58 protein-coding genes and 1 riboswitch (2 of these 59 cut by a window edge) are annotated in these 57,671 nt (G+C 35.5%); of the genes, 41 read left to right on the forward strand and 17 right to left on the reverse strand.

Going from position 1 to position 57,671, the window contains the following annotated elements:
• A protein-coding gene (locus tag ACFSO7_RS07475; protein WP_377876680.1) for an ArsR/SmtB family transcription factor crosses the window boundary here: on the forward strand, positions 1 to 164 show its final stretch. Its footprint begins 172 nt before the window's first position; 164 of the gene's 336 nt are visible here — the last part of the coding sequence; the start codon falls outside the window, past its left edge; the stop codon is at positions 162 to 164.
• Positions 165 to 206: 42 nt separating this feature from the next.
• Here the strand turns inward: ACFSO7_RS07475 and fdhD are convergent, their stop codons facing one another.
• Positions 207 to 1,001 carry a formate dehydrogenase accessory sulfurtransferase FdhD gene (gene fdhD / locus ACFSO7_RS07480; protein ID WP_377876962.1) on the reverse strand — a complete coding sequence of 265 codons (795 nt, stop codon included), beginning with the start codon at positions 999 to 1,001 and terminating at the stop codon, positions 207 to 209.
• 461 nt (positions 1,002 to 1,462) lie between these two features.
• On the opposite strand from fdhD, the gene ACFSO7_RS07485 reads away from it, so the two are divergent.
• The 5 genes from ACFSO7_RS07485 (at position 1,463) to ACFSO7_RS07505 (ending at position 7,353) form a co-directional block, all read left to right on the forward strand.
• Positions 1,463 to 2,734 carry an L-lactate MFS transporter gene (locus tag ACFSO7_RS07485; protein ID WP_377876681.1) on the forward strand — a complete coding sequence of 424 codons (1,272 nt, stop codon included), beginning with the start codon at positions 1,463 to 1,465 and terminating at the stop codon, positions 2,732 to 2,734.
• 71 nt (positions 2,735 to 2,805) lie between these two features.
• Positions 2,806 to 3,165 (forward strand): Na-translocating system protein MpsC family protein, encoded by a 360-nt coding sequence (locus ACFSO7_RS07490; RefSeq protein WP_377876682.1) that lies wholly within the window; start codon positions 2,806 to 2,808, stop codon positions 3,163 to 3,165.
• Positions 3,166 to 3,363: 198 nt separating this feature from the next.
• On the forward strand, positions 3,364 to 5,712 hold the full coding sequence (locus tag ACFSO7_RS07495; protein WP_377876683.1) for an FdhF/YdeP family oxidoreductase: 2,349 nt from the start codon (positions 3,364 to 3,366) through the stop codon (positions 5,710 to 5,712).
• Between the two features lie 189 nt (positions 5,713 to 5,901).
• On the forward strand, positions 5,902 to 6,513 hold the full coding sequence (locus ACFSO7_RS07500; protein WP_377876684.1) for an exonuclease domain-containing protein: 612 nt from the start codon (positions 5,902 to 5,904) through the stop codon (positions 6,511 to 6,513).
• A gap of 174 nt (positions 6,514 to 6,687) precedes the next feature.
• On the forward strand, positions 6,688 to 7,353 hold the full coding sequence (locus tag ACFSO7_RS07505) for an NAD-dependent epimerase/dehydratase family protein (RefSeq protein ID WP_377876685.1): 666 nt from the start codon (positions 6,688 to 6,690) through the stop codon (positions 7,351 to 7,353).
• Between the two features lie 363 nt (positions 7,354 to 7,716).
• Here the strand turns inward: ACFSO7_RS07505 and ACFSO7_RS07510 are convergent, their stop codons facing one another.
• Positions 7,717 to 8,442 carry a GntR family transcriptional regulator gene (locus tag ACFSO7_RS07510; protein WP_377876686.1) on the reverse strand — a complete coding sequence of 242 codons (726 nt, stop codon included), beginning with the start codon at positions 8,440 to 8,442 and terminating at the stop codon, positions 7,717 to 7,719.
• Positions 8,443 to 8,756: 314 nt separating this feature from the next.
• On the opposite strand from ACFSO7_RS07510, the gene ACFSO7_RS07515 reads away from it, so the two are divergent.
• The 7 genes from ACFSO7_RS07515 (at position 8,757) to ACFSO7_RS07545 (ending at position 14,530) form a co-directional block, all read left to right on the forward strand.
• Complete coding sequence (locus tag ACFSO7_RS07515; RefSeq protein ID WP_377876687.1) at positions 8,757 to 9,071, forward strand: PTS sugar transporter subunit IIB; 315 nt, start codon at positions 8,757 to 8,759, stop codon at positions 9,069 to 9,071.
• Between the two features lie 4 nt (positions 9,072 to 9,075).
• Positions 9,076 to 10,443, forward strand: a complete 1,368-nt coding sequence (locus tag ACFSO7_RS07520; protein ID WP_377876688.1) for a PTS sugar transporter subunit IIC — start codon at positions 9,076 to 9,078, stop codon at positions 10,441 to 10,443.
• 51 nt (positions 10,444 to 10,494) lie between these two features.
• A complete protein-coding gene (locus ACFSO7_RS07525) occupies positions 10,495 to 11,808 on the forward strand; it encodes a 6-phospho-beta-glucosidase (protein ID WP_377876689.1) in 1,314 nt (437 codons plus the stop codon).
• 95 nt (positions 11,809 to 11,903) lie between these two features.
• Positions 11,904 to 12,218, forward strand: coding sequence for a PTS sugar transporter subunit IIA (locus ACFSO7_RS07530; protein ID WP_377876690.1), 315 nt, complete (start codon positions 11,904 to 11,906; stop codon positions 12,216 to 12,218).
• A gap of 37 nt (positions 12,219 to 12,255) precedes the next feature.
• On the forward strand, positions 12,256 to 12,975 hold the full coding sequence (chbG, locus tag ACFSO7_RS07535) for a chitin disaccharide deacetylase (protein WP_377876691.1): 720 nt from the start codon (positions 12,256 to 12,258) through the stop codon (positions 12,973 to 12,975).
• 184 nt (positions 12,976 to 13,159) lie between these two features.
• Positions 13,160 to 13,378, forward strand: coding sequence for a hypothetical protein (locus ACFSO7_RS07540; RefSeq protein WP_377876692.1), 219 nt, complete (start codon positions 13,160 to 13,162; stop codon positions 13,376 to 13,378).
• Positions 13,379 to 13,600: 222 nt separating this feature from the next.
• Entirely contained in the window at positions 13,601 to 14,530 is a 930-nt protein-coding gene (locus ACFSO7_RS07545) for a S8 family peptidase (RefSeq protein ID WP_377876693.1), read from the forward strand.
• 117 nt (positions 14,531 to 14,647) lie between these two features.
• On the opposite strand, the gene ACFSO7_RS07550 is transcribed toward ACFSO7_RS07545, so the two are convergent.
• The 3 genes from ACFSO7_RS07550 to ACFSO7_RS07560 form a co-directional block, all read right to left on the reverse strand.
• Entirely contained in the window at positions 14,648 to 15,418 is a 771-nt protein-coding gene (locus tag ACFSO7_RS07550; protein WP_377876694.1) for a DUF817 domain-containing protein, read from the reverse strand.
• 66 nt (positions 15,419 to 15,484) lie between these two features.
• Positions 15,485 to 15,709, reverse strand: coding sequence for a helix-turn-helix domain-containing protein (locus ACFSO7_RS07555; protein ID WP_377876695.1), 225 nt, complete (start codon positions 15,707 to 15,709; stop codon positions 15,485 to 15,487).
• 10 nt (positions 15,710 to 15,719) lie between these two features.
• The gene (locus ACFSO7_RS07560; RefSeq protein ID WP_377876696.1) at positions 15,720 to 16,196 is read right to left on the reverse strand and encodes a DUF2975 domain-containing protein; all 477 of its coding nucleotides are present in this window, start codon (positions 16,194 to 16,196) and stop codon (positions 15,720 to 15,722) included.
• Positions 16,197 to 16,503: 307 nt separating this feature from the next.
• On the opposite strand from ACFSO7_RS07560, the gene ACFSO7_RS07565 reads away from it, so the two are divergent.
• Together ACFSO7_RS07565 and ACFSO7_RS07570 are read left to right on the forward strand one after the other, a co-directional pair.
• Positions 16,504 to 17,475 (forward strand): NAD(P)-dependent alcohol dehydrogenase, encoded by a 972-nt coding sequence (locus ACFSO7_RS07565; RefSeq protein WP_377876697.1) that lies wholly within the window; start codon positions 16,504 to 16,506, stop codon positions 17,473 to 17,475.
• 315 nt (positions 17,476 to 17,790) lie between these two features.
• Positions 17,791 to 18,729, forward strand: a complete 939-nt coding sequence (locus ACFSO7_RS07570; RefSeq protein WP_377876698.1) for an SGNH/GDSL hydrolase family protein — start codon at positions 17,791 to 17,793, stop codon at positions 18,727 to 18,729.
• Between the two features lie 203 nt (positions 18,730 to 18,932).
• Here the strand turns inward: ACFSO7_RS07570 and ACFSO7_RS07575 are convergent, their stop codons facing one another.
• Positions 18,933 to 19,535 (reverse strand): TetR/AcrR family transcriptional regulator, encoded by a 603-nt coding sequence (locus ACFSO7_RS07575; protein WP_377876699.1) that lies wholly within the window; start codon positions 19,533 to 19,535, stop codon positions 18,933 to 18,935.
• Positions 19,536 to 19,711: 176 nt separating this feature from the next.
• Between ACFSO7_RS07575 and ACFSO7_RS07580 the strand changes: the two genes are divergently transcribed.
• The 7 genes from ACFSO7_RS07580 to ACFSO7_RS07610 all read left to right on the forward strand — a co-directional run bounded on the left by ACFSO7_RS07580 (position 19,712) and on the right by ACFSO7_RS07610 (position 27,068).
• Complete coding sequence (locus ACFSO7_RS07580; RefSeq protein WP_377876700.1) at positions 19,712 to 20,470, forward strand: SDR family oxidoreductase; 759 nt, start codon at positions 19,712 to 19,714, stop codon at positions 20,468 to 20,470.
• A gap of 133 nt (positions 20,471 to 20,603) precedes the next feature.
• The gene (locus ACFSO7_RS07585; RefSeq protein WP_377876701.1) at positions 20,604 to 21,029 is read left to right on the forward strand and encodes a MarR family winged helix-turn-helix transcriptional regulator; all 426 of its coding nucleotides are present in this window, start codon (positions 20,604 to 20,606) and stop codon (positions 21,027 to 21,029) included.
• Positions 21,030 to 21,113: 84 nt separating this feature from the next.
• Complete coding sequence (locus tag ACFSO7_RS07590; RefSeq protein ID WP_377876702.1) at positions 21,114 to 22,877, forward strand: ABC transporter ATP-binding protein; 1,764 nt, start codon at positions 21,114 to 21,116, stop codon at positions 22,875 to 22,877.
• Between the two features lies 1 nt (position 22,878).
• Positions 22,879 to 24,729: an ABC transporter ATP-binding protein gene (locus ACFSO7_RS07595; protein WP_377876963.1), complete on the forward strand. Its 1,851-nt coding sequence runs from the start codon at positions 22,879 to 22,881 to the stop codon at positions 24,727 to 24,729.
• Between the two features lie 156 nt (positions 24,730 to 24,885).
• Positions 24,886 to 26,043: a DUF4317 domain-containing protein gene (locus ACFSO7_RS07600; protein WP_377876703.1), complete on the forward strand. Its 1,158-nt coding sequence runs from the start codon at positions 24,886 to 24,888 to the stop codon at positions 26,041 to 26,043.
• 119 nt (positions 26,044 to 26,162) lie between these two features.
• Positions 26,163 to 26,525: a hypothetical protein gene (locus tag ACFSO7_RS07605; RefSeq protein ID WP_377876704.1), complete on the forward strand. Its 363-nt coding sequence runs from the start codon at positions 26,163 to 26,165 to the stop codon at positions 26,523 to 26,525.
• A gap of 30 nt (positions 26,526 to 26,555) precedes the next feature.
• Entirely contained in the window at positions 26,556 to 27,068 is a 513-nt protein-coding gene (locus ACFSO7_RS07610; RefSeq protein WP_377876705.1) for a GNAT family N-acetyltransferase, read from the forward strand.
• Between the two features lie 70 nt (positions 27,069 to 27,138).
• On the opposite strand, the gene ACFSO7_RS07615 is transcribed toward ACFSO7_RS07610, so the two are convergent.
• From ACFSO7_RS07615 to ACFSO7_RS07625, 3 genes are all read right to left on the reverse strand, one after another.
• On the reverse strand, positions 27,139 to 27,828 hold the full coding sequence (locus ACFSO7_RS07615) for a DUF1287 domain-containing protein (protein WP_377876706.1): 690 nt from the start codon (positions 27,826 to 27,828) through the stop codon (positions 27,139 to 27,141).
• A 152-nt stretch (positions 27,829 to 27,980) separates the two neighbouring features.
• Positions 27,981 to 29,204 carry an amidohydrolase family protein gene (locus ACFSO7_RS07620; RefSeq protein ID WP_377876707.1) on the reverse strand — a complete coding sequence of 408 codons (1,224 nt, stop codon included), beginning with the start codon at positions 29,202 to 29,204 and terminating at the stop codon, positions 27,981 to 27,983.
• Between the two features lie 24 nt (positions 29,205 to 29,228).
• Positions 29,229 to 30,449 (reverse strand): amidohydrolase, encoded by a 1,221-nt coding sequence (locus ACFSO7_RS07625; protein WP_377876708.1) that lies wholly within the window; start codon positions 30,447 to 30,449, stop codon positions 29,229 to 29,231.
• A 188-nt stretch (positions 30,450 to 30,637) separates the two neighbouring features.
• On the opposite strand from ACFSO7_RS07625, the gene ACFSO7_RS07630 reads away from it, so the two are divergent.
• The 3 genes from ACFSO7_RS07630 to ACFSO7_RS07640 all read left to right on the forward strand — a co-directional run bounded on the left by ACFSO7_RS07630 (position 30,638) and on the right by ACFSO7_RS07640 (position 32,630).
• On the forward strand, positions 30,638 to 31,396 hold the full coding sequence (locus tag ACFSO7_RS07630; protein WP_377876709.1) for a DeoR/GlpR family DNA-binding transcription regulator: 759 nt from the start codon (positions 30,638 to 30,640) through the stop codon (positions 31,394 to 31,396).
• A 237-nt stretch (positions 31,397 to 31,633) separates the two neighbouring features.
• Positions 31,634 to 31,804, forward strand: coding sequence for a hypothetical protein (locus ACFSO7_RS07635; protein WP_377876710.1), 171 nt, complete (start codon positions 31,634 to 31,636; stop codon positions 31,802 to 31,804).
• A gap of 193 nt (positions 31,805 to 31,997) precedes the next feature.
• Positions 31,998 to 32,630 (forward strand): FMN-dependent NADH-azoreductase, encoded by a 633-nt coding sequence (locus ACFSO7_RS07640; protein WP_377876711.1) that lies wholly within the window; start codon positions 31,998 to 32,000, stop codon positions 32,628 to 32,630.
• 45 nt (positions 32,631 to 32,675) lie between these two features.
• Here ACFSO7_RS07640 and ACFSO7_RS07645 read toward each other — a convergent pair whose 3' ends face one another.
• Positions 32,676 to 33,554: a LysR family transcriptional regulator gene (locus tag ACFSO7_RS07645; protein ID WP_377876712.1), complete on the reverse strand. Its 879-nt coding sequence runs from the start codon at positions 33,552 to 33,554 to the stop codon at positions 32,676 to 32,678.
• Between the two features lie 110 nt (positions 33,555 to 33,664).
• Here ACFSO7_RS07645 and ACFSO7_RS07650 point away from each other — a divergent pair, with 110 nt between their 5' ends.
• The 3 genes from ACFSO7_RS07650 to clpP all read left to right on the forward strand — a co-directional run bounded on the left by ACFSO7_RS07650 (position 33,665) and on the right by clpP (position 36,179).
• Entirely contained in the window at positions 33,665 to 34,753 is a 1,089-nt protein-coding gene (locus ACFSO7_RS07650) for a citrate synthase/methylcitrate synthase (RefSeq protein WP_377876713.1), read from the forward strand.
• Between the two features lie 129 nt (positions 34,754 to 34,882).
• On the forward strand, positions 34,883 to 35,569 hold the full coding sequence (locus ACFSO7_RS07655) for a sigma-70 family RNA polymerase sigma factor (protein ID WP_377876714.1): 687 nt from the start codon (positions 34,883 to 34,885) through the stop codon (positions 35,567 to 35,569).
• Positions 35,570 to 35,588: 19 nt separating this feature from the next.
• Positions 35,589 to 36,179 (forward strand): ATP-dependent Clp endopeptidase proteolytic subunit ClpP, encoded by a 591-nt coding sequence (gene clpP / locus ACFSO7_RS07660; RefSeq protein ID WP_377876715.1) that lies wholly within the window; start codon positions 35,589 to 35,591, stop codon positions 36,177 to 36,179.
• A gap of 252 nt (positions 36,180 to 36,431) precedes the next feature.
• Here clpP and ACFSO7_RS07665 read toward each other — a convergent pair whose 3' ends face one another.
• Positions 36,432 to 36,578 (reverse strand): hypothetical protein, encoded by a 147-nt coding sequence (locus ACFSO7_RS07665; protein WP_377876716.1) that lies wholly within the window; start codon positions 36,576 to 36,578, stop codon positions 36,432 to 36,434.
• A 181-nt stretch (positions 36,579 to 36,759) separates the two neighbouring features.
• On the opposite strand from ACFSO7_RS07665, the gene ACFSO7_RS07670 reads away from it, so the two are divergent.
• The 4 genes from ACFSO7_RS07670 to ACFSO7_RS07685 all read left to right on the forward strand — a co-directional run bounded on the left by ACFSO7_RS07670 (position 36,760) and on the right by ACFSO7_RS07685 (position 39,996).
• The gene (locus ACFSO7_RS07670; protein ID WP_377876717.1) at positions 36,760 to 37,941 is read left to right on the forward strand and encodes a NupC/NupG family nucleoside CNT transporter; all 1,182 of its coding nucleotides are present in this window, start codon (positions 36,760 to 36,762) and stop codon (positions 37,939 to 37,941) included.
• A gap of 294 nt (positions 37,942 to 38,235) precedes the next feature.
• Positions 38,236 to 38,655: a DUF1801 domain-containing protein gene (locus ACFSO7_RS07675; protein WP_377876718.1), complete on the forward strand. Its 420-nt coding sequence runs from the start codon at positions 38,236 to 38,238 to the stop codon at positions 38,653 to 38,655.
• Positions 38,656 to 38,757: 102 nt separating this feature from the next.
• Complete coding sequence (locus ACFSO7_RS07680) at positions 38,758 to 39,405, forward strand: alpha/beta hydrolase (RefSeq protein WP_377876719.1); 648 nt, start codon at positions 38,758 to 38,760, stop codon at positions 39,403 to 39,405.
• Between the two features lie 30 nt (positions 39,406 to 39,435).
• Positions 39,436 to 39,996 carry a histidine phosphatase family protein gene (locus ACFSO7_RS07685; protein WP_377876720.1) on the forward strand — a complete coding sequence of 187 codons (561 nt, stop codon included), beginning with the start codon at positions 39,436 to 39,438 and terminating at the stop codon, positions 39,994 to 39,996.
• A 179-nt stretch (positions 39,997 to 40,175) separates the two neighbouring features.
• Here ACFSO7_RS07685 and ACFSO7_RS07690 read toward each other — a convergent pair whose 3' ends face one another.
• Positions 40,176 to 40,661 (reverse strand): QueT transporter family protein, encoded by a 486-nt coding sequence (locus ACFSO7_RS07690; RefSeq protein WP_377876721.1) that lies wholly within the window; start codon positions 40,659 to 40,661, stop codon positions 40,176 to 40,178.
• 7 nt (positions 40,662 to 40,668) lie between these two features.
• A riboswitch (PreQ1 riboswitch) is annotated at positions 40,669 to 40,713 on the reverse strand.
• Positions 40,714 to 40,799: 86 nt separating this feature from the next.
• On the opposite strand from ACFSO7_RS07690, the gene ACFSO7_RS07695 reads away from it, so the two are divergent.
• The 4 genes from ACFSO7_RS07695 to ACFSO7_RS07710 all read left to right on the forward strand — a co-directional run bounded on the left by ACFSO7_RS07695 (position 40,800) and on the right by ACFSO7_RS07710 (position 43,178).
• The gene (locus ACFSO7_RS07695; protein WP_377876722.1) at positions 40,800 to 40,934 is read left to right on the forward strand and encodes an XkdX family protein; all 135 of its coding nucleotides are present in this window, start codon (positions 40,800 to 40,802) and stop codon (positions 40,932 to 40,934) included.
• A 114-nt stretch (positions 40,935 to 41,048) separates the two neighbouring features.
• Positions 41,049 to 41,162 carry a glycoside hydrolase family protein gene (locus ACFSO7_RS07700; RefSeq protein WP_377876964.1) on the forward strand — a complete coding sequence of 38 codons (114 nt, stop codon included), beginning with the start codon at positions 41,049 to 41,051 and terminating at the stop codon, positions 41,160 to 41,162.
• 311 nt (positions 41,163 to 41,473) lie between these two features.
• Entirely contained in the window at positions 41,474 to 42,508 is a 1,035-nt protein-coding gene (locus tag ACFSO7_RS07705) for a serine hydrolase domain-containing protein (protein ID WP_377876723.1), read from the forward strand.
• A 277-nt stretch (positions 42,509 to 42,785) separates the two neighbouring features.
• Positions 42,786 to 43,178, forward strand: a complete 393-nt coding sequence (locus ACFSO7_RS07710) for a globin domain-containing protein (protein WP_377876725.1) — start codon at positions 42,786 to 42,788, stop codon at positions 43,176 to 43,178.
• Positions 43,179 to 43,215: 37 nt separating this feature from the next.
• On the opposite strand, the gene ACFSO7_RS07715 is transcribed toward ACFSO7_RS07710, so the two are convergent.
• On the reverse strand, positions 43,216 to 44,115 hold the full coding sequence (locus ACFSO7_RS07715) for a TetR/AcrR family transcriptional regulator (protein ID WP_377876726.1): 900 nt from the start codon (positions 44,113 to 44,115) through the stop codon (positions 43,216 to 43,218).
• A 183-nt stretch (positions 44,116 to 44,298) separates the two neighbouring features.
• On the opposite strand from ACFSO7_RS07715, the gene ACFSO7_RS07720 reads away from it, so the two are divergent.
• On the forward strand, positions 44,299 to 45,822 hold the full coding sequence (locus ACFSO7_RS07720; RefSeq protein ID WP_377876727.1) for a DHA2 family efflux MFS transporter permease subunit: 1,524 nt from the start codon (positions 44,299 to 44,301) through the stop codon (positions 45,820 to 45,822).
• Positions 45,823 to 45,915: 93 nt separating this feature from the next.
• On the opposite strand, the gene ACFSO7_RS07725 is transcribed toward ACFSO7_RS07720, so the two are convergent.
• From ACFSO7_RS07725 to ACFSO7_RS07735, 3 genes are read right to left on the reverse strand one after another with little or no spacing between them, the layout of a single operon-like run.
• Positions 45,916 to 49,077 (reverse strand): immunoglobulin-like domain-containing protein, encoded by a 3,162-nt coding sequence (locus tag ACFSO7_RS07725; RefSeq protein WP_377876728.1) that lies wholly within the window; start codon positions 49,075 to 49,077, stop codon positions 45,916 to 45,918.
• Between the two features lie 21 nt (positions 49,078 to 49,098).
• Positions 49,099 to 50,535, reverse strand: coding sequence for an S-layer homology domain-containing protein (locus ACFSO7_RS07730; protein ID WP_377876729.1), 1,437 nt, complete (start codon positions 50,533 to 50,535; stop codon positions 49,099 to 49,101).
• A 37-nt stretch (positions 50,536 to 50,572) separates the two neighbouring features.
• Positions 50,573 to 52,231, reverse strand: coding sequence for a hypothetical protein (locus tag ACFSO7_RS07735; protein ID WP_377876730.1), 1,659 nt, complete (start codon positions 52,229 to 52,231; stop codon positions 50,573 to 50,575).
• Between the two features lie 201 nt (positions 52,232 to 52,432).
• Here ACFSO7_RS07735 and ACFSO7_RS07740 point away from each other — a divergent pair, with 201 nt between their 5' ends.
• From ACFSO7_RS07740 to ACFSO7_RS07750, 3 genes are all read left to right on the forward strand, one after another.
• A complete protein-coding gene (locus ACFSO7_RS07740) occupies positions 52,433 to 53,005 on the forward strand; it encodes a uracil-DNA glycosylase (protein WP_377876731.1) in 573 nt (190 codons plus the stop codon).
• 38 nt (positions 53,006 to 53,043) lie between these two features.
• Positions 53,044 to 53,781: a GTP cyclohydrolase II gene (locus tag ACFSO7_RS07745; RefSeq protein ID WP_377876732.1), complete on the forward strand. Its 738-nt coding sequence runs from the start codon at positions 53,044 to 53,046 to the stop codon at positions 53,779 to 53,781.
• 62 nt (positions 53,782 to 53,843) lie between these two features.
• Positions 53,844 to 54,929, forward strand: coding sequence for an FAD-dependent monooxygenase (locus tag ACFSO7_RS07750; protein ID WP_377876733.1), 1,086 nt, complete (start codon positions 53,844 to 53,846; stop codon positions 54,927 to 54,929).
• Positions 54,930 to 54,983: 54 nt separating this feature from the next.
• Here the strand turns inward: ACFSO7_RS07750 and ACFSO7_RS07755 are convergent, their stop codons facing one another.
• Positions 54,984 to 55,487 (reverse strand): acyl-CoA thioesterase, encoded by a 504-nt coding sequence (locus ACFSO7_RS07755; RefSeq protein ID WP_377876734.1) that lies wholly within the window; start codon positions 55,485 to 55,487, stop codon positions 54,984 to 54,986.
• A 554-nt stretch (positions 55,488 to 56,041) separates the two neighbouring features.
• Between ACFSO7_RS07755 and ACFSO7_RS07760 the strand changes: the two genes are divergently transcribed.
• Positions 56,042 to 57,671: the 5' portion of a peptide ABC transporter substrate-binding protein gene (locus ACFSO7_RS07760; protein WP_377876735.1), read on the forward strand. 113 nt of this gene lie beyond the right edge of the window; 1,630 of the gene's 1,743 nt are visible here — the first part of the coding sequence; the start codon lies at positions 56,042 to 56,044; the stop codon falls past the right edge of the window.

Genomic DNA, 57,671 nt, shown 5'->3' on the forward strand with positions numbered 1-57,671 from the left:
GTCTAGTAAGTAGTCAAAAGGTTGGACGGGAAACGAGATATAAACTTCAAGCAGATCCATTAGTCGAATTAAAGCAATGGCTTTCATTTTTTGAGAATTACTGGAATCAAAAGTTATTCGATCTGAAAGAATTCGTAGAAGGGGATAACGATATATTAGAGTAAAAGATCGCCAAGTTGGCGATCTTTTATTTTGAGTTATTGAAATCAATTTTTTACAATTCGGTATGGGTGAGAATAGACGTTAAAAGAATTTCCACGAATAAAACCAACAGCGGTAATATTCAAATCGTCTGCTAATTTAATTGCTAAATCAGTAGGGGCAGATTTTGATAGTACGATTCCTACTCCTATTTTTGATGCTTTGACAAGAACTTCTGAGGAAATTCTTCCACTGAAAACAATAATTTTATTTCGTACTGGTACTTGGTTGATAATGCTATATCCAAATAATTTATCTAGAGCATTATGTCTACCGATGTCGGTCCGGCCAACTATAATTTCATTTTTAGTACATAGTGTTGCATTATGAACCCCACCTGTTTTTTGGAAAACGGCGCTATTGTTTTGCATTTCATTCATGAGATGAATGCATTGAAGAGCAGTAATCGTTGTTGTGTCAGTGGATGTTTTTGCTGTTCTCGCATCATTATGAAAATAAAATTGTCGACTTTTTCCACAACATGATCCAATAAATCGTTTGGAATAATATTCTTGACTAGTAACTAAATTGGCGTGTAAATCCACATAGGCATATCCGCGACTTTGATCAATGTTAAGAGATTTAATATCTTTATAAAAACGTATGACTCCCTCAGATGCTAAGAAACCAACGACCATCTCTTCAAAATGCATGGGTGTACAGACTAAGGTTGCAAACTCATTACCGTTGACATATATGGTCAAAGGAAACTCCGTTACGATATAATCCTCAACATCAAAAAACTGTTCTTCCGAATATCGATTGATTTTCTTTTCTACACTTACATTTAGTATCGTCATATCCATATCCACTCACCCAATTTATAATTTTAATAAAAATATAATCACATCATGAATAAATAAACAAGAATAATAGATTAATAACAATATTATTTTTACTGCATATATAGTGCAAAATTGTAATAAACTATTGTTTTTCCTCTAGTTAGCGTCATATATTTCTCAATGTGATCTGGTAAATAATCAGAAAATTTTTGAAAATAGAATTGCAGAAAAAAATTGTACGTGTTATGATTTTTCTAAAGTTCATAAATTTGTCACATTTTGATTCGAGATAGCGTTCCTGTCTTCGCTTTTAAAATGTTTCAAGTAATGTAAGCGATTTACTGTTGGTCTGATAGTAGCGATTCCTGCTAGAAACTAACCGTCAAATGACTTTAAAATGTGCATCTTTTACTATGCCATTTTAAGGAAGTTGATGGTTTTTTTGTTTATTTTAAAAATTAGAGGAGGGTGAATAGGTGGAAAAGACAAAAAACCGATGGCTTATTGCTACATCAGCAGTTGGTATCCATATTTCAATTGGGTCAGTGTATGCCTGGAGTAATTTTACGAATCCGTTAATCAATGAATTTGGATGGACAGCAAAGCAAGTACAATTTACGTTTAGTTTGGCTATTTTATTTCTAGGATTATCTGCAGCCTTTCTTGGACATTTTGTTGAAAAATATGGTCCAAAGAAATCAGGCCTCCTTGCAGCTGGTTTTTTCGGGGCTGGAATTATAGGATCTGGCTTTGCAGTTAATCTTGGTTCACTACCGTTACTGTATATTACTTATGGGGTGTTGGGAGGAATTGGATTAGGGGTAGGTTATATTGCACCTGTATCCACGTTAGTCAAGTGGTTCCCAGATCGCAGGGGACTTGCAACAGGTCTTGCCATTATGGGGTTTGGTTTTGCTGCAGCCATTAGTAGTCCAATTATGGATGCCTTAATTAAATCTGTCGGAACATCAAATACGTTTTTTATTCTTGGAATTTCCTATTTTGCTATTATGTGTCTATCATCCTTATATTTAGAAAAACCTGCGGAAAATTGGTTTCCAGCTGGATTTAAAGAGAAAGTGAAAGCAGGTAAATCAAGAATCAAAGAAGATTTATCCCAATTAACTGCAAATGAAGCAATCAAGACGCCAAGATTTTATTATTTATGGTTGATGTTATTTATTAACGTAACGTGTGGGATTGCGATTCTTTCTGCTGCAAAACCACTTTCACAAGAGAGTATTGGACTTACTACAGCTGGAGCTGCAGCACTTGTTGGTGTACTAGGATTGTTCAATGGTTTTGGTCGAATCGGCTGGGCAACGATTTCTGATTATATCGGAAGACCTAACACCTATACGATATTCTTTGCCACACAAATTGTACTTTTTGCAGCATTACCACATACAACGAACGCATTCCTTTTCCAAGCGATGTTAGCTATTGTTTATACGATGTATGGTGGAGGATTCGCAGCGATTCCAGCTTATATCGGGGACTTATTCGGGACAAAGCAGCTTGGAGCCATTCATGGAAACATTCTGACGGCTTGGGCAGCAGCTGGTTTAGCAGGTCCAATGTTTGCAGCTTGGATGAAGGATGCAACAGGTAGTTATGCAACGAGTTTAACTTTCTTTGCGGGATTGTTTGTTGTTGCTTTAGCTATATCTCTACTAATTCGTCGAGATATCAATCAATTACGAAAGCAAAACGCATCTAGAGGAACGAAAGATTCACTTGTAAGTTAATAATCTTTTATAATGAATCATAGTGTGATAAAATACCAATCATTATAACCTCTAGTATGTAGGATGATATTATGAAAAAATATGAAGCGGAATTTAGTAATTTGGTGCGCTCTTTCAGAAAGAAACATATGGGAAAGGGACCAAGTAAAATTACAACAACTTTTTGTAAAAACTGGGCAATCTGTGAGATGGAAGGAAATCTATCTCCAGTTGAGAAATTTATAGCCAGTGCGGATGAAGGCAAACAGGCATTGCGGGCAGCGAGAACTGAGATGGTCAAAGAAATGTATCGAAAAAATCCTCCTGTTGAAATGGAAGAGTTCCTAGGTAGTAAATTAATTGATTTATTCGTAGATATTGATATTGACCGCGATTTTGGAATGTCTATCTTCGTTTTTGATCAGGATCTTCAGGAGAAATTTTCAAAATGATAGGTCTGGCACTTGGCAGCGACCCTGCTAAAGACTAACCACCGTATCACTCTGGGGGAGAAAACTTCCAGGGATTCGGTGGTTTTCTCTTTTTATATGGTTCGTTTAGAAATGTTCAATTAGATAAAACAGAAAAATTAAATAATAATTTCTCTATTATATAAAGATTTAGAAGAACAGGTAATAGGAGTGGAAATCATGGGTAAAACAAAACATACTGGACCAATTAAGTTGAGCAAAAAACCAACACCGAAGTTATGGGCTAGTCTTGCTCCAATGGGTTTAGGGAAAGTAAAACCACATCATATTCGTGATACGATGAAGGTCGCGTGGGAAAATCGTGATAATCTTCCTTATGCATATCGTATATTGACACAAGGAGTTTGTGACGGCTGTGCACTTGGGGTTTCTGGTTTATATGATCAAACCCTTTCTGGACCACATTTATGTACGACCCGTTTAAATGTATTGCGTTTAAATACAGCACCTGCCATTGACCCGAAATGGTTTGAGAATATAGAGGAATTGCGAAAACTAAATAGCACTGAATTACGCAAGCTCGGTAGAATACCTTATCCACTTTCTCGTAAGAAGGGAGAATCCAAGTTTACTAGAATTTCGTGGGATGAAGCACTTAACCGCATTGCTGGAAAAGTGAAACAAGTTGATCCTAAGCAGATGGCGTTTTATTTAACTGCAAGAGGAATCACGAATGAAGTATATTATACAGCCGCAAAAACAGCACGTTTTTTAGGAACGAACAATATTGATAACGCTTCCCGTATTTGTCATTCACCAAGTAAAACAGCTTTAAAGCGCTCTCTTGGGATTGGTGCATCTAGCTGTAATTATAAGGATTGGATCGGAACAGAAGTCCTAATATTTTGGGGATCCGTTGCGGCGAACAACCAACCAGTATCAACAAAATATATGTATGCTGCAAAAAAAGCTGGAACGAAAATTATAATGATTAATCCATACCGTGAACCTTCAATGGAAAACTACTGGATTCCATCGATTGCCGAAAGCGCTTTATTCGGCACGAAAATCGTAGATGATGTGTACCAAGTAAACATAGGTGGAGATATTGCCTTTATGAATGGTGTCATGAAGCACTGGTTTGAAATGGAGGAAATGAATCCAGGTTCAGCAATTGATCATCAATTTGTTCGCGATCATGTGAATGGCTTAGAGGAATTAAAAAGTCATTTAAAGACACAAAACTGGGCAGAATTGGAAAAATCTTCGGGCTTAACGAAAGAGAGAATGCTAGAGTTTGCGGAGTTACTCGCACGATCGAAATCGGGCATCTTTATTTGGAGTATGGGCCTAACACAGCACCGATTCGCAACCGATAATATTTCACAAGTGGCAAACCTTGCCATGCTACGTGGTTTTATTGGACGGGAAAAATGTGGTGTGATGCCTATTCGTGGACATAGTGGTGTTCAAGGATCTGGTGAAATGGGGGCGGATCCATTTGTGTTACCTGGTGGAGATTTTGATGAAAAGAATGCAAGACGAATTGAAGAAATATGGGGATTTGAAATACCTAGATGGCAAGGGGATTCAGTAGGGCAAACAATTGAAAATGCTGTTTTACCCGATGAACATGAGCGTAAATTAAAGCTTTTCTATACAAGTGGTGGCAACTTCTTAGAAACAATGCCAAATCCTGATTTTATAAAGGAAGCACTGGAGAATGTAGAGATAAGGGTGCATCAGGATATTATTTTCAACAGCTCAACTTTGGTCGATGCAAAAGAAGAGGTCATTATTCTTCCAGCAATGACAAGATATGAACAACCTGGTGGAGGGACGTCGACAAGCACCGAAAGAATGGTTTATTTTAGTGCTGAAATTAAAGGACCGAGAATGGATGAGGCTCGTTCTGAATGGGAAATTTATGTGGATTTAGCTAGTAGGGTTTACCCTGAGAAAAAGCATCTCATACATTTTGAAACAGCTGCTGATATTCGAAAAGAAATTGCTGTCGCAAACCCGAATTACGATGGAATTCAGTATTTAAAGGAAAAAGGTGATGTATTTCAATGGGGTGGGGCTTGGTTATGTGAAGGTGGCATTTGTCCTACCCCGGATGGAAAAGGAAATTTATTTGCCATTGATATTCCAGAAAACCGAAAAACGGAAGGCCAATTTTATGTAACCAGTCGCCGTGGGAAACAATTTAACTCAATGGTATATAGTGAAATCGATCCATTTAATGGTGGGAATCGCTATGACATCATCATGAATGGTCAGGATGCAGTAGAACTAGGGATTCGTGAAGGTGATTCCATTGTCACTTATAACCAATACGGCATGTATCAAGGAACAGCGAAATTTGAGAATATCAGTCCAGGAAATATTGCTGTATATTGGCCTGAAGGAAATGTCCTTTTACCAAAAGGTGTATATGAGAAATATGCTCATATACCAGAATATAATACATCAGTTATCGTTGAAAAAGCCGAACTTTTCCACGCTCAAAAGGACCAACATTATTTAGAGAAAAGAATTGAAGATTTAGAAATGGGTGCGGATTAGACAAATTATAGAGGGAAATAGTTTTTAAAAAGTATTGGATCTAACGGCTAATCGCTTAAATAATATTTTAGCGCCTGACTTCGTAGTGTGTAACAACACCAAGAGTCGGGCTCTTTCTCTAGGTATTACATTATTATGGTGTTATTCCATCTGGTATAATAAGTTTAACCAATCGAAATTAAAGGCGTGATGAACTTGAGTAAAAATGAAAAGTTAGGTTTATTGTTAGATGTGGAAACAACTGGATTAGGTCCCGATTCCGATGAAATCATCGAGCTAGCTTTGATGTTATTTTCATATCAGACGGATACAGGAGAAATTTTAGATATTAAAGATAAAGATTCTTTTTTAAGAGAACCGATTTCCCAATCAGCGAAATACAATTACGATCAAGCATACAGAGTTCATGGAATTTCATATGATACCGTACGTGGTAAAAGCTTTCAAGATAGCAAAATTATTAAATATTTTACTTTTGCAGATGCAGCAATTGCTCATAATGCTTCCTTTGATCGTAGCTTCCTTTATCGCATGTATCCTGAAGTAAATGAACTAGATTGGTACTGTTCGATGAGAAATATACCTTGGAAAGCATACGGGTTTCCTAATAGTAAACTCCTGACTCTTCTACAATCACACAAAATAACCAATTTTCAAACCCATAGAGCGATGGACGATATTACATACTTAATGGAATTGCTTAAGAAAACGAATCCACTGGGAGACTGCTATATGAAAGATCTTATTAGTAAACGGCCAATGCGAAAATATCAGCCTGCTTCTCAAGGTTATTTAGGATAGTTTGATTGAGAATATATTTGATATTGTACCTTTGTTCCACTAAGTAAAACGTGTCTGGATCATAAATTAAATCAAGACCTTAAACCCTGAAAAGTATTTACTTTAATTAACTAAAAGACTATTCTTTAACTATTAAATGGTTAAATATAGACGATCTTAAAGGGTGAAAACGAAATGGATAAAAGATCTGCTCTGATAGCTGGAGCGACTGGTTTGGTAGGAAATGAATTACTTCATATCTTAATAAATAGTCAAAAATATGAAAAAATTGTTGCTTTAGTTAGAAGACCTCTTGAGGTTAAACATCCAAACCTAGTTGAGATAATTTGTGATTTTGACCGGTTAAATGAAATCGAGCAATATTTTACTGTTGATGATGTGTTTTGTACATTAGGAACCACAATCAAGAAAGCTAAGACAAAGGAAGCAATGTATCGGGTTGATGTAGAATACCCGATTGCTATTGCAGAATTGGGGAAGGAGAAAGGTGCCAAACAATTTCTGATCGTAAGTTCTTTTCAGGCAAATAAAAATTCACAATTATGGTATCAAAGGATGAAGGGAGAACTTGAGGAGAAACTAAAAATAATTCCCTATGAAGCGATGTCTATTTTTCAACCTAATCTACTGTTAGGGAATCGTCATGAGTTTCGCTTGATCGAAAAAATGGCTATAAGTATTGTTCGTGGTTTAGGACTTATATTTGGTAATCAATTAAGGAACCGTATCGGAATAGAAGCGAAGACAGTAGCAACTGCAATGTTTCTGGTTGCTCAGAAAGAACAAAAAGGCATCCAAAACTATACGGCTAAAGATATGGAAAAATTCCCAAAAATCTAACCCATTAGTAGCGTGATCTATTAAGCAATTTTTAAGAAGAGAGTAGGCTAGGAAAAGAAGAAAAAATACAAATAGTGGCAAGAAATCTTCTTAAACTGGGTATGGATTTGAGGTTACAGGATTAAGTGTTGAACAAATAAAGGTTTCTAAAATATATAATTTTTGCACCTGAACCTTATGAAATAATGAACATGCGGTCAGGTGCTCTTTGCATAAATGGGGAATGACTTATTTCTATTCATAAAGAAACTACTAATATGAGTTTTCATTTCCCACCTATATCTATAAAAATTTCATTTCATTTTTGAAAAGCTCCAAATCAATTTGATGTTTCGAACCAAAATTGTTACTACAAATTATTAACTAATAATTCCTTTCTATGACAAAATGGGCCAAGTCACCACGATAAATCGTTTTAGAGTATTCGATAACGGTATCATCACTCAAATAAGCAAGTGTATCAAGCATAAAACAAGGATCACCGATGTTGATTTGGAGTTTTTCAGCAGTGGCTAAATCAGCGATAAATAACTCTAATGTCTCCACAGTCCTACTAATCTTCAATTGAAATTGCGTTCCTAATAGTTCATATAATGATTTTTCACATTCGAGTTTATTTAAGCCTGGGGTTTTATACCAAGGCAAATAAGCGATTTCATATTGAATCGGGTCATCATTAACAAAGCGAACCCTTTCAAGCATATTAACAGGTTCACCCTCTTCTATTTTTAAGAGATCACTAAGATACTCATCAGATGGAATCACTTCAAGATCTAATACTTTAATTATAGGTTTCTTTCCTTGCATGGTGATTTGTTCAGTAAAATGCTTTACCGTTGTAGTTAAAATTTGTTTAACTTTATTTTGGGAAACAAAGGTACCGCTTCCTCGCTTTCGGTATAGATAGCCCTCCATACTTAACTGCTGCAATGCTGTTCTTACGGTTGTACGACTGACTCCATATTTTTCGCAAAATTCAGCCTCAGTTGGAAGCTGAGAGTGTGGTTTATATTCACCTACGTTAATTAATTGAATGATTGCATCCTTTACTTGCTGGTGAAGAGCATGATTATCTTTAAATTCCTCCATTAGATCAACAGCCTCCCTAGTACCTATAGATTAACAGAAAAAAAGTAAAAAAAGTACTAACAAATTTAAATTTTCATACAATTGTAATAACATATATAAAATTGTATTGAGATTCTGTTAATTGTTATCACATTTAAGTTATTTAACAGAAATATTTTCCTTTTCGATTCCATCTGTATATAGACTGGAGGTGAGTTTATTTTCAAATATTATCATTCAAAGTTCAAAGTAATTTCTAATTGATTGATAAGGATCGCATTTATTGCTATTGTTCAATTTTTTGTAATCGCTTTCAATGTTAAGGAGGTCATTCTTTGAATATTTTATTGTGCTGCTCTGCTGGAATGTCTACAAGTCTTTTAGTTTCTAAAATGGAAACAAGTGCAAAAGCTCAAGGGGCTGAATGTAAAATATGGGCTGTTGGCTCTACAGAAGTGATACAGCAAATGGAAAACGAGAAAGTGGATGTATTGCTTCTCGGACCACAAGTACGTTTTTTGCTTACACAGTTAAAATCGATGGGGGAAAAGAAGGGAATTCCTGTTGATTCTATTAATCCAATGCATTATGGCCTTTGTAATGGTGAAGAAGTATTAAAGCAAGCTATTAAACTAATAAAAGGGGAGTAGTGACATGATGATATTTATAGATAAGTATATAATGCCGTTCGCTAATAAACTGGGTAATAACAGGCACCTACTTGCAATCCGTGACGCATTAGTTGGAATGATTGCCATTACTATGATTGGTTCATTAGCTGTTTTATTAAATAACCTAGGTTCTGTACCTGGAATTGGAAAGTACTATAATCGTCTGATGATATCAATATTTGGTGAAACATGGACAACACTTGGTGGAGATATTTGGTGGGGGACATTAGCTTTTTTGACCGTTTTTGCGGTGGTAGGGATAGCCTATAAACTAGCAAGATCATATGGAGATGATGGTTTTGAAGCCATGCTTGTTGCGGCAGCAGCTTTCTTCGTCTTAATACCTCAAGTCGCCAATGTTTCTATCACACCCGAGGGTGGAGAAGCCGTTTCTGGTGGTGCTTGGGGTGTGATTAGCTGGAATTATTTTAATGCAACAGCCCTTTTCACAGGTATTGTTGTTGCCATCATCGCCACAGAAATTTTTGTTCGTTTAGCAAAAGTAAAATATCTGATTATTAAGCTGCCTGACGGAGTACCTCCAGCTGTTGCCCGCTCCTTTGCAAAACTACTTCCAGGAATGATTACCATCTTCACCATCGGTTTATTTGGACTTATTTTACGAAAATTCATCAGTAACGGTGCTTACCTAAATGATTGGTTGAATTCAGTTTTAGTCACTCCTCTTACTGGAGCGGTAGATTCCCTTCCATTTGCTATGTTAATTGTTTTCCTAGTACACGGATTTTGGATGATCGGTCTTCACGGACCCAATATACTTGGAGGGATTACCACCCCGTTAATGACAAAGCTCGGTCAAGAAAACGTGAACATGTATGCCCAAGGTGTGAAAGATTTAAGTGAATATAATGTACTTGCAGGGTCATTTTTAGATGCCTTCGTTTATCTTGGTGGTTCTGGTGCAACTTTAGGGTTGTTGGTGGCCATGTTTATAGCTGGCCGAAAACGCAATAAACAATTATTGGCTTTAGGGACTCCTCCTGGAATATTCCAAATTAATGAACCAATCCTTTTTGGTTTACCTATTGTTTTAAATCCAATTTGGTTTATTCCGTTTATTTTAAGCCCTATTTTAATGACGATTATAGCCTATTTATCCATTAGTCTTGGGATTGTTCATCCAGTTGTTGCTGATATTCCTTGGGTAACTCCAGCTATTGTTGGTGGATTGCTCGCTACAGGAGGGCATATTTCAGGAGCTATATTAGCAGCTGTAAACCTAGCTGTTTCTATCCTTATTTATCTTCCATTTGTGTTTGCTCAAGGAAAAATGGGTGCTAGAAAAGAAAAGGAAATTACAAGTACACAATCAGATACGTTAAACATCTAGGATCGTATCTCTCAACTTGTATCAAAGTTCTCTAAATTCGAGGTGTGGATCATGAAAACAGGCTTAAAAATAGTGACAATCGGTGGAGGTTCCAGCTATACACCCGAACTGGTTGAAGGATTTATTAAGTACTATAATGACTTACCTGTCAATGAAATTTGGCTTGTTGATATCGAAGCAGGAAAGGAAAAACTTGAAATTGTAGGTAATCTTGCAAAGAGAATGGTAAAGAAGGCTGGAGTCCCAATTCAAATTCATTTAACATTAGACCGAAAAGAAGCGTTAAAGAACGCAGACTTCGTCACCACTCAATTTCGAGTAGGGTTGCTTGAAGCCAGAGAAAAAGATGAAAGCATACCATTAAAACATGGTGTTCTTGGCCAAGAGACAAATGGGCCTGGAGGGTTACTAAAAGCTCTTCGCACCATACCTGTGATCCTTGACATTTGCCGTGAAATGGAGGAACAATGTCCTAACGCCTGGCTGATTAACTTTACAAATCCAGCAGGGATGGTTACTGAAGCGGTTTTGAAATACAGTAATATAAAAAAAATCGTTGGATTATGTAATGTGCCAATTGGAATGGAAATGGGCGTTGCAAAACTTTTAAATGTTGACCATAGTCGCGTCAGAATTGACTTTTCAGGGTTAAATCATATGGTGTATGGCTTAGACGTATATGTAGATGGAAGATCAGTTAAGGATGAGGTCATCGGTCTGATTACTGACCCTCAAAAAAATATTACGATGAAAAACATACACTCTATGGGTTGGGAGCCTGAATTTCTCCAAGCATTAAATGTATTTCCTTGTCCCTACCATAACTACTATTATAAGTCTGGTGACATGCTGATTAAGGAATTGAAAAATTATAAAAACGGCTTCACACGTGCAAAGATTGTAAAAAATCTTGAAGATGAATTATTTGAATTATATCAGGACCCTGATTTATCGATTAAACCTCCTCAATTAGAAAATAGAGGCGGTGCCTATTATAGTGATGCTGCAGTAAGGTTAATCCATAGTATGTATACAGATAAAAAAGATATCCAGGCTGTAAACACCTTAAATAAGGGGGCAATTGCAAATTTACCTTATGAGTCTGTAGTAGAAATAAGTTGTATCATTACAAAGGATGGACCAAAGCCAATCACAATGGGTGAGCTTCCTATTGCTGTCCGAGGTCTTGTACATCAAATCAAGTCTTTTGAGCAATTAGCGATTGAGGCTGCTGTTACAGGCGATTACGGTACGGCTTTACTAGCCATGACAATTAACCCACTCGTACCTAGTGATCGAGTTGCAAAAATGATTTTAGATGAAATGATTGAGGCGCACAAAGCATATTTGCCTCAGTTCGGTTAATCGATGAATGAACAGTTTAGCCTGCAGTCATTTCCTTTTATAGGAGTACCTGTAGGCTTTTTTCTTCAAATGATTAGATTTTGGGAGGAATACGTATGGAAAACTTAGAAACTATTATTTTTCAGATTATCTTACATGGAGGAAATGGAAAAAGTTCAGCCATGGAAGCCATTCAAGCAGCGAAAAAAGGTGATTTTACACTGGCAACAGATAAACTAAAGGAATCCTCAGCTGCGTTAAATGAAGCGCACCACATTCAAACCTCCCTCATTCAAGGTGAAGTTAGAGGTGAAAAGACGGAAATTTCTTTATTAATGGTTCATGCTCAGGATCATTTGATGAATGCGATTACGATGAGGGATTTAGCAGCTGAGATTGTGGACCTGTATACAATTACGTTACAAAAGTAGTTAATGGATTCGTCTAAAACGATACAAGGGGATTAATATGATTACATTAATCGTTAATGCAGATGATTTTGGTTTAAGTCATGGGGTCAATTACGGGATTCTGGATAGCCATTTATATGGTATTGTAAATTCGGCAACTATGATGATGAATGCGCCAGGAACGGATCATGCCATAAAATTAGCAAAAAAATACCCAAGTCTGAAGGTTGGTATCCATCTTGTTCTAACGTGTGGAAAACCATTATTACAAGATGTACCATCATTAGTGGACCAAAACGGTAACTTTAATTCATTATCCACATTAACAAGTCGATTAGATATTTCATTAGATGAATTGGAAAGAGAATGGACTGCTCAAATTGAAAAATTTTTAGTTTCAGGGCTTAGTCTAACCCATATAGATAGCCATCATCATGTTCACACACTGGAAGAATTTCTACCAGTGGTCCAAAAATTGGCAAATAAATATAAGATACCGGTAAGAACAAATGGGTCTAATAGAATGGAAAATGTTGAATCATTTTCAGACCTTTGTCTTTTTGATTTTTACGGAGATGGAGTGACAAATGATTTTTTTAATAAACTGCTCGAACGCATAGAAGATGGAAAAAAAGTTGAAGTAATGTGTCATCCAGCCTATATGGACAATTACTTACTACGAAGCTCATCTTACACATTTAATAGGTTAAGGGAACTTGAAATTCTGACCACTGTTGCACTACCTGAAGGCATTGTTTTAGAAGAGGTTATTGGATGATGATAAACTTATCATCTAAAGTGTCCTCATTATTACGTTATTTTTGAAAAAGTTTCAATTATAATTTCGATAATGGTTAGAAATCGCTGATTTGTATCTAATGAGAACACTCAAAATCATTTTTTCTCTTTTATGTATATTATTAGAACAAACGTTCTATAATGTAATGAGAGGGGGGGACGATTTGCGGGGAATTTTGCTTAGAGCAATCGAAAGTCAAACACCTATCGAAATCATTTATTTGTCTAAAGATGGATCAATTACTCAACGTAAGCTTCGGGTGTTGGCTATTATTGATCATCAAATAAAAGCATTTTGTTTTTCAAGTAATAAATATCGTGTTTTTAATCTTTTAAATATCTTATCTGTTTCACCTGTTAGAAAACGATATCGAGATGCATAATCTTAACTCAGGCACAACTAGATCCCCTAGTTGTGCTTTTTTACTTTCAATAATTTTGATTGTCCACTAAAAAAAAATTGACTAGGTGTTAAAAATTAATTTATTTTCAGATGAACGATGTATATAATCGCCCTTTTTATGGGATATAGTCACTTTGTTTATGCGCATAGAAGAGGTTGGCCATATGATAAAAAAAGATTAATAGAATGTGGTGAACAGGCTATGAAACAACTAGAATTAATCTCTTACAAAGTGAAAGAAGTAGTTCCAAAGATTAAATCTATACAAGATGGTGTAAAATATATTGAAGCTCCATCATTATGGAAACAGGGAATTAAAGGTGATGATGTGGTTGTTGCTGTATTAGATTCTGGCTGTCAAATGGATCATCCATTGTTACAGTCACAAATTATTGGAGGATATAATTTTACAACTGATTACAAAGGTAATCCAGCTAATTTCTCTGATAATACCGGCCATGGCACACATGTGTGTGGAATAATTGCAGCGTCGAATAATTCCACAGTAGTGGGGGTCGCTCCAAAAGTAAGTCTACTTGTATTAAAGGTTGTCACCAAAAACGGAAGAGGTGATAATAAATGGAGTATTCAAGCTATTGAGTATGCCATTCGATGGAGAGGACCAAATCAACAACGAGTTCGGGTGATTTCCATGTCCCTTGGTGGCCCTGATAATGATCCTAAATTGCATCAAGCTGTAAAGAAAGCTGTTACAAACAACATCGTTTTTGTTTGTGCTGCGGGGAATAAAGTGACTTCCATTTCTAGAAACCAGTCTTTATATCCCGGCTCATATAAAGAAGTGATCAAAGTTGGCTCCATTAATTTGCAAGGTGAAATTTCAAGTTTCACGAATACTAGCCCTGAAATTGATATTTTTGCTCCAGGAGAAAATATACTTTCAACTTACTTAAATAGTGGATATGCAGTAATGTCTGGAACATCAATGGCTACACCATACGTTTCTGGTGCTATCGCATTACTTATTCAATATAAAGAAGGTTTACTGAGACGAAGATTAACAGTAAGTGAAATATATAAAATATTAATGAAAAGAACAATTGAAGGTCGATCAAATAGATTTAAACAACATGAACATAGGATACTAAAGCTTGCAAGGTATCGTTTATGATAATCCTAAAAGATTTTTAAAGTTAAAAGTTGAATAGGACCGAATCGTAATGTCTATTGCGATATCACAGGGAGATTCATTGTCAACTAGTATCAAGTACCGATTATCTTGCATAATTCACTCCCACTGTTTTGTTGCCTTAACCTGCTTTAACGTCGCTACGATAAGAAAGCTAACAATCACTAATAAGAGCCATGAACTCACTTTTCCTAGATGAACGAGACTCCATGAATCAGTTTGATTTGGATATTGCCAAGCCCCAAAGAAGGTTGCAATATTTTCGGCTATCCATATAAAAAATCCGATAAGTACAAAAGAAAGGACGAGCGGCATACGGTATCGAGTTCCATCAACCTCGTATGAAACCGAAGATTGCAAAAAGACGAAAATGACAAGTCCAGATAACCACCATCGGATATCAATCCAATAATGATGAGTGAAAAAATTCAAATAAATCATAGTTGCAAGAGGTACAACTATCGAAAACGGTGGCCACTGAACTAATTCAACCTTTAATCTCCTCCACGCTTGGCAAAGATAACTTGCTACACTTGCATACATGAATCCGCTGTACAAAGGCACTCCTAAAATTTTGAAATAGCCTTCCTCTGGATAAGACCACGATCCCATATGTACCTTGAATAGTTCAAGTGTAAGCCCAATTAGGTGGAACAATGAGATAACTTTTAGTTCATCCCGTGTTTCAAGCCCAGAATGCAGCATCCACCACTGCATCAGAAGGCAGATGAACAGTAGCCAGTCATACCGTGGTAGGAAGGGGGGAGGCATAATTTTTGTAAAAGCTAAAGAGGCAAAAATAACTACAGGAAACAAACATGATAGAGCCTGCTCCCAACCAAACCGAACGAATTGTTTTAGTGCTCTCATAAATTGTACCTCCATTTTTGGGACGATGAACCTGTCCCCGTGTCCCACGTAGACCTGTGCCCACCATCATAATTCTTGGATGTCCTCATCACTTTTGTATTCTAAAATATCTCCAGGTTGACATTCTAAAGCTTTACAGATCGCTTCTAAAGTTGATAATCGAATTGCCTTTGCCTTCCCATTTTTCAAAATAGAAAGGTTAGCCATTGTGATTCCAACTCTTTCCGAAAGTTCTGTTACACTCATTTTCCTTTTGGCTAACATCACATCAATATTGATTATCATCGCCATTGTCTTCACCTCAGACTGTTAAGTCATTTTCAGATTTTATATCAATCGCTTCCTGTAATAGTCTTTGAAGTACAGCGGCAAAGACTGCAATTACCATTGAAGCAAAAATTGGGACCATCCCGATTATGACAAGACCTGGTGCATCGTCTAGCTCTGCTACAAGAAAAACAAATGGCTCAATAACCACATACAATCCACTGATTATCATTGCACAGATTTTAATATTTTTAAGAGCTTTAACAGAAATTTGCGAGAAAGCTTGGTTCTTATCAATATAGCTTAGAAGTTTAAAAGCCTGGTACAATGCAAAGAAAAACGGTATCACTGAAACATACATACCAATTAAGATGGGATAAAGAATGTGAGCATATTCTGGATTTGCAGGATTTCTAATTAACCAGTACACCCCAAATATACATAAAGCAAGAACTGGAGTTCCAATAAGAAAAACAGCCATCCTTAAAAATAGTGTTGATCCTCGTTTCATAAAAAGCACCTCACATATTTATAGTCAATTTAAATTTAACACGCTATTTATCGTTTTACAATAAATTATTATCCTTTTTTATTATATTATTATTGTTAAGTAACATTTGTTTGAATTTAGACAAAGTCATAAAACAATCTGTATTATAAAATGCGGTTAACTTTTGGTACGTGGGGTGAAAAGGTATTTATTGTATAAAATCGAATATATAAATATTGGCAGTCATAAATCTTAGCAATAAAGTGGCACTACAATAATGCTTCAACATCTGGATTTGCGAAGCAAATCTGATAGGAGGAACTAGATTATGAAAGCGATTATTTATAATAAATATGGTCCATCGCATGTTCTAAAGCTCATGAATATTGAAAAACCTATTCCAAAGGATGATGAAGTACTCGTAAAGATCCATGCTTCATCTGTAAATCCATTAGACTGGCATACGATGAGAGGAACTCCATATCTCGTACGCTTACAGTCGGGATTAAGTGGACCGAAGAATAACAGGTTAGGATCAGATATGGCAGGGCAGGTTGAAGCGGTGGGCAAGAATGTGAAGGGTTTTCAACCAGGCGATGAAGTATTCGGAGGAGGCAACGGTACTTTTGCTGAATATGTATGTACTTCAGAAAAATTGTTGGTGAAGAAACCTGCTAACGTGACATTCGAACAAGCAGCTGCTTTACCTATAGCGGCTTTCACTGCACTTCAAGGACTGCGGGATCATGGGCGCATAAAATCAGGTCAGAAAGTCTTAATAAATGGTGCAGCAGGTGGTGTAGGTACCTTCGCAGTTCAAATTGCCAAATCAATGGGAGCAGAGGTGACAGGTGTCTGTAGCACTAGAAATGTAGAAATGGTACAATCCATAGGCGCAGATCATGTTATCGATTACACACAAGAGGACTTTACTTTAAGCCAAAAATCATATGATCTTATTTTTGACACAATAGGAAACCACCCCCTCTTAAAATGTAGAAGTGTATTATCAGAGGATGGAACTCTATTAATGGTAGGTTCTCAGAGCAATGGAAAATTTCTTGGACCACTTGCCAGATCTATTAGAGGCCTATTGATGACAAGGTTCATAAGTCAAAGATTTATAATGTTTATAGCAATGTGGAAGAAGGAGGACTTGATCGTATTGCAAGAGCTTATAGATTCTGGAAAAGTAACACCAGTCATCGACAGGTGTTATAGTTTAAATGAGGTTCCAGAAGCAATTAGATATCTTGAAAAGGGGCACGCTCGAGGGAAAGTCGTAATTTCTTTAAAATAACAATAATAAGCATTTGAAATTAAATCAAGGTCTACACTGTTTCAAAATGGCAAGATTTTAATTGTTATATTGTTATTAAAATTGCCAGAGGAACCTTAAGTGGTCACAATCAAATCTAATATGGTTTAAGTCAAAGGGACGGGCCTCTATTTCAATTAGAAGTAGAAGATCCGTCCCTTTGTTTTAATTTTCTATATTTTGTTGTTTTACGGAGTATCTTTATACATGCTACACTGAATAGACTAATACTATCTAAGAATAGTTTCGATGTTTCATAGTAGTTAGATATTCAATCAATAGCTGGGTGGTGATAACATGCAGGGGAAAAAAACAATGCTCATGATTACTATAATTTTAATAGGAAGTATTTTTATATATATTTTTTTTCTCAATCATAATCAAACAAAGTATGTAACTATAGAAACGAAGTCTGCATCGATAAATGAACCAATTGAAAATGAGACGGAAGATACTACAGCAAAAAAAGAGGAACAACTAGAAGTAGTTGAGGATAATGATAAACCAATAGCAGAAAAAATTAAGGAAAAGGTTAGGGAAGTATTAGATGATGTACTCGTCGTATTCAAGAAAGATCAAAGGATCGTTTCAATCGGCGATTCACTCACTCTAGGTATCGGAGATGAAACAGAGAGTGGTGGGTATGTTGGAATATTAAACCATACTTTTGAAGACAAAAACTTAAATATAACTATAGAAAACTATGGAAAAAGAGGCAACCGTACAGATCAATTACTAGATCGGCTCGAAAAAAAAGAAATTACTTCTTCCATTAAGAAGGCTGATATCGTCTTGATAACTATTGGTGCAAACGACATTATGAAGGTGGCAAAAAACAATTGGACGAATCTTAATATGAAGCCTTTCGAAGCAGAAAGAGTGGAATATACGGAGCGATTACGATCCATTTTCAATAAAATAAATGAAATAAATCCAGAAGTAGATATTTATTTAATTGGCTTTTATAATCCCTTTGAATTTTACTTTAGTGACATTGAACAATTAGGAATTATCATGGAGAGCTGGAATGAATCTAGTAAATTAGTTACCGAAGAATTTGAAAATGTAAATTACATTCCCATACAAGATTTATTTTCCCATACCCAGGAAGACTTATTAGCTGAGGATCGTTTTCACCCAAACACTAAAGGCTATAAACTGATGGCAAAGCGTATCTTGGAATACCTGGAAGAATTGAGTAAAAATACAGAGATAACAACAGAAGATTTAGAATAGAAAGAATATCAAAGGGTAAGCCCAAATTAGAAACTATATCTTTTTACGATGGTAGATACTAAAGCGATTACTTAATGATGTACCAGTAATCGCTCCAGAGGTTGTCTATTGCTTTGTCACTATATTGTATGACTTATTTAAAAAAGTAACTAATTAGTTTGTCCATTTTTTTAAAAAAATAGGTAAATTATGAACTATCTATCTTAAATTCTGGGTCTAAATACAGAATTTGATTGATTATGTTTGAGGAACTCAAGTAATTGTTCTGCCATATAGCTTGAACTATATTTAAATCCGCCATTTATCCATTCGATCATTAGACCTAATATTGCATATGCTTGATAACTTGCATGTAATTCTCGGTTAATTTTTGGATCAGGTAGAGAATCGTTTAAATCATGCAATGCCAGTTCTATTAAGACATGACAAAACTTATGTTGAAAACCAGCTAATGTGTTTGTTTGAACGATAAGGGAATAGAATTTAGAGTATTTAATTACGTGATCAAATATTTTTATAACAGAAGTGTTAAGTTTATTTACCTCTAACACTTCCTTGTTTTTATATGGTTCACGGAAGGATTCAATCAAGTCTGTCATAACCTCGTCGATGATTTCATTTAATATGTCTTCAGTATATTGATAATGTTTATAGAAGGTCCCTCTATTTAAATCTGCCAATCGTACAATATTTGAAATAGAAATCTCCCTGATATCCTTCTCATGCATTAATGATATCATGGCATCCCTCATGGCCATCTTTGATTTAACAATTCTTCTATCCATATAGTCATTTTTAATAGACATTTAAATCCCCCACTGTTCAATAAATATACTTACTATACAATAGTTGGTCATTGTGTGCATTAATAGACATTTGGCAGAACATTTGCTGATTGAAAGGGTATTTATCCTATAAGTATACTATAAGTAGTTATAGTTTAATATTGAAAATGAATACTAAAACATGTGGAGGATTACTAATGAGACTTCAAAATAAAATAGCGGTTGTCACCGGCGCAGCTTCAGGAATGGGAAAAGCCATAGCTATACTTTATGCAAAACAAGGAGCAAAAGTAGTCGTTTCAGACATCAATATTGAAGCAGCAAATCTAACCGTTGAGGAAATTAAGTCAAATGGTGGGGAAGCTATAGCAATAATGGCAAATGTTGCAAAAGAAGCTGATATACAAAATTTAATTGATACAACTGTAAATACATATGGAACATTGGACATCTTAGTCAATAATGCAGGGATTATGGATAACTTTGAACCTGCTGGTGATATTGAAGATGAAAAATGGGAAAGAGTTTTTGCTATCAATACAACAAGTGTAATGCGTGCAACACGCAAAGCTTTACCAATCTTCCTTGAGAAACAGTATGGTGTAATTATTAACGTTGCTTCGGCTGGTGGACTTCAAGGAGCTAGAGCAGGTGCTGCTTATACAGCTTCTAAGCATGCTGTGGTAGGATTCACTAAGAATACTGGATTCATGTATGCAACAAAAGGAATTCGTTGCAACGCCATCGCACCAGGAGGGGTCGAAACAAACATAAGTGCCTCCATGACAAATATTAACCACTTTGGCATGGGACGCATTCAACCAGGGTTGGGAATAAACCCACGAGTGGGAAAACCAGATGACATTGCCAACATTGCTCTATTTCTAGCCTCCGATGAATCTAGTTTTGTTAATGGAACAGTTATTACAGGGGATGCAGGTTGGACTGCCTATTAATAAAGAATGTGTATAAACCGTTAGGAGCGATCTTGGCGGTTTTTTATTTTTACTGATCATGTTTGCTTGACAATCGAATGAAAACATAATAATTTATCTAATAGTATTAGATAAATTCAAAAGGGAGATTCAAATGGACTACAAGGCGCTCGCGAATGAGCTGTTTCAAAATATGATACAAACACGAAAAATGTCGATTCATAAAAAAGTCGACGAGCTATCCCACGGGGAAAGAAAAATATTAGGTTACTTGACTTTTAAAAAAAATGAAGCGATATCAGGGGAACTTAGTGAGCATCTTCATCTCAGCACGCCACGTGTCGCAGCAGCCCTTAACACTTTGTCTAAAAAAGGTTTTATTAAACGAAATAGAGATGAACGTGACAAACGCATGGTGATCGTTACCATAACGGAGTCAGGTAGAAGCTTTGCATTAGAAGAACATGAAAAGGCAATGGTGATGATTGAGCAGACTCTTAAGAAGCTTGGTGAACATGATGCACAAGAATTTGTACGAATTATGAAACGGATTAAAGAGATAAAAAATGAGAGTGATTGATACCGGGCAGGTTTACCATTATTTTTATAAAGTATCTAACACTATTAGTTAATTGTCAATGTATCCATTAGGAGGATTCAATACATGCTGAAAATTTTTAAATATCTTCAGAAAAAGGATTGGTTATTCATTCTGTGTAGTTTGATTTTCATTGTGACACAGGTTTGGCTTGATTTGAAGCTACCAGACTATATGCATGAAATCACGATGCTTGTTCAGACAAAAGGTAGCAAGATGAGTGATGTCCTCATTCAAGGCGGTTATATGCTTTTGTGTGCGATTGGCAGTATGGCTGCCGCGATGATCACTGTTTATTTTGCAGCGAAAGTCGCAGCTGGTTTCTCTGTTCGCCTACGTGGAATGGTATTTGAGAAAACGATGTCCTTCTCTATGGAAGAAATTAATGGTTTCTCAACCGCTAGTTTGATTACTCGATCTACGAATGATATCACTCAAATTCAATTGTTGATTGCAATGGGGTTACAGGCGATTGTAAAAGCACCGATTTTGGCTGCTTGGGCAATTTTAAAGATTATGGGAAAAAGCTGGCAATTCACGACTGCGACTGGTGTGGCTGTCTTATTTCTCATTGTGATGCTTTGTATCATTATATTTGTCGCTTTACCGAAATTCAAAAGAATTCAATCCTTGACGGATAACCTGAATCGTGTGACTAGAGAAAATTTGAGCGGTATCCGTGTCGTTCATGCTTATAACGCTGAAGGCTATCAAGAAGAAAAATTTGATAAAGCGAACAGTGAGCTTACAAAAACGAATCTTTTTACTAACCGCACAATGGCCATCATGATGCCAACAATGGGGCTTATTATGTCAGGTATAAGTTTAGCCATTTATTGGATGGGAGCCTTCCTCATTCAAAACGCAGCCGGACCAGATAAATTATCTTTATTCTCTGATATGGTTGTTTTCTCATCATATGCTATGCAGGTAATTATGGCCTTCATGATGCTATCAATTGTGTTCATTATGGTTCCACGTGCCTCCGTTTCAGTAAAGCGGATCAATGAGGTATTGAATACTGAAGCGAAAATCTTAAATGGTGATCAAACCGAAGGGGAGGCTGGAATATCTGGTGAGGTTGAGTTTCAAAATGTAAGCTTTAAATATCCGGATGCAGCCGATTATATCCTTCATAACATTAGTTTTACCGCCCATAGAGGGGAAACAGTTGCCTTTATCGGATCAACTGGTAGTGGCAAAAGTACGTTGATTAACCTGATTCCTCGATTCTATGACGCGACCGAGGGAGAAGTGTTAATCAACGGAATCAATGTAAAAAGGTACACGCAAGAGTCCTTGCATAATAAGCTAGGTTATATATCGCAAAAAGCGGTGTTATTCAGCGGTACTGTTTCATCGAATGTAGCCTATGGGGAGGAAAGAAACCAAACATTGGATGAAACTTCCCTCAAAAAGGCAATCGAAATCGCACAGGGGACCGAATTTGTTGAAAAGATGGAAGATCAGTATGAAGCCAATATTGCACAAGGCGGTACAAATCTTTCTGGTGGACAAAAACAAAGACTTTCGATTGCTCGTGCCATCTATAGAAAGCCAGAGATTTATCTTTTCGACGATTCCTTCTCAGCGTTAGATTATAAAACGGATCGAGTGCTGCGTTCGTTGCTAAAAAAGGAAATCAAGGATGCAACGACTTTAATTGTTGCTCAGCGTATTGGAACGATAAAGGATGCAGATCGTATTGTTGTCCTAGACGATGGAAAGATCGTTGGTATGGGTACTCATCTTGAGTTAATGGAGAATTGCAGCGTTTATCAAGAAATTGCCTATTCACAGTTGTCAAAGGAGGAGCTTGAAATTGGCTAAAATGGATCATGTGAATCGCAAACCTAATAAACCAGCATCTCCAGGAGGAATGAGGGGGCCTGGAGGTCATCCTGGTGGAATGATGGGAGCACCCGACGCAAAGGCAAAAAATTTAAAGAAAACCTTCAAGCAACTTATCGTTTATTGTAAAGTCTATTTACCGATGATAATCGTTGCCCTCGTACTTGCAATGGCAGGTGCTGTGTTTAATATATTCGGACCAGAGCTACTTAGTCAGATAACCGATTTGATAACGGAAGGATTGATGACGACTATTGATCTAGATGCGGTAGTAGATATCGCCTTACTTCTAGCCTTCCTTTACGGTTTAGGATTTGTGTTCAATTATATTCAAGGCTTCATAATGGCTACCGTCACGCAAAAGGTATCAAAGAATTTACGAACGGATATTTCTAAAAAAATTAACAGAATGCCATTAAAATATTTTGATTCAACAAGCTCAGGGGATGTTCTAAGTCGTGTGACAAATGATGTCGATATGATTGGACAGACGTTGAACCAGAGTGTGAGTACGCTTGTTTCCGCCATTACGATGTTCGTCGGTTCGCTTGTGATGATGTTTTATACGAACTGGATCATGGCGATATCAGCCATTCTTTCAACGATTGTAGGTTTTGCTTTTATGACCTTCATCATCTCAAAATCACAAAAATATTTTATCGAGCAACAAAAAGAGCTTGGGAAGCTTAATGGCCACATTGAAGAAATTTATTCGGGCCACCATGTGGTGAAGGTTTATAATGGAGAGAGAGCTGCGAAAGAAACTTTCCATGAGATTAACACAAGACTTTATAATAGTGCCTGGAAATCTCAATTCATGTCAGGCTTAATGATGCCATTAATGATGTTTGTTGGTAATTTTGGCTATGTGGTCGTAAGTATCGTTGGTGCGGTTCTTGCCGTGAATGATCATATTTCATTTGGGGTAATCGTGGCCTTTATGATTTATATACGCCTTTTCACACAACCTCTATCACAGCTTGCCCAGACGGCTACGAGTCTTCAATCAACCGCTGCAGCGAGTGAACGAGTATTTGAATTTCTTGATGAAGAAGAATTGGCAGATGAAAAGGATAAGACGACAAGACTGGAAAGTGCTAAAGGGGATGTGGAGTTTAAGAATGTTCGCTTTGGCTATGATGAAAATAAAATGATTATTAACAACTTTTCTGCTACTGCAAATGCTGGACAAAAAGTGGCAATCGTTGGACCTACAGGCGCAGGAAAGACTACTTTGATTAACCTACTGATGCGCTTTTATGAATTAAATAGTGGAGAAATTTTAATCGATGGTGTTCCAACTCATAAATTAACACGAGAAAATATCCATGAACTATTCTGTATGGTTCTTCAAGACACTTGGCTATTTGAAGGAACAATTCGTGAAAATATTGTTTATAACCGGAAAGGAGTAACCGACAATGAAGTGGAGGCAGCTTGCAAAGCAGTAGGACTTCACCATTTTATTAAAACTTTGCCAATGGGATATGATACGGTCCTAGACGATAAAGCCAATCTATCAGCTGGTCAGAAGCAGCTGATCACCATCGCACGTGCCATGGTGTCCAAAGCACCGCTGCTTATATTAGATGAAGCAACTAGTTCGGTGGATACCCGAACGGAAGTACTTATTCAAGAAGCCATGGATAAACTAACAATTGGTAAAACGTCCTTTGTCATTGCCCATAGACTTTCTACAATCAAAAATGCAGACCTCATCCTTGTAATGAAGGATGGAGACATTATTGAAAGTGGATCACATGAGGAACTACTGATGAAAAATGGATTCTATGCAGAGCTTTATAATAGTCAGTTTGAGGATGCTTCGTGAATATAAAGGATGAATGTCCAAGCTGCATTTCAAGGTGTTTACATTTACACCTTGGAATGCAGTTTTTTATACCTTCTTGCTATTAAAATAAAAATAATATCAAGTATTACTATTTTCTAATCTGAAAAGTATAATCATGATTAGGAGTTGAGAGAAATGAATAAAAAAGACATCGCTAATATCAGAAAGCAATTTAAGTTAGATAATAATCTATTAACCATTCGAGAAATTTTCAATGTATATGTTCAAAAAGAATCAGGTGAGATTTATCATCACATCAGTCTTCCTTTTCAAATGTTAGAAAAGGAAGCGCAGGAATTATTTTTGGCAAACTTCAAAAAGGTTTTGACTGGTGATGTGGATACAAAGCTGTTCGAGCTGAAGTTTCAGCATGAGGTAGAAGGTAGCACACAAACCACGCTCTTCCAAGGTTTGCATTCAGGTTCACAAGACTGGCAAGAATATATGCTACAAATTGTTGGGAAGATGTTTGCTCATGCAGTTTATGAATTTGATACTGTAGTGACGTTTATACGTGGAGAATATCGAAAGCCGACTCGGAAACGAGATGCAGAATCCGATATAGGCGGGGATGATGAGGTCTATTCCAGCCAGTTTATCCTCTGCAGTCTTAATAAAACCGATCAACCGAAAAAAGCCTTGCTATTTGACTATATTGAGAAAGAATTTAAATCGAATAATGCGACAGATCCCATTATCAATTTAGCCGCACCATTGTCAGGTTTTCTATTCCCTGCATTTAATGACAATGCTGCAGATGTAAATCATATTTTATATTATGCTGGGAAAGTGAACCAACCAGATGAGACTTTTATCGATGCAGTTCTAAATTGTGAGGACATTATAACGGCTGGGGAAGACAAGGATTGCTTCGAAATCATCTTAAATAAAGTGATTGGTGACCAAGTGGAGACTAAGATCATTTCCAATGTTTATGAGGAAATCGATAAAATCGTGCAGGAAAGTGTAGAAAACGAAGACAGTGAAGCACCTAGGTTGGATTATCGGGACATCGGACGCATTTTAGAGGTTAGCGGGGTTGAGAATGTAGATATTGCTAAAGTAGAGCATGCTTTCAAAGATGTTATAGATGATGAAAAACATGAATTCAAAGCAAATAATTTAATTCCGAAATCAATCAAAATCAATACAAGCGTAGCCAATCTATCTATCAACCCGAAAGATTTGAAAAATGTTAAATATATCATGTATCAAGGAAAACGATGCCTACTTCTGGAGATTGACGAAGATGTAGTTATTGAAGGATTCCGTTTAGAATCAGAGACATTCTAATGGTTTTGAAAGTAATTTAAAAGATTCGATGCGATTAAGCATTCGGATCTTTTTTATGTGTTACGATATCGTTCCAAAACATAAACTTTTATTAAAATCATTCACGAAGGTGATAAGAGATGAACTTTGAAATGCAAAAAGCCATTTTATTAGCTGAAAATATTCAAGCTTTTATTCGATTTGTTTATAAAAACTATGAAATGAAAAATGACTTTTTTGATCGCGATAAATTGTATCAAATCAAACTTTTAATAGAAGAATATAAGTTTCGATTATTAGCAGATGAACTTTTGAGAATCAATCAATTTCAATGGGATGGAAGGTATTCATATTATTTAGTAGATAACTTAAAACAAGGGCTCGATATTATTGATGAATATGTGAAAAATAACATAAATGATTTATTTCTCCTTTCAGCAAGACTTTACACCTTAAAGAACATTAGTTTATCTTTTAGTAGAAAGGATAGACAATTACGATAAATTTATAGGTTTATACTGGGGGATTCACAAATGGACCAAAACATTATTATTAGAAAAGCAATCGAAAGTGATGCTGAGCAGCTTATTCAACACATGAGAATTGTGTTGAAAGAAAATTCACATTTTCTTGGAACAAGCTTGGAAGATTATCATCCCACACTTGAAGAAGAAATGACTTGGATCAATACACACAATCAAAACGGATTAGTATTGGTTGCTGAGGTTAACATCACAATTATTGGGTTCTTATATTTTCGATTGTCTACTAGCAAAAAATTTAGTCATAAAGGGATATTTGGGATGACTATTCAAGAATTGTACACAAATAAAGGAATCGGTAGTGCCTTAATCAAACAAATGTTAGAATGGGCAGAAAAAAATAAGAGAGTAGAAAAGATTACTCTTGAGGTTTTTTCAAATAATGAAAGGGCTATTCATTTATATAAAAAGCATGGTTTCATTGAAGAGGGAAGACTTGTAAAGAATGCAAAATTGGGACCAAATGAATATGTGGATGATATTTTGATGAGTAGGTTTGTATAAAAGATAATCGAGAGATTGTTAATATATTTATGTCTAAAGGCAACAATTTGCCTTTAGACATTGGTCTCATTCAATATCTCCAACGATAGTGTGCAGCAATTGGAGTATCAAAAGATGTTAGCTTAACTTCAGCAGCAAAGGGTGGGTTATTGTTAATTAAATACGGAGTCCCATCTTTAGCCCTTTTATCGGATACAATTCCTACATGATGATATCCATCTAGAAAAACAACAATATCCCCAGGCTGCCAATTCTTTAAATTTTCCACATCACCTGGGATGAGTTCAGTTGTTAGGGCTTCCGTAAATCTTTGAAGATATACATTTTGGTTTGGGACTCGGCGAAAGTCAATATTTGGGTCAGGTTTTCCATTGACCCTAGGATATAATGCAGTATTTTCCTTAATATCTATATCTATGAAATCCTTAAAATTAATGTTCGCTCCAAGAAATCCCCGCCATATCACATCCGTACAAACTCCTTCATCTTCTGGCGGATAGCCCCCTTGATAATAATTACTTTCATACTTGGTTCTTCGCTTTACCTCTTTTCGAGCTGATTGGACAATATCGAGTGAATCAGGTCTACCATTCTGATTGCGGTCAATTTTGGAGTAAGTGTGTGGAACAACTACTTTCATAACAAAAGGATTCTCAATATGTAATCCAATCGTATCAAAGATTATTCCGTCTCGGAAGAATATAAGTAGTGTGACTATGCCGATTATAGTGGATATAATAAAAATCTTCATTTTCCGCATAAATTTACCTCAACTATTATAAGTACTATGTTTTTGTATAGATATAGACGTTTTTATTCTTATGATAGTTTCATTATGGGGAAAATTTCAAAAGTACAAAGGGACGAATCTTGAACTTCATTTTGAATTAAAAAATTCGTCCCTACTTAATCCTAAAGTGAACCTGATACAATTTGCCCTTTATTAAATACTGCTACTCGTTTTCCCCTTCTTGCGACTGCTTCTGCAGAGCATGAGGCTTGAACTAGATTTAGATCAGCATCATCTCCAATGTTGGGCCACATTTGAATGCCTTCTTTATTTAACGGGGTTTTTCCACCGGTGATAAATCCTAGAGATTGTGATAAAGCATATTCCGTTACATACCCATAAAGCTCTGCTAGGCGACCGACTTTTTCTAAATTATCTCCAGTGCCAAAAGGGGACCAATGATCTGTGATGCTGTCATTTCCGAGACCAATCTGAACACCTTTTTCACGAAGTAATGGGAGTGGCATAATCATTTTACCGATAGGCACTGTTGAAGTAACACTGATTTCAAGTTCGGCAAAACGTTCAGCAAGTTCTGAAACTTTACCAGTAGGAACCCCAGCAAATCCAAATGCATGACTGACAGTTACTTTGCCTTGTAATCCTGCCTCTTCGGTTAAATCCGCTAGTTTTTTCATTGTAAACATTCCTAGATGATCGCGTTCGTGAAGGTGAATATCCACTCCTGAATTAGTTTCAACAGCAATATCGATCATCGTATGTAGTGACTTTTCAATATTATTGTCAACTGTGTATGGATCAACACCACCAACTAGTGTAGCTCCTTGCTTCATGGCATTTCTTATAAGCTTTTCTACGCCGGATCTAAGCAATCCGTGCTGTGGAAAGGCAACCACCTCATAGGATAACTTATTAGAATAACCTTCCAATGCTTGTAAAGTTGCCTCTAAATTTTTCAATCCAACTACGGGGTCGATATTGCAATGTGTACGAACATGAGTTGAACCGAATTGGCTCAGCAAGTCTAACATTTTCTCAGCACGATCTTTTGCTGTTGGTAATAACTTCGGTAATAATTCTTCCTCTTCTTTAAATCGATCAAAGATACTTGATGCAGGTTGCACTGCTTTCCATGGACCACTAAAGTAGGTTTTATCGATATGAATATGCATTTCTTTGAATGTTGGTAGCATAAGTAGGTTTTTCGCATCCCTTTTTTCAAGATCCGTTTCAAGAGGAGTGGATGCTGATATCATTTCAGTAATTTTTCCATTTTCGATTTTTATATGGAAGATATCCGTATTGGTAGCAACCACCACCTCATTTTCGTATTGATAACCTGTTTCTAAGCGTACATTTGTTAGCCAGTATGTTGATTGATTCATATGTTTCTTCCTTTCATAAAAAAATTAAAGGTTACCAGATACGATTTTTCCTTTATATAACACCGCAGGACGAACAGATCTTCTTGCAATGGCTTCTGCTGAGCAGCTTGATTTTACAAAGACCATGCTGGCATCATCACCGACTTGTGGCCAAACTCGCTGTCCATTTTTATCTAAAGGTGTTTTCCCACCCGTAATAAATCCAAGTGTTTCTGCTAGCTTATATTCTGTTGATCGGGCAGTAAGTTCGGCTAAACGACCAGCTCGTTCTAAAATATCGCCATTACCAAACGGTGACCATGAATCAAAAATATTGTCACAAGCTACCGCAACATTAACACCTATTTCATGGAGGAAGGTGACTGGGGGAATGGTTCTACCAATCGGTACACTCGTTATAATCGAAATTCCGAGCTCTGAAAGCGTTTGTGCAACATCATCTGCTTCTTTTCCCGCCATATCTCCTAATGCAAAAGCGTGGCTGACGGTGACTCGTCCTTGCCAGCCTGCTTCTTCTGTCAGTTTGGCAAGCCTTTTAATGGTGGAAAGTCCCAAAGCTCCTGGATCATGCAAATGCAAATCCACATCCACGTTTCCTTCAATCGCAATTTCCATCATTTGTTGTAATGATTTTTCCATGTTTCCATCAACATTTGCCGGGTCGACACCACCAACTAAAGTTGCTCCTTGACGAACAGCTTCCCTTACTAAATCTTGACAGTTCGAATGAAGCAAACCATGCTGTGGAAAGGCAACAATTTCATGGGATAACATCCCTTCATAATCTAACAGTGCTTCTTGAACAGCATAAAGATTGTTTAGTCCTACTTCAGGATAAATGTCCACATGGGTGCGGATATGGGTGGAACCAGATTGAAGCAAAATTTCAATTAATGCTTTTGCTCTTTCTTTTGTTGTTGTTGGTAGTGTGGGAAGAACTCTTTTTTCCATTTCAAATCGTTCAAAAATATTGGCAGCAGGTGTTACTGCACGCCATTTGTCACCATGAAGAGTTTTGTCTAAATGAACATGCATCTCTTTAAATGAAGGCAAAGCTAACAAATTTCTTGCGTCTTTTTTTTCAAGTTTGTCTTCTAATGCTGTTTCAGCTGAAATAATTTTGGCAATCCTACTATTTTCAATTAACAAGTGGCAATTTTCTGTTTGTGTTCCAGTGATTAGCTCATTCTCAAATTGATAGCTTTTTTCTAAACGGACATTTGTTAACCAGTAAGAGGAATTCACGATATTCACTACTTTCTTAAAAATTTTCAACGTTTGTCATTTAAAAAAATAAAATTGATAGAATACTAGCAATCTTATGATAATCATATATAAGTTAAATTGCACATTCAAGCATATTTTATTATGGAATAAGTCGTAACTTTGCAAATTAACTTAAAAAAACTTATTATAAGCAAAGAGGTGAGATAATGTTACAAGATAAACGTTTGGAAACAATCATTCAATTTTTACATAAACATGAGCGGATCGATGTTGAAACTATTTGTGAGATGAATCAAGTCTCAAGAGACACAGCAAGAAGAGATTTAATTAAATTAGAAGAATTGAGGAAGGTCATTCGAATACGAGGTGGCGCTAAACGGCCGAATTTAAATAATGAGATTTATAATTATAATGAGAGAATGGACATGGCATTCGATGCAAAAAATAAAATTGGTAAACTAGCAGCTTCGTGCATTCACGATGGGGATCATCTAATTTTGGATGCTTCAACAACAGTCCAATCGTTATCCAAACATATAATAAGCGAGAACCTAACTGTAGTTACGAATTCGATCAATGTAGCTAGTGAATTAACGGTAAGAGAAAAAATAAAAATTAATCTACTAGGTGGAACATTAAACCCAAAACATCTGGCTATTTATGGTTCACGAGCAATTAAAAATATCCAAGATTACAAGGTAAATAAATGTTTTATCGGGACGTGTGGCATCTCATCAGAAGGGCTTTCTACTTCGATTGAAGAAGAGGGTATTCTTGTTCATGAAATGATTAAACGTTCCGACAAAGTCTTCGTACTTGTCGACTCCACTAAGTTTAATAAAACCTTTTTTCAAAATGTATGTGATCTTGATGCTATTGATGTAGTGATTACAGAAAAAGAAATACCAGAAAATATGAAGAATTTATTAGATGAACATAATATTGAAGTGCTAATTGTTCGGTGATTTGGACGTAATGAACATTTTTATATTTATGACATGTATATTTGTGGTGTTTAAATTTATAAATACCTCATTTAGTCAACTTGTAAATTATCGATAATTTACATATAATAAACTATTGAGTCGATTAATGGTAATGTACAAATTTCATATTAACTGCTTCCTTTTTCGATTTTGAATATTTTAGGTGTTATTGACAGTTATTAATAAAATAACTGAGCTTTACATGGAGGTTAGTAAATGGGTAACGAGCATTCGAACGGAAATAATCCGAAATTATTCAGAAGAGTGCCTAAGAACAATGAGCCGTGCAATTTAAGCCATGGGCAAGTTAGATTTTTACAAATAAAACAGCTTTTATTAGGGATTTTTATTGGATTTATCATACGTGAGCTATTGCTAAGGTGGTAATTGTCAAATTATTGTTAGAATGAGAAGAGTTTATCAAATGTATCAAATAACTAGAACAAATTTGGAAGTTAAACTTTGTTAAAATTGGTATTTATAAATAAGTAGTTGAGTTGTTGACTTTTACACTATATTAATATATTATGAATTCGAGATAAACACTTCGAAGATTTTCTAACTAAAGGAGATTAATATAATGAATATATTAGTAGTTAAAGCAAATAACCGACCAGCTTCTGATGCTGTATCAAGTAAAATGTATCAAACTTTCATGGAGAATATTGAAGGTGTAAATGTAAGCACATACGATGTATTTGCAGAGGATATGCCTTATTTTGGACAAGATTTATTTAATGCTTTCGGGAAACTACAATCAGGTCAAGAAATGACAGATTTAGAAAAACGTATATTAGCGGCTAAACAAAAAGCGATGGATGCTTTATCAGCTGCGGACGTTGTTGTTTTTGCTTTCCCATTATGGAATTTAACGATCCCTGCCAAATTACAAACGTTTATCGATTATGTTTACCAAGCTGGATTTACATTCAAATATAATGAAAATGGCCAATTAGTAAGCTTAATGACAGATAAGAAAGCAGTTATTTTAAGTGCACGTGGAGGAATTTACTCTACTCCAGAAACAGCTCCAATGGAAATGGCTGCTACTTATATGAAAAATGTTGTCGGCGGAGTATTTGGAATGGAAATTGTTGACGAAGTTATTATCGAAGGTCATAATGCAATGCCAGCTCAAGCTGAAACAATTATTGCAGAAGGATTAACAAAAGTGAAGGAAGTAGCGAAAAAATTATCAGCTGTCCTTGTTTAATTTATTATTAAAAAGGGTCATTCAACTTTAGTTGAATGACCCTTTTTAAATTCTATAACTTGATAAGAAGGATAAGAAATCTTCCTGCTTTGAATGCTTATATTTCATAATGGCATATGTATACGCTTCTGGTAAAGTAAAGGAGTGACAAGGCACTTCTAGCAGACTGCCCTCTAATAACTCTCTCCTCACAGTTGAAATAGGTAAAAAAGAGACACCTAATCCTTCACTAATAAATCTTTTTGAAATATGCACTTGTGATACTTTCATCATTCTTGCATTTGGATAGAAATTCTTTATTTTTCGACTAAGTCCATCCCAATAATCAGGGTGGTTATGTGTAAGAATGAAGTTAGTTCTTAAAAAATCTTCCTCATCAAGTGGTGGTGCACTCTCTGAATCCCTACCATCATGGGGAACGACAAGAATAACTTTATCATTATAAAGCATTTCAGAATTAAGATCTGCATGTGTACTGCTCAAACAAGATAACCCCATATCTACTTCATCATTTAAAACGGCATTTTCTATTTCCACAGATTCCAAAATTTTAATCGAAATTTCGACTTGTGGATTTCTTTGTAAGTACGTTTTAAGTATAAAGGGGAATATTGTATCGGCGATAAGTGGTGATACAGCTAAAGACAGCTTCGTTGTAAAGCCTTGACTAAATGATTGCAAGTCTTCAATCCCTCTTTGATAAAAATCAATTAATTTTGTTGCGTGCTCCAAATACCGAATCCCTTCCTCAGTCAGTTTTACTCTTTTCCCCTCTCGAAAAAATAATTTCACTCCTAGTTCCTTTTCCAATAATTTAATATGTACCGAAACAGAAGGCTGAGAAATGTATAAGAGTTCTGCTGTTTGTCTGAAGTTTCCACATTTTGCCGCGATAAGAAAGGTATTGATCCAACTTAATTCCATTATTAAATTCCTCTCTTTAATAATTTTAATTAAATCGATTAAAAATAATTAATATTTATAATTATATTCATCATATACAATATATGTAACAACGAAAAGGGGGATTTTTGATGTTGAATCAAGGGTTAAAGGGAATTGTTGCCGCAGAGACATTAATTAGCCATGTGGATGGGGAAAAAGGGAAACTCATTTATCGAGGTTACGATGTATTAAACATTACAAAGTTTTATACTTTTGAAGAAACAGCCTTTCTTTTATGGTATGGAAGATGGCCAAGTCAAGATGAATTAGCTCAGTTGAAAAATGAAATGCAGGTTCAAAGAGCTCTACCATGTCATATTGAACAAATAATTAAGGATCTTCCAAAGGAAATGGATTTGATGAGTGTAATTAGAACTTGTATTTCTTCAGAGGGCAATTCCTCTTACGACTGGAAGCCTACGATTAACCAAGCAATTAGATTGACATCGATGTTTCCAACCATCATCGCCTACAGAAAAAGACTACTTGAAGGAAAACCGTTTGTTTATCCTCGAACAGATTTGAGTCATATTGAAAATTATTTAAATATGTTAAATGGTGAATTGCCAATCAAAGCTCATGTCCAGGCACTAGAAACGTATATGATTTTGACGATGGAGCATGGAATGAATGCTTCTACTTTTTCAGCTCGAGTAACAGCTTCTACTGAATCAGATATAGTATCAGCCATCACTTCTGCAATTGGGACGATGAAAGGACCACTTCATGGTGGAGCACCTTCTGAAGTGCTTGAATTATTAGATGAGATTGCTGTAGTAGGGGATGTGGAGAAAGTGATTCGGGCAAAATTGTCACGGGGAGAAAGATTAATGGGGTTCGGACACAGAATTTATAAAACACGTGATCCACGAGCGATAGCATTAAAAGCAAATTTATTAGACTTTGTCGGCAATGATCAATGGCTGGATCTAGCGTTGGAAGTAGAAGAGAAAGGAATTAAACTTTTAGCAGAGTATAAACCGGGAAGAGAGCTTTATACGAATGTAGAATTTTATGCAGCAGCCATTATGAAAGCGATTCATATGGAACCAGAACTTTTTACACCAACTTTTTCAGCTAGTAGAGTGGTAGGTTGGAGTGCACATGTACTCGAACAGGCAGAGAATAATGTGATATTCAGACCACAGTCCAAGTATATTGGCCCATTTTTTTCGTAAAAAAGGGTTGAAAATGGAGATTCATGCGTCAATTATGTAAACTTAAAATAATAAAAAATTTTTCAAACCCGTATCTTTTCCTAATCTTATTTCCGTTATGAAGGTAGAGAGGTAAAAGGAGTGAACAGAATGTATAATCACAAAATGCAGATGGCTAAAGGGAATGCTTTTTCAGAAAAAAAACTGGTGGAGGAGCTGTATCCTGGACTGAAACGATATTGCCGTTTTCTATCAAAGAATAAATGGGATGGGGAGGACCTTGCACAAGAAGCAATCCTGAAGGCAACTCAAGTTTACGAACCATCTGTGATTTGTTCTGCACTTTTGAACAAAATTGCTTATCATCAGTGGATTGATATGATCCGAAAACGTGAGCAAGAAGTGGTTGGTATTGGTTTTGAAGTCCCTGAAGATCATTCAAAAAAGAAATCGAATCATGTTTTGGATACAGTAATGCATTTAATCGATCAGTTGACACCTAAACAAGCGGTCATCTTTCTCCTAAAAGAAGCATTTCGTTATCAAGCCAAGGAAATTGCAAAACTTCTAAATACGACAGAAATGGCAGTAAAATCATCTCTTCATCGTGCAAAAGCCCGTATAAATAATAAAGAAACGATTCATACGGTGGATACTTTTTGGGGTGAGAAGGAAAAAGATCTACTGATTGAGCTACTTTATCAGTCTCTTCAGGAAGAAGACCCATCAGTGTTGATCGATCGAATAGGTGACATACCTTCATTAGTAGAAGTTCCGATGCCGAATACAAGAAAACATTCTGCTTCACCTCTCAACTCTTACTGTATGGCAGCGTAAAGAAAAGGGAGGAATTTTTATGGGTACCATTCCATATGTCATTGAACAATCAAATCGAGGCGAACGTTCATACGATATTTATTCAAGGTTGTTAAAAGACCGTATTATTATGATTGGTGATGAGATAAATGACCAATTAGCAAACAGTGTCATTGCCCAATTATTGTTTCTTGAAGCGGACAATCCAGATAAAGATATTTCGATCTATATAAATAGCCCTGGTGGATCGACATCTGCTGGCTTTGCAATATTTGACACAATGGAGCTCATCAAGCCAGATGTAAGCACTATTTGTATCGGAATGGCAGCTTCATTCGGAGCGATGCTGCTTCTTGCTGGAACAAAGGGAAAAAGGTTTGCCCTTCCCAATAGTGAAATAATGATTCACCAGCCACTCGGTGGGGCAAGGGGGCAAGCAACGGAAATAGAAATTTCAGCGCGACGAATTTTAAAACTTCGTGAACATGTGAACGGAATTATTTCAGAACGAACAGGGCAACCAATTGAAAAAATCGCCAAGGACACCGATCGAGATTATTTTATGAGTGCAGCGGAGGCACTTGAGTACGGTATTATCGACAAAATCATAAGTAGAAATAAAGATATATAGGTTACTCGTCCCAATCAGAAAGGGACATTGAAGTAAGCTAATTATAAAATATCAGAAACCAATTAAAGGGCTGCTGTCTTTAATGGTTTCTGATATTTTTTTGATTAGAAATATTAGAAGGTGATTCAGTACTTAATAATATGGGTTTTAGTTTTATTGTCTGTTTGAGGGAAATATGAGACGTTCTTGAAACAGTTAATTTATGTAGAATGAGGCTACAGTATGTAGCTTCATTCTAATTTAAAAATGCCATTAATGCGTTTTACTACCTTCCTCCTTAATCGTTACACGTTGAGGTTGTTTTGGATAGTCGTCCTTATTGGAATCATTTGGACCAGTTAAGGTATTTCTTTGGTCCAACACATTGCCGGTAAATTCAATGGGATTTTTATTCGACATAAGTTCACCTCCTTGTTTTAGGATGGTTGAAATAGTAAAAGTAAATTCGGGTTATTTCATGACAAAATTTTTGAAACATATTCTCACTTTTTTTTGCATACGTTTCTTACTTTATCTGAAAAATAAAATGATACTTCTTCATGACATACTTAATTGACAGCGAGAAAAAGGAGAGAATGTTTTGAAAATTGTTTTGTTTTTGGTCGCACTTGTCATTATATTTTTGTTGGGCTATATCGTAAGTAATAATAAAAAAGAAATTAGAATTAAACCGATCCTAACCATGCTTGTTTTACAATTAGTTTTGGCTTTCATACTTCTTAATACAGAATTCGGGCTCGTCATTATAAAAGGAATATCAAGTCTATTTGGCCATCTTTTGAAATATGCAGCAGAAGGTATTGACTTTGTATTTGGCGGAATTGCCAATGAAGGAACATTCCCATTCTTTTTAAACGTGTTAATGCCAATTGTATTTATTTCTGTGTTAATTGGTATTGCCCAGTACATAAAGGTTCTACCAATTATTATTCGTTATTTAGGTCTAATCTTAAGCAAAGTCAATGGTCTTGGAAAATTAGAGTCATACAATGCTGTGGCATCAGCAGTTTTTGGACAATCTGAAGTGTTTATTTCAGTTAAAAAACAGCTAGCCCACATTCCTGAGCATCGACTTTATACATTGTGTACATCCGCCATGTCAACAGTATCAGCTTCGATATTAGGAGCCTATATGACGATGATCGAGCCGAAATATGTAATCACGGCTCTCGTATTGAATTTATTTGGGGGATTTATGATTGCAAATATCATTAATCCATATAAGGTTTCTCCAGAAGAAGATCTTATTGTAATTCAGGAAGACGAGAAACAATCCTTTTTTGAAATGCTTGGCGAATACATTTTAGACGGATTTAAGGTCGCAATTATCGTTGGGGCTATGTTAATCGGATTCGTTGCTTTAATTAGTATGATCAATCATGTATTTGCAGCTCTTTTTGGAATTAGTTTTCAAGTTGCACTAGGTTATGTTTTTGCACCATTCGCCTTTATCGTTGGAATTCCAGCTGCTGAAGCGGTACAGTCTGGAACAATTATGGCCACCAAGTTGCTGTCAAATGAATTTGTCGCAATGATGGATTTAGGTAAAGTTTCAGATTCTTTATCAAGCAGAACTATAGGGATTGTTTCGGTTTTCCTTGTTTCTTTTGCCAATTTTTCATCCATCGGTATAATTTCTGGGGCTGTGAAAGGTTTAAATGAGAAAAAGGGAAATCAGGTTGCGAAGTTTGGGATAAAATTATTATACGGTGCAACACTAGTAAGCTTACTTGCATCTGCAATTGCCGGGGTCATGATATAGTTTTTTGACTTTATGAATACTAAGAAGTTATAAAGAGTTTATCGATCATTGATCATAAACTCTTTTTTATTGCCCTAGTTCCAATTAATAAGACATATTTTTAATAATGTTCACTACCGATTTCGTGGAAAAAGATCAAAAGTTAGAGTTATCTTAATAATTTTCTGATAATATTAAAAGTAATATTCAATCATATTCCTAAGAGGAAGTAGGAGATGAAATTTCCTGCTTTTACATTTGGAATGCACAGTATTTATTAGAAAATCATCATAATTAAAAGGAGTGATGTATATCATGTATGAGCTAAAAACAAAAGAAACGGATAACAGTGTAATTGAGTTTATTGAATTAGTTGATAACCCTAAAAAACGGGAAGATGCATACAGATTGTTAGACATTTTTACAGAAACGACAGGCTATCAAGCTAAGATGTGGGGACCAAGTATTATTGGATTTGGATCCTACCATTATATATACGAATCAGGCCACGAAGGTAATGCACCACTTGTTGGTTTTTCTCCTCGAAAAGCTAAAATTAGTTTATATTTCGCGACAGGTGACACGAAGAGAGAGGAATTACTAAAGAATTTCGGTAAACATACGTCTGGAAAGGCTTGCGTTTATATTAATAAAGTCGAAGATATTGATATAGAAGTTTTAAAAGAATTAATTAATCAATCTGTAAGTTTTTTGAGAGAAACATATCCTAGTTAATCTTAATTAAACTAACTTATACAAGTTTTATTCGTGATTTGTGTATTTTGGCTTTTTACACTTTGAGATATTAATGTTATATAGTTTCAAGGGGGAATAGTTGTGAAAGTTACTAGAAAAACAAAATTAATCAATCATAAAGAAATTCAATATACACATATAGAAAATGGAAGCTCGGTTATTTGCTTTATGTTTTCTGGTTCAGGCTATACGTATGATAAGCCTTTATTTTATTATTCAACAATGACAATGCTTCAGAACAAGTTTGATATTGTCCATATACACTACTCATACGGGCACGATCTATTTAAGCTTTTTTCAATAACTGATATTACAAAAATGGTTTATGATGATGTCATTCACATTATTAATGAAGTAATTGAAAACAACAAACACGATGATGTAATTTTTTTAGGAAAGTCACTTGGCACCATTCCACTCATCAACGGACTTATGAAAGAAAATACATTTTCAAACTCCAAAATGATTTTGTTCACACCTCTACTAAAATTCGATACCATTTTTGAATCATTATTGAGTAGCCATCATAATGCCCTTGTTGTAATAGGAGACCGGGATCCTCATTATATCCCTGAAAAAATAGAAGCACTATTAGAAATATCAAACATAAAAGTGGTTAATGTTCCAGATGCAGATCATTCTTTAGATATTGAACCTCATCATACTTTACTTTCCTTAAAAGCTTTAGAGGGTGTTATGAGAGAATTGGAAATGTTTGTGATTGGTTAATTCATAAAGAATTTAGGGAGGTTTCTGCATTTGATATATGTAATTAGGCACGGTCAAACCGATTTGAATAAAGAGGGAAGATTGCAAGGTAGAATGGGGCTGCCATTAAACGAAAAGGGTATTGCTCAAGCGGAATATTTAAGAGATCAGCTTAAAACAGTAAAATTTGATTACGTATTTTCCTCACCACAAGAAAGAGCTATTCAAACAGCTGAGATAGCGACAGGGATAAAAGCAGTAATTGATGAAAAACTTGATGTTTTTGATTTAGGAGAGGCTGACGGTTTAAAAAAAGACGAAGTAAAAATAGCTGGAGTTGTGCCTGATTCAAATGTGTATAAAGGAGTGGAAGATATACATAATTATATTCTTAGAGTGTATTCTTTTATGAACGATCTTGAAGTAGAATACAGTGAAAAAGAAGTAAATATTCTATTATCGGGACATCGTTGTACAACGGGGAGTATAGGTGCTTATTTTAATGGTATATCAGTAGATAGAAATATACTAAAATTTTCGTCAAATAATGGGAAATATAGTGAATATCAATTTAATAAGATTCCAGAAAATAATCATATAGATGTATTATAGCTTGAAACACATAAGGTTCATGGTTACGGAGAAATCACTTTTTTCTGAAAAGTGGTCACCATATAGTGCCGTGGTTACCGTGAAACTCCTTACAAAAAAACTGGTTATACAAATAAATCACATGTATTATATAAAAAACAACAGGCATCCACCATTTCTGAAGGACGCCTGTTTTTATACTATACCATTTTTTCAAATTGAATTCGTTTGTTTAGCGCGATCATCACGGGTACACCAACGATCATTACTACAAATTCACTTATGGCAGTCGTTAACCATGTAAAATAAAAAGGCAATCCAAACGCCAAATGGAGTTCTAAAGCGATAAGGAACATGGTAATTGTAAAAACAATCGTATTCACGACCATTCGGAGCCAAATATTTGAAATAAGCTTGCAGCAAGCAATAGTTATCAATAATGAAATGATTGTTTGACCAACACCAAAGATTAAGTCGTAAGCTTTCATTGGTGAAAAGAATAAATTGGTCAAAAATACACCGAGAACAATTCCGTAAATGTACTTTTTATTAAAGACAATCATGTGGTTGAACATTTCGGAAACTCGAAATTGGATTTGGGTAAACCCAAATGGTTGAATGAGCATGGAAACAGCGATATACAATGCTGCGACAATTCCATTCCCAACAAGCGTTTTTACTTTCATTAATAATCTCTCCCTAGTTTTTTTTCGTGGGATGGTTGCGAACCACGTGAAGAAAGTGTTATTTTATCAGTATTTTTGTGTGTTTGTAAATACCTAAGTGTAAAATCATAAAGCAGTAAGAATTGGTGGTAATGTGTAATGTGTTATACTACAATCAAGCGTTATTGTGATAGTGTCCGTTATTCCTACAGGAAAGAGAGCTTAAAGAATTTCGTGAAGGCTGGCATAATCGTCGATAAGGAATATACAGAAATCACGGTAAAGCGTACATGAGTAAGCTTTTTTATTTTGTTTTATCTTAAATAAAGGAAATTCCTATAATTTAAATGAACTCATAATTTGATAGTTTTATTTTAGGAGTGTGTTTGAATTGATTAGAGAATTTAAATTAGAAGAGTTAATCATTGCTTAAAGGTTTCAGTAAATCAAAATCAAATTGATGCAATTGTTTGTTTTGCATTTAATCTTGGAGTACATTTTCTACAAAAGTCCTTCTCCTAAATTACTTAAATAAAAAAACATTTTTTAATCTTGCAACAGAAATTGATCGTTGGAATAAAACTAAAGTTAGGGTGAATTAGTAGTATTTACAGGTCTTTTCAATCGATCAGAGCTGAAAAAGTATTATTTCCTATTCCATTAAAGAGAGATAAATAACTGAATATCTTTTCCTACGAGTTTTACTTTGCAAAATTACAAAAGATATGTAGAATAAAATAAAACTGACCATCCATTTTATTAAGAAAGTATTAATTTTAGATATTGGGGAAGATTATTTTTTTACCATAAATCCCCTTTGGAGGAGACAAAAAATGATATTAGATAATAAAGCAATTCATAATTATTTATTTCAACTAGAACAAGAAGACAAATTTTCTGGAGTAGTATTAATAGCAAGAAATTTTAGAATAGTATTTTCTATGGCTTATGGGTATTCTCATTGGGGAAATAAAGTACTAAACACTACTAATACTATCTTTAATCTTGGTTCAATGGGAAAAATGTTTACTGGGGTAGCTATAGTTAAACTTGCAGAGGAAGGAGAACTTAAGTTTGATGACAGAGTTGAAAAATTTTTACCCAACCTATTGTTAAATGAAGGAAAAATAACTATTCATCAATTATTAACTCATACCTCCGGATGTGATACTTTTTTTAACGAAAAGTATAAAAAATACAGTAATAGAATTAGAACAATTGATGGCTTTTTAAACTTAGTGAACGATTCGCAATCTTTATTTACACCTGGTGAAAAGTTTCATTACAGCAATACAGGTTATTTAATTCTTGGAGCAATTATTGAGAAAATTACAGGACAATCATTTTATGAATACATAAAGAAAAATATTTTTATGAAAGCTAATATGGAAAATACAGATTATTATGAAATGGATCAGGATGTACCGAATTTGGCAAATGGCTATACTGAGTTGAATCAAAATATGACCTATGAACAAGGTTTAAAACGAAATAATATTTTCATGCAAGGACTTAAAGGATCACCGGCTGGTGGCTGCTACTCAACATTAAATGATCTTTCAAAATTCATATATTCTCTAGAAAATCAAGTCCTACTGAACAGGGAACATACTATATTAACTACAGCAGGAAAGGTTATTATAGGAACTAATAAAGCTAACAATTCAATAAGATACGGTTATGGTTTCTTTAATAGAAATATAAATGGAATTATTCATTTTGGACACGGGGGAGACTATCCTGGAGTACATACTGATTTACGATTCTATCCAAACGAAAAATTGTTAACAATAGTTTTATCTAATAATGATATTATCACTGGTAAACCTAGAGTAGAAAAATATTTAGAGGAAGTTATTTTTAATTGAATTTTATTTTAGGTGGTGCATAGAAGTATTCATAAAATTGTTTGTTAAACGCTAATTAGATAATTTTACGATAAGATAAATTGATCTCAAGGACATAGAAATTAATAAAATAAAACTTATAGAAACCGCCTCTTAATTGAAGATGAACTCAAAATTAAACTCATAGATTGGTCAATGAGGAAATTAGAATGGAATTTTTCAGGAAGCGTGATTTAAATCACAAAACAAGAATTGTTTTCACTTTATAATAAAGTAAAAACAATAGTAGGTGAAATTCTTGAACTATACTTTTAAATCACTTTATAACGAAATTGGCGGACAAGAGACAATCAATAAACTAGTAGATGCTTTTTATCCGCGTGTATATGCAGATAAAGATTTAAGACCTCTGTTTGAAGGGGATATAGAGGAAATCAAAAGGAAACAGCGTATGTTTTTACCTCAATTTTTAGGTGGCCCTGCATTATATAGCCAGGAATTCGGACCACCTGCAATGAGAGAACGACATCTTCCTTTTGAAGTGACTCCGAAAAGAGCACAATGCTGGCTCAGATGTATGAAGGAAGCTTTGCAAGAGATCGGTTTATATGATCAACCTGCAGGAATGGCATTTTATGATCGATTAACGCAAGTAGCTGGAATTATGGTGAATAGTCCAGATCAAGAATAAATAAAAAAATCCTCCAAAATATCGGAGGATTTTTTTATTATTCATCAGATTTGATTTGAGAAAAATATTCATCAATAAGTTGATCAAGCTTTTGTAGTTTTGTACTACCGAAAATTTCTTGCCCTGCTCGCAATGATAAAATGGTACTTTCAATTAAATAAACTCGAGGATTTTTTGAATCCACTAGCTCATCTACAATAAAATCGAGTAACTCAACGTACTTACTCTGTTCATTATTTTGGTTTAAAGCTTTCTTTAAGTCATGTACAATTTGAAGTACTTTTTTATGAAAAGCATGATGACAATTCTCTTTATCGGGTAACCACTTTATTAAAAGTTCGGGATTTATTAATTGTTCACCCGAATCAGCTAATCCAGCAACCATTTTTTCCAAACGTCTTACAGTATAACGAATAACATGACCAATATTCATATTTTGTCCATGTGCCATATGAAAAAACTTCAAATTCTCCCGAAGTATTCCCATGAACATTATTGCACAATCTAACAAATAGGGTTTCTTATCTTCCCCGAAGATATCAATGAACCGTTGATACAACCATCGAATATTTTTCATTTTTCCAAGTTCAATAAATTGTTTAAGCTCTGCATCATTGGAAGCTATAACCTCTTCGAAAAGGGAGATTAATTTATTTTCACGATTGGACCTCATTTGTAACTCAATTTGCTTAATAAATATTTCAATATCGGATCGATCGTGACCAATTAATAATTCATTTCGTTTTTTTTCCAAAGTACCATAGGTGGATTTAAAAATAGCAATTAATAATTCATTCTTTGAAGAAAAATAATTGTAAAATGTACCTTTAGAAATTCCACTAAAGTCTAATATATCCTGAATGGAAGTGGCTTGAAATCCTTTGTCGATAAATAATTGATGAGCCATTTTGACAACATGTTTCTTTCTGTCATTCATAAAATCACCTTTGATTCATATTGTACTACCTGTATAAAATAATAGTAACTTATAATGAATATCATTTCAAACCCTAAAATAGTTAAGATTTTTTTATTGCAAATTTTGTACTAGGAGTATATTATATTGAAGTATGAAATATGGGTATAAAAAAATGAACAATAAGTTTAGAGGGGGAAAACAATGGATCACTCAAAAAAAGAGACAAATCGTCCACCGTATGGGATACTCTCTGTCCTAATGATCGGAGCATTTATAACTTTTTTGAATAATACGTTATTAAATATCGCGCTACCTTCGATAATGGAGGACTTAAAGGTTGAAGCATCCACCGTACAGTGGTTGGCAACTGGATTTATGTTAGTAAATGGAATTTTGATTCCAACGACAGCTTTTCTAATTCAAAAATTCTCGGTAAGACACTTATTTATAGCGGCGATGGGATTGTTTACAGTTGGAACGATTCTTGCTGGTTTTGCCCATGCATTTCCACTTTTATTAGCAGGTCGAATGACACAAGCAGCTGGTTCAGCTATTCTAATGCCTTTGCTAATGAATGTAATGTTAATCAGCTTTCCTGTAGAAAAAAGGGGAGCAGCAATGGGAATCTTCGGTCTTGTTCTGATGGGTGCACCAGCGATTGGTCCGACATTATCTGGTTGGATTGTGGAACATTATGATTGGAGAATGCTTTTCCACTTTGTTACACCAATAGCAGCTGCTGTACTTCTAACTGGTTTCTTCTTACTTAAAGATAAGAAAGAAAAAGTCGATATTCGTTTAGATTTTTTATCCGTGTTATTATCAAGTGTCGGTTTTGGTGGTTTATTATACGGATTTAGTTCTGCTGGGAAAAAGGGCTGGGATAGCCCCGAAGTATATGTAACTATAATTGTAGGGGTTCTATCCTTAGCTACATTTATAATTAGACAATTGAAGCAAGAAAAACCAATGCTTAACTTTACCATTTTTAAATTCCCAATGTATGCCTTATCTGCAACTATTTCAATGGTTGTGACGATGGCGATGTTCTCGGGAATGTTACTGATGCCGATTTATGTTCAAACGATCCGAGGAATTTCGCCTATGGATGCTGGGTTAATGATGCTACCTGGGGCTATTTTAATGGCTATTATGTCTCCAATTACAGGGAAATTATTTGATAAAATTGGTGGACGAATATTAGCGGTTATTGGATTAACGATTACTGTCATCACAAGCTATTTATTCAGTAAGCTTTCACTGGATACAACATATACCCAATTAATTATCTTGTACACGGTACGTATGTTCGGGATGTCAATGGTTATGATGCCTGTTTCAACAAATGGATTAAATCAGTTACCACCAAGATTTTATCCACACGGAACAGCAATGAACAATACACTACAGCAAGTATCTGGTGCAATTGGTACCGCATTATTGGTAACGATTATGTCTAATCGTACAGAATCTACTGCAAAAGAATTGGCAGCTGATGCAATGAAAGCTGCGGCAGGGCAACCAGCACCAACTCCTGAAGTTGTTGCTACAATGAAACAACAAATTATGATGAAAGCAATGCTAGACGGAATCAATTTTGCATTCTTTGTCTCTGTCTTTATTGCCGCACTTGCATTATTCCTTGCTTTATTTATTAAACGAGCAAAACAGGCAGAAGATAAGCCTTCTGGAAATGCTGTTCAAAATAAATTGGCTGAAAATTAAACTCGAAAAAGGGAAGCGATCATCTGTAAGTGATTGTTTTTCTTTGATAAAAAAGCCTTCAGATTTAATAACTAATCTGAAGGCTTTTTATTATTATTTATAGCTCATTGGAATTCTTAATTGTCCAACTAAAGTACCATCTCTGTTGTAAGCAAGGAACGTTCCTTCGTTGTATAAGGAAAAGTTTTCAATTTCATTTTTCTCTTTTTGCAAGGCATAATAATTTTGTCCACGGTGGATGAGCTCATAATCAATATCACCATCTGTTGACTGAAGACGGAGGACAACTCGATCAACTTCGCCACAATTTTCATTAATGTACGTATTCATGTAAAAGTCTGAGCTAGTCACTTCAAGTTTTGGAGAAGTAAACACATAGCCAGATTGCGAACAAACAGGATAGGACACACCGCATGTTACATCATAAAGAATGGATTGATAGGCAATGCTAATATCCGTATTTTTTTCTGCTTGATAATATTTTCCGCCAGTTTCGCTTGCCATTTTTAGTAATAGTGACTCGTTTAATTGTTTGGTGTCACCAAGTCCGATAGTAAAAATTTTGATACCTTTACTCTTGGCTAAATTCATCATGTCTGTCGCTTTTCGTTCACTTGATTTACCATCAGTTAATAGTATGGCTACTTTTTGACTTGAAGTGGAGTTGGTGAATTTTGTAAATGCTTGCTCCAGCCCTTCACCGATATTCGTCCCGCCTGACTGAAAGACGTTATCAAATGAGTAAGACACTGAGTTTACTGAGCCAGGATTCCCGAGCATATAACCTCTTTCATTAAAATGAGAACCAATGTTAAAGTTTGCATTTATCGTATTAATCAACTCTTTTGATTTGGAAACACGTAACCGCTCCGGATCATTTCGTTTCATACTTCCTGAAGAATCGATAATGAAAGCAACTTCCAGTTCTCCTCTTTGGCAAGTAGCTGGTGAAAGCCTTGGATCGTAAATTACGTTAGTATAAAAAGTCTTATTTAAAACAGATGATATCTCTGAATTATAACGTGAATCTGATTGAATAATTTCTGCTGAAATCTCATCGTTTACTTGATAAGAGGTTGAAAGGGGAGACACACTTGTTGATGCTACACCATTATAAAAATAGGCTTCTTGAGTGCCTAAAATAGCTCCCTTTGCCGAGCGGAAACGTACTTTTCCATTATAATCCCAAATGGTTTGCCCTCCTGGACGTACGATTTTCGCTGTTACTGTAGTTTGTCCATTTGGAGATAAATTTTTATTACCTACTTCTAATCGAAGCTCTGCTTGCGGCTCATAGGTTAACTCAATGGTAACTGGTTTTTGGTAACAAGACATATTTAAATTGCTTTGATAGTTTAATTGGAAAGAAATCGTATCCTGTACAACAGTATTTGATGCTGGAGCCGTTACTTTTATAGTTAACTCAGGACCGTCCGTCTGAGTGATCGCACTATATGCATAAGAAACTTCAGCTGCTTTTTGGTAAATAATTTCTGAACCGATGGGGCTAGGTTGTTCCAAAACAATTACTTTGAAAGTCTTGGTGCTGGAAGCTTCGTTTTTAATGATTGTTGCTGTTAGGTTAACCATCGCATTACCTAAACCAAATTTCGGGCGGGTTACTGTCCCATTTGCTGCAATTGCAATATTGTCAGAGTACCAGCTAATTACTGTACTGTTAGCACCTGTTGTGGGCAAAGTAATATTTTGCGTCACACCAGCTTCTGAATCACCAGCAGCATAAATGATAGATAGTTGATCCTTTGCGGAAGATACTGCCTCCGCATCGTTTTGCACTTGTTTTAAGACCACTACTAGAAATGACTTTGTATCTGTAACTCCATTTTTTCTAATTGTTGCTGTCAAAGTAACCAATGAATTACCCGCTGAGTATATCGGGCGGGTGACAATTCCGTTAGCAGCAACTGCTATATTGTCAGAATACCAACTGATTACTGTCCCATTTGCGCCTGATGTTGGTAATGTGACATTTTGAGTTACTCCTGCTGCTGAATCACCTGTTGCGTAAATAACATTCAATTGTGATTTCGCAAGTGCTACAGCCTCTGAATCGTTTTGTACTTGACTTAAGACTACTAAGATAAATGTTTTAGTGTCATATATTCCATTTTTACTGATTGTTGCTGTTAAAGTAACGATCGCATTACCTTCTGTGAATGTTGGTCGAGTTACTATTCCGTTTGATGCAATTGATTTGTTATTCGAATACCATGTGATTACTGTTCCGTTTGCACCAAAGGTGGGTAATGTGACGTTTTGTGTTACACCTGTAGCTGATTCTCCAATTGCGTAGATGACATTCAATTGCGATTTAGCAAAAGCCACAGCGTCATTTCCATTTTCGTAATTTTCTACACTGATTCTAGCTCCTCTTTTTGAAGATGCAGTAAATACAAGCGATTGATCATATGGAATCGGATTCCCATAACAGTCTTGGAGATTCAATGTCATAAATGTGGAGTCGACTCCATTGGCAATTAATTTAGGCTTTTCGATATCAAGATCCTTTAGTCGGGAATCAATTGGTTTTGCCCCAACTGGTGGTTTTGTTTGCGGCAAAGTCTCATTAGGAGGAAATGTTGCCGAATCTTCGCCTAAGAAATTAATCGGTAAAGGATATTTTTGATTATCTTGGCCTGCAGAAGTGTTCAATAAACCAACCATCTTACATGTCCCACGTTTTGACAGCTGATTTAAAAAGACAACGGCTTCAGCTCGACTTAAAGAACGATCCACGCCATAATCCTGATAATCTTTCTTACCTGTCATCCCATTGGATAAATTTTTGATATACATGTATTGAACAGCATGGGGCATCGTTAAATCAAGACCATTAAAAGCAGCGACAATTCGGGCCACATCTCCTCTTTTAATCGGTTCATCACGAAGTTTACTATTTATGAAACCGGGAAGAGGGATATTTTTCCCTTTTAAATAACGATAATTGGCAGATGCTCCTCCAGTTACATTCTTCTTATTTACATCACAATCATAACGAATCAACATTGTGATAAATTCTGCTTCTGTTAAAATTCGGCTTGGAGCAAAAGTACCGTCAGAATTTCCTTTCACAATTCCTTTTTTGAAAGCCCATTCAATGGAAGAGTAAGCCCAATGGTCAATGTTTACATCTTTATACCTACTCGCCGCACTACTAGGAGAGGGGAGCGAGGTTAACATTAACATCAAAATAAGTAGAAGGGAAACCGACCTTCTTTTTTGAAAAACAGTCATATCAGTACGTCCTTTCATTAATTAAAAAAGTAACATATCATCTCGGTAGTTTTGTTTCAAATCTTCTTCTAAGAAGTTAAGGAAACGAGTAATAAGTGTGGATGCTTCCGCCCTAGTCATATTTTTATTTGGATTAAAACGATTATTTCCGTCACCTGTCACTAAGCCAATTTCTGTTGCTACATACACACTGTCTTTAGCCCAATTAGGTAAGGAGGAGTTATCAGCGTATTTCGTTTGATATCCGGGAGCTGGTGCACGTCCTTCTAAGCCTAAAGCTCGGACAAGAATAGTCACCGCTTGAGCACGAGTAAGCGAGCTCTTTGGTAAAAATTTATTTTCTGTTGCGCCTTTCACAATTCCTTTTTGGTAGGCACTTTCAATGTATAAGTAATCGGGATCTTTCACATCTAGATCTGAAAAAATTGCCTTTTTAGCTGTTTTCTGATTTTTTGGTTGTTCGAGCACTCGAATATCTGCTGCCTTTAACACTCCAACAGTAAAATCATAGCGATTCATTGGTGTACCTGGAGAAAAAAATTGACTCGCTTCATTAAATACTCCAAGGGAATACAAACGTTCTATATCGTCTTTTGCCCAATGTTTCGTTAAATCACGAAATTTAGGAACAATAAGACGGTCAATTGTTGGAACCTTTTCCTGTGAAAGGGTAAGGTTACCTTTCTTCGATGTGCCATATGGGATATCGTACGTATATTCCGCAATCATATTTTGTTGACTAATAAGTGCATGTCCACCTGTAAAACTTGATAGGTTAGGATCATTGGGTTCATATTTAAGAAATTTATTTTTGCTGTCTGATACTTTGCTAGTTACTAGTGCTTTTCCAAGTTTAGAAGTAATTTCGAAATCAATAATCTGTGTTTCGGTAGCACCCCAGAAGTTTTCATACCCCAGATTACGGCCACTGAATTGTACCGTAATCAACTCGTTCGTATTAGTTTTATAGATTTTTCGACCGACAAGATTACCAGAATAATAGTCAGAAGCAGGGCGGTTATCAGCAACTGCTCCTTGTGAAAATTGGTAATCATCTAATGAATATGAAGCTTTTCCTATCGTAATCTTTTCAGAATAGCTTTTAATAATCGTTTGTGAAGTGGTTTGCCCTTTGTCTAATCGTTTGTCTAATGTCGATTCGTAGACAACACTACGTGTAAGTTTATTTGCTACATTATCTTTATCTGCTAAAGTGAATTTATATGTTTTCGTTAACTTATCATTTTGTTCACGTTCTGTCACGGTTGCTTTTCCACTAAATAAAATAGGTTTATCCGTTAAAAAGAAATATTCTTCATAGGTGTATTCATTTAGAACACCGCCATTATAATCTGGCGGAATTGCCTGAGCAGTAGGAAGAATCGTGAAATATGAAATAATTAAAAAAACGATGATGACAGAAAAGTATTTTGAAAGTCTAGAAGTTAATTTAGTCATATGCAATCCTTTCTTGTTACTATTTATTTTCGATTTATTAATTTACAAACAGAATCCGTCCTTTTACTTTGGATTCATGTAGCATAAAAATGCGATCGCCTTCTTTTAATTCCTGTGCGGAAATAATTTTTCCATCACGAATGATTGTCGTTTGATCGATATTCATACTTGAAATATTTCCAGCTTCTTCCCAAGCACCTTGCTGCCATTGGCTTACATTACGAACTTTAATGATACTTGGTATACCTTTAACCACTTTTGAAAAACCTTCAATTCTCCCTACAGAAACTATTTGTGCGAGTGGAGTTTTTGAATCAATGAAATGAATTCCGACAATTTCATTGTTTTTCACATAAAAGTAACCATATTTCCCCACATATTCTTTCATTTCGACTCTAGGAACGACTGTTAATACACTTGGTCCTGAGTCCCTTACTGTAACGGTGTCGTTACTAAATGAAAGTCTTATTTGTGATGTGTTTTGCCAATAATTGTTCACTAACACTTTCGTATTATTCACGTAAAGCTGATAGTCGTTAGTGGAACTAATTTGACCGAAAAGAATCGAATGGTTTGCTAAATTAGGACTTTGGAATCCGTCATTTGTAATATGTATAACATTGGCAAATTGACTTTTTTCTGTACCATCTGTGATCACAAAGGCAGTGCCAGCAGCAAGCAAACTATTAGAATCTACTATTCTGCCATTTCTAATGAGGATAGTTCCGTTATGATACTTCATTTGCCCGGAATTTTTTAATCCTAAAAGTTTATCAGATGGCTTCACTAAAGTCATAGGTTCATAAAACGTTCGTTCATTGCTTTTTTTGATGATGATTTTATCAATGACTTCTTTACCTAATTTATTAATGGTGACGAAATACACTTCATTGTTTTTGTAATTTCGTAGTCGATCACGCTTAATTGGTTGGTCACCGACATATATAGGTGTTTTAGTAGAGTAAGTATAACTATTGTGTACAGTTGAAGTATTTGCTTTCCATTTCCAATCTTGAAACACTTTTTCATTTTTTATGATCAATTTATTTTGTACGGAATCAATTTGATAAATCGTCCCTTTGTATAGATGTTCCACCCTAATTCCTTGGGTATTAACCTCGACAGTACTTATATAGTTGGAATCATACTCATTAAAGGTAAATTTCACGCGGTCTCCTTCGTATAACACACTTAAATCTACTAAGGTAGTACCCTTGAAAATTTCTGTTTCTTCATTAATATAGTAGGTTTGAGATTGCCCATTTTCAAGCCTGATGGAAAGATATGTACCGTTTGGATCAATATGATTTAACGTCCCTGTAACTACACGCTCCCCTTCTTCGATTTCTCCAGGGTTTTCACCTGATTGACCACGTAAAGCAATCGCTTTTTTTCCATTTACATCCACTTCAATTTTCATCCCATATTTGAACGCATCGATGATGGTAGGGATGGTATCGACAGTTAATTTCGGATTTTCATCCATATCAAAAGTCATTGTTTTCCCTTGATCGTTTTTAATGGTAATACTTTTTAACCGTTTCTCTGTTACTTTATCGTCGATTTGCACCTCTTTGTAAGTTGCTTCAATGAAGGTGCCTTTTATGACCGAATTAGCTTCTGCTGGATTTGTCATCAATACACCTAAAAGTAGAAATAAAATGATAATTATTAAAAAAAAGCTGTTTTTTAACACATATAACCCCTCCTATATAAACTTGATTCCAAGGATCATCAAAATTGGTTTATAGGTTTTATATCGTACAATAGTAGATAAAAGTTAAGTATTTATTGAATTTCTGCGGTGTTTTCATATCTCCCTTCAATGTGATAATGAATCTTGATCGTATCGGATACACTAATTGTATACTATTTTAAAGGTGGAAGGGGAAAAGGGATGTCAGATTTTTGCCCAGTACTTTGGCCAGAGGAGCCAACCCCAGATCATTTAAAAACATGCGGTGACTGTGGACTTGATCAGCATGGATCTCGGATGGTGTGGGGAGAAGGAAATCCAAATGCACCGATTATGGTTATTCTTGATAATCCTGGAGCCCGAGAAGACCGTGAAGGAAACTCAATTCTTTGTGGGACACGGCAAGCTTTACAACAAGCCGCAAGTTATGCTGGTTTCACAAGGGATGATCTCTACGTCACCTATATTTTAAAACGAAGGCCAGTTAGAGCATACGATAAGGAAAGAGTGCGCCAAATCTGTATGGGCCATTTAGACCAACAACTTGCGGACAAGCAGCCATCTTTTATCCTATGTTTAGGGAATGTTGCGGTTCAATCTTTTTTTCAAAACACTGAAGCAGAGGTAAAAACATTACGTGGCAAGGTTCACCATATAAAAGGTTATCGAACTGCCGTCGCTTATCATCCTTTAGCTGTAAGACGTCGTCCCAACTTATGGACTACTTTTCAGGAAGATTGGAAATTTGTCGCGAATCAGTACCAACTTAAATAATACAATTTTAAATTCATCCATGTAGCAGGAGGAAATCAATGCTTTCAAATCAAGCAAAATCCATTTTAAAAGATAAGATTCAATTGATCCACAATGAAAAAGCAATCTATTTAGTTGGTCCAATCAAATTACCGGTTAATTTATACGGTGAAACAAAGGTGTTTCAATGGTATTGTTGGTTACGTTGTGATGAAGTAACTGACAATATAGAACGGATTATTGAAAAATTGTCCTCCGTAAATTTAGCAGAAATGCAGCAATCAAGTGTATTGGTTTACGGAGATTTCGCGCATGAGGAGAATGCTTTTATAAGAATGCATAGCATTTGCCACACAGGCGATATTTTTGGTAGCAAACGCTGTGATTGTGGCTATCAATTGAAGCAATCGATGAAAATGATTACCGAGTATGGGGTAGGAGCGCTGTTTTATTTAGCAAATCATGAAGGAAGGGGAATAGGCTTATTTAGTAAAGCAATGGCTTATGTTTTACAGGAGGAAGGTTTAGATACTGTGGAAGCAAATCTTGCATTAGGATTTGTCGATGACTCACGAAATTACGAAGATGCGATTGGTGTGTTGAAAAAACTTCGCTCGAAGCCAGTAACTTTAATTACTAATAATCCAAAGAAATTAAAAGCTCTACAGGACGCAGGTTTAAATGTTTCAAGCCGCGAACCGCTATGGGGAGATAAATCGGTGTACAATGAAAAGTATCTCCAAACGAAAATTAAACGATCTGGTCATTTTGAAGGGGAACAGTCGGATGAAAGGTAGGTAGGGTAGATGTATACCCTATATTTGAAGCTGAGTAATGGAAAATTGGCAGGTGGGAAGAAATGAACAAACAAGTTGATGTTTGTATTGTAGGTGGAGGACCTGGGGGAGCACTATTGGCTTTCTTATTAGCCAAACAGAATATATCAACAATCCTTTTGGAAAGACATGAAGGAATTGATAAGGAATTTCGAGGCGAACACTTAAATGAAGTGGGAGAACAAATATTTAAAAAATATAATTTGTACGAAAAAATAAAAGACCTCGGATTACTTCTAATGAAGAGAATTGAATATTGGGAACAGGGGGAAATAATTAAAATTGTCACTCCTGAAGCAGGGAATGAGCATGTTGGAATCCATGTTCCACAGAATCATTTGCTAAGCGTTATTTATAATGAGTCAGCTAAACTGGAATCCTATCAATCGATGCTTGGAACAAAAGTAATTGAATTGATTCAGGATGAAAAAGGTAAGTATATAGGTGTTAAAGCCCTTAAGAATGATGAAGTGATCACGATCTATAGTTCTGTAATAATTGGAGCGGATGGACGATTTTCTACTGTAAGGAAATTAGCTAATATTTCAACTACAATTATTCAACATGGATATGATTTACTCTGGGCAAAAATTCGTAGTCCGGAAAACTGGGAGCCAACAATACGGTTTGCGTTGGTTGAAGGAAATCAATTAGCATTATTTACTCAAACAGGTGGTTATATTCAAATAGGGTGGAATATTGAAGAAGATTCCTATTCAAGTCTAAAGAAAGAGCCATATGAACCATTTATTAAACAACTTATATCAGCATTTCCAGAGTTATCCGACACCATTCGTCAACATATTCTTTCTTGTAAAGATTTTGTACTGTTAAAAGTTCAAAGTTGTCGATGTGAAACTTGGGTGAAAGATGGATTAATCATTATGGGTGACGCTGCGCATACGATGAGTCCAACTGGTGCGATTGGAGTAAATAGCGCTCTAAAAGATGCAGATGTTCTTGTTGAAATTTTAAAAAATGCTATTCAAAATAATGATTTTAGTATGAAACAACTAAAAACTTTCGAATACATACGGCGAGAACCGATTGAAAAATTGCAGCAAGAACAGCTAAAACGTGAAGCTTCGTTCTATGAGAATTTTAAATGATAATTATTAAAAAGATAGAGACACATTCTACAGAATGAACCTCTATCTTTTTTTTTAATATTTCTCAATCTGTTCAGCCAGATAAATACTTAATTTTCTTCTATCTTTACGTAGCTTCATGCGATCTTGAGCAGAGTCGAATAAGTATTTTTCTTCTTCTGTTTCGGGATACACGGATGGAACTTTTTTCGTTTTACCATGTTCATCTAAAGAAACAAAGGTGATGAAGCTTGTGGCTGCTACTTTTGTTTCTCCAGTAATAAGATGTTCTGCTATTACCTTAACAAATACTTCCATAGAACTACTACCTGTATATGTAACGAAGGATTCCAAATGGACGGCATCAGTTGGACGTATCGGATGCAAGAAATCAACTGAATCCATGGATGCAGTGACACATTCAGAACGGCAATGTTTTGCTGCCGAAATGGAAGCAACCACATCGATGGATGCCATCAATTTTCCACCAAACAATGTTTGATGGTTATTTGTATCTGGAGGCAACACTCTGTTTGTTTGAAACACTCTTGATTCTGAACATGGTTTACTCATTGTCATAATTTAATCCTCTTTTCTTTGTTTAGGTCGATAATATTATATTATACACAATTCAATTGTATCGAAAAAAACTTAAAGCAAATGGTAAATACGCCTTTAGAGGAATAATCTATGATTTATTTGTATTTTTTTTAGAAAAATCTTACTGATTGAAAAAAATGGTCGCTAACTTCTTATCTTTTTTTGTGACTTTTTAATAAAAAAAATCCTTTCGCATAGAATCGGAATTCTATCAGTAACTATTTTTTGTTTTAATCAGCCTCTGTATACAATTCTAAAAATATTGTTACATAATTCATACAATTTTTAGATCTGATTCTTTGTCATACCAAGATATTTACCAGTCATAAGTCATATTTCAATCTATATTTTGGCATATTTTATCTGAATTTTAAATATATTTTTGTACTGGTATTCAACCATATCTTTACTTTCAATTCTTGGGAGTATATGATATAAGAATAATAGAATGAAAGGAGGAAAGTGGTAATTTTGTTTTTTTTTGGTGTCATCTGTCTGAATATTAGAAATAGTAAGTTATAGGGGGTTTTAATTTGAAGACAAAAAGAAATCTATTCATGTCTATCTTTTTTACGTTGATATTAGTTTTAGCAGGATGTACGACAACTGAAAAAACTGACTCAGATAAAAAGGAAGATCCAAAAGAAGAGGTAAAGGATGAAAAGAAAGTCCTTCGTACAAATAATCATTCAGAGCCGGGTGCTCTACATCCAGGTCTGGCCGAAGGAACTCATGATTCATGGGTTATCGACCATGTATTTGAAGGTCTAACAGTTAAAGCGCCAGATGGCACGATCGCAAAAGGGATGGCCGATTCATGGGAAACTAGTGAAGACGGACTGACATGGACATTCCATTTAAAAGATGGAATGAAATGGTCTAACGGTGATCCGGTAACTGCAGGAGATTTTGAATATGCTTGGAAATTTGCCCTTGATCCGAACTCAGCTTCCTCTTACGCGTATCAGTTATATTACTTAGAAGGTGGCCAAGAATTCAACAATGTTGGTGCCGATGTTTTAGAAAAATATAATGAAGAGGTAGCACAAGCAGAGAAAGATGGTAAAGAGCCGCCTGCGAAGCCTGTGATTTCTGAAGACCAGCTTAAACCAGCAAGAGATAAAGTAGGCGTAAAAGCATTAGATGACCAAACATTAGAGATTAAACTAGCGCAAGCCACTCCATACTTCTTAGACTTAACTTCATTTTACACTTACTACCCAATTAACAAAACAGTAGCTGCAAATAACCCAGATTGGTACAAAGAAGCATCAACATTTGTTTCTAACGGACCATTCTTTTTAAAGGAATGGAAACATAAAGAAAGTATCACTTTAGCTAAAAATGAAAGCTATTATGATGCTTCAAAAGTGAACTTAGATGAAGTGTTCTTGTATGTCATCGAAGATAACAATACTGCTTGGCAAATGTATCAAACAGGTGATATTGATTTATTAGATCAACTTCCATCAGAAGTTACTGGAAAGCTGATTGCAGAAAATGCTCCAGATTTCCATAATGCAGCAGAACTTTCTACTTACTACTATAATTTAAATTCCGATAAGAAACCGTTTAATAATCCAAAAGTGCGTAAAGCATTAAGTATGGCAATCGATCGTCAAACAATTGTTGAGCATGTGGCGCAAGGTGGTCAAATGCCAGCATACGGTGTCGTTCCTCCAGGAATGCCAGATGTTTCTGGTGACTTCAGAGAAAATGCTGGTGCATTATTTGAAGAAAACGTTGATGAAGCTAAAAAGCTACTTGAAGAAGGATTAGCTGAAGAAGGATTAAAGGAATTCCCTAAAGTGACTCTATTATATAATACAAACGAGATTCATAAAGTAATTGCTGAGGCTGTACAAGAAATGTGGCGCAAAAATTTAGGCCTAGAAAATCTCGTATTAGAAAACGTTGAATTCCAAGTGAAACTTGATCGTGAAAAAGCTGGCGAGTATATGATCAGCCGTGCTGGTTGGATTGGTGACTATGTTGACCCAATGACTTATTTAGATCTTTGGTTAACAGATGGACCATATAACGATGCAAACTACTCTAATAAAGAATACGATGCTTTAGTTAATAAAGCGAAACAAACGATGGATGTAACAGAACGTATGGATGCTATGCATAAAGCAGAGCAAATTCTAATGGACGAAATGC

The sequence above is a fragment of the Bacillus sp. CGMCC 1.16607 genome (genome assembly GCF_042683745.1).
GTDB lineage: Bacteria > Bacillota > Bacilli > Bacillales > Cytobacillaceae > Pseudoneobacillus.

Bases quoted from the DNA above. Each gene is read 5' to 3' on its own strand.
- fdhD (WP_377876962.1), bottom strand. From the start codon at position 1,001: ATGACGATACTAAATGTAAGTGTAGAAAAGAAAATCAATCGATATTCG.
- ACFSO7_RS07490 (WP_377876682.1), top strand. From the start codon at position 2,806: ATGAAAAAATATGAAGCGGAATTTAGTAATTTGGTGCGCTCTTTCAGA.
- ACFSO7_RS07495 (WP_377876683.1), top strand. From the start codon at position 3,364: ATGGGTAAAACAAAACATACTGGACCAATTAAGTTGAGCAAAAAACCA.
- ACFSO7_RS07500 (WP_377876684.1), top strand. From the start codon at position 5,902: ATGAACTTGAGTAAAAATGAAAAGTTAGGTTTATTGTTAGATGTGGAA.
- ACFSO7_RS07505 (WP_377876685.1), top strand. From the start codon at position 6,688: ATGGATAAAAGATCTGCTCTGATAGCTGGAGCGACTGGTTTGGTAGGA.
- ACFSO7_RS07510 (WP_377876686.1), bottom strand. From the start codon at position 8,442: ATGGAGGAATTTAAAGATAATCATGCTCTTCACCAGCAAGTAAAGGAT.
- ACFSO7_RS07520 (WP_377876688.1), top strand. From the start codon at position 9,076: ATGATGATATTTATAGATAAGTATATAATGCCGTTCGCTAATAAACTG.
- ACFSO7_RS07525 (WP_377876689.1), top strand. From the start codon at position 10,495: ATGAAAACAGGCTTAAAAATAGTGACAATCGGTGGAGGTTCCAGCTAT.
- ACFSO7_RS07530 (WP_377876690.1), top strand. From the start codon at position 11,904: ATGGAAAACTTAGAAACTATTATTTTTCAGATTATCTTACATGGAGGA.
- chbG (WP_377876691.1), top strand. From the start codon at position 12,256: ATGATTACATTAATCGTTAATGCAGATGATTTTGGTTTAAGTCATGGG.
- ACFSO7_RS07545 (WP_377876693.1), top strand. From the start codon at position 13,601: ATGAAACAACTAGAATTAATCTCTTACAAAGTGAAAGAAGTAGTTCCA.
- ACFSO7_RS07550 (WP_377876694.1), bottom strand. From the start codon at position 15,418: ATGAGAGCACTAAAACAATTCGTTCGGTTTGGTTGGGAGCAGGCTCTA.
- ACFSO7_RS07555 (WP_377876695.1), bottom strand. From the start codon at position 15,709: ATGGCGATGATAATCAATATTGATGTGATGTTAGCCAAAAGGAAAATG.
- ACFSO7_RS07560 (WP_377876696.1), bottom strand. From the start codon at position 16,196: ATGAAACGAGGATCAACACTATTTTTAAGGATGGCTGTTTTTCTTATT.
- ACFSO7_RS07565 (WP_377876697.1), top strand. From the start codon at position 16,504: ATGAAAGCGATTATTTATAATAAATATGGTCCATCGCATGTTCTAAAG.
- ACFSO7_RS07570 (WP_377876698.1), top strand. From the start codon at position 17,791: ATGCAGGGGAAAAAAACAATGCTCATGATTACTATAATTTTAATAGGA.
- ACFSO7_RS07575 (WP_377876699.1), bottom strand. From the start codon at position 19,535: ATGTCTATTAAAAATGACTATATGGATAGAAGAATTGTTAAATCAAAG.
- ACFSO7_RS07580 (WP_377876700.1), top strand. From the start codon at position 19,712: ATGAGACTTCAAAATAAAATAGCGGTTGTCACCGGCGCAGCTTCAGGA.
- ACFSO7_RS07585 (WP_377876701.1), top strand. From the start codon at position 20,604: ATGGACTACAAGGCGCTCGCGAATGAGCTGTTTCAAAATATGATACAA.
- ACFSO7_RS07590 (WP_377876702.1), top strand. From the start codon at position 21,114: ATGCTGAAAATTTTTAAATATCTTCAGAAAAAGGATTGGTTATTCATT.
- ACFSO7_RS07595 (WP_377876963.1), top strand. From the start codon at position 22,879: ATGGATCATGTGAATCGCAAACCTAATAAACCAGCATCTCCAGGAGGA.
- ACFSO7_RS07600 (WP_377876703.1), top strand. From the start codon at position 24,886: ATGAATAAAAAAGACATCGCTAATATCAGAAAGCAATTTAAGTTAGAT.
- ACFSO7_RS07605 (WP_377876704.1), top strand. From the start codon at position 26,163: ATGAACTTTGAAATGCAAAAAGCCATTTTATTAGCTGAAAATATTCAA.
- ACFSO7_RS07610 (WP_377876705.1), top strand. From the start codon at position 26,556: ATGGACCAAAACATTATTATTAGAAAAGCAATCGAAAGTGATGCTGAG.
- ACFSO7_RS07615 (WP_377876706.1), bottom strand. From the start codon at position 27,828: ATGCGGAAAATGAAGATTTTTATTATATCCACTATAATCGGCATAGTC.
- ACFSO7_RS07620 (WP_377876707.1), bottom strand. From the start codon at position 29,204: ATGAATCAATCAACATACTGGCTAACAAATGTACGCTTAGAAACAGGT.
- ACFSO7_RS07630 (WP_377876709.1), top strand. From the start codon at position 30,638: ATGTTACAAGATAAACGTTTGGAAACAATCATTCAATTTTTACATAAA.
- ACFSO7_RS07635 (WP_377876710.1), top strand. From the start codon at position 31,634: ATGGGTAACGAGCATTCGAACGGAAATAATCCGAAATTATTCAGAAGA.
- ACFSO7_RS07640 (WP_377876711.1), top strand. From the start codon at position 31,998: ATGAATATATTAGTAGTTAAAGCAAATAACCGACCAGCTTCTGATGCT.
- ACFSO7_RS07645 (WP_377876712.1), bottom strand. From the start codon at position 33,554: ATGGAATTAAGTTGGATCAATACCTTTCTTATCGCGGCAAAATGTGGA.
- ACFSO7_RS07650 (WP_377876713.1), top strand. From the start codon at position 33,665: ATGTTGAATCAAGGGTTAAAGGGAATTGTTGCCGCAGAGACATTAATT.
- ACFSO7_RS07655 (WP_377876714.1), top strand. From the start codon at position 34,883: ATGTATAATCACAAAATGCAGATGGCTAAAGGGAATGCTTTTTCAGAA.
- clpP (WP_377876715.1), top strand. From the start codon at position 35,589: ATGGGTACCATTCCATATGTCATTGAACAATCAAATCGAGGCGAACGT.
- ACFSO7_RS07665 (WP_377876716.1), bottom strand. From the start codon at position 36,578: ATGTCGAATAAAAATCCCATTGAATTTACCGGCAATGTGTTGGACCAA.
- ACFSO7_RS07675 (WP_377876718.1), top strand. From the start codon at position 38,236: ATGTATGAGCTAAAAACAAAAGAAACGGATAACAGTGTAATTGAGTTT.
- ACFSO7_RS07690 (WP_377876721.1), bottom strand. From the start codon at position 40,661: ATGAAAGTAAAAACGCTTGTTGGGAATGGAATTGTCGCAGCATTGTAT.
- ACFSO7_RS07695 (WP_377876722.1), top strand. From the start codon at position 40,800: ATGTGTTATACTACAATCAAGCGTTATTGTGATAGTGTCCGTTATTCC.
- ACFSO7_RS07705 (WP_377876723.1), top strand. From the start codon at position 41,474: ATGATATTAGATAATAAAGCAATTCATAATTATTTATTTCAACTAGAA.
- ACFSO7_RS07715 (WP_377876726.1), bottom strand. From the start codon at position 44,115: ATGAATGACAGAAAGAAACATGTTGTCAAAATGGCTCATCAATTATTT.
- ACFSO7_RS07720 (WP_377876727.1), top strand. From the start codon at position 44,299: ATGGATCACTCAAAAAAAGAGACAAATCGTCCACCGTATGGGATACTC.
- ACFSO7_RS07725 (WP_377876728.1), bottom strand. From the start codon at position 49,077: ATGACTGTTTTTCAAAAAAGAAGGTCGGTTTCCCTTCTACTTATTTTG.
- ACFSO7_RS07730 (WP_377876729.1), bottom strand. From the start codon at position 50,535: ATGACTAAATTAACTTCTAGACTTTCAAAATACTTTTCTGTCATCATC.
- ACFSO7_RS07740 (WP_377876731.1), top strand. From the start codon at position 52,433: ATGTCAGATTTTTGCCCAGTACTTTGGCCAGAGGAGCCAACCCCAGAT.
- ACFSO7_RS07745 (WP_377876732.1), top strand. From the start codon at position 53,044: ATGCTTTCAAATCAAGCAAAATCCATTTTAAAAGATAAGATTCAATTG.
- ACFSO7_RS07750 (WP_377876733.1), top strand. From the start codon at position 53,844: ATGAACAAACAAGTTGATGTTTGTATTGTAGGTGGAGGACCTGGGGGA.
- ACFSO7_RS07755 (WP_377876734.1), bottom strand. From the start codon at position 55,487: ATGACAATGAGTAAACCATGTTCAGAATCAAGAGTGTTTCAAACAAAC.